The 43591-nt window shown below is 54.8% G+C and carries 56 protein-coding genes and 1 pseudogene; 50 read left to right on the forward strand and 7 right to left on the reverse strand.

From position 1 onward, the window contains the following. From ABI171_RS14190 to ABI171_RS14350, 33 genes and pseudogenes are all read left to right on the forward strand, one after another. Window positions 1–122 (forward strand): annotated as a pseudogene (locus ABI171_RS14190) (elongation factor Tu); the annotation flags it as partial. Between the two features lie 130 nt (window positions 123–252). Beyond that, window positions 253–570, forward strand: coding sequence for a 30S ribosomal protein S10 (rpsJ, locus tag ABI171_RS14195; RefSeq protein WP_038484649.1), 318 nt, complete (start codon window positions 253–255; stop codon window positions 568–570). 269 nt (window positions 571–839) lie between these two features. Beyond that, window positions 840–1496, forward strand: coding sequence for a 50S ribosomal protein L3 (rplC, locus tag ABI171_RS14200; protein WP_348093210.1), 657 nt, complete (start codon window positions 840–842; stop codon window positions 1494–1496). A 3-nt stretch (window positions 1497–1499) separates the two neighbouring features. Beyond that, on the forward strand, window positions 1500–2120 hold the full coding sequence (gene rplD / locus ABI171_RS14205) for a 50S ribosomal protein L4 (protein WP_348093211.1): 621 nt from the start codon (window positions 1500–1502) through the stop codon (window positions 2118–2120). Then, on the forward strand, window positions 2117–2431 hold the full coding sequence (gene rplW, locus ABI171_RS14210) for a 50S ribosomal protein L23 (protein WP_038484658.1): 315 nt from the start codon (window positions 2117–2119) through the stop codon (window positions 2429–2431). The genes rplD and rplW overlap by 4 nt, the downstream gene beginning before the upstream one ends. Next, the gene (gene rplB, locus ABI171_RS14215) at window positions 2431–3258 is read left to right on the forward strand and encodes a 50S ribosomal protein L2 (protein WP_348093212.1); all 828 of its coding nucleotides are present in this window, start codon (window positions 2431–2433) and stop codon (window positions 3256–3258) included. Before rplW ends, rplB begins: the two co-directional genes overlap by 1 nt. Window positions 3259–3268: 10 nt before the next feature. Continuing rightward, complete coding sequence (rpsS, locus tag ABI171_RS14220) at window positions 3269–3544, forward strand: 30S ribosomal protein S19 (protein WP_014004397.1); 276 nt, start codon at window positions 3269–3271, stop codon at window positions 3542–3544. 6 nt (window positions 3545–3550) lie between these two features. Then, window positions 3551–3883, forward strand: coding sequence for a 50S ribosomal protein L22 (gene rplV, locus ABI171_RS14225; RefSeq protein ID WP_172656933.1), 333 nt, complete (start codon window positions 3551–3553; stop codon window positions 3881–3883). A 9-nt stretch (window positions 3884–3892) separates the two neighbouring features. Then, entirely contained in the window at window positions 3893–4750 is an 858-nt protein-coding gene (rpsC, locus tag ABI171_RS14230; RefSeq protein WP_348093213.1) for a 30S ribosomal protein S3, read from the forward strand. Window positions 4751–4752: 2 nt separating this feature from the next. Beyond that, window positions 4753–5172 (forward strand): 50S ribosomal protein L16, encoded by a 420-nt coding sequence (gene rplP, locus ABI171_RS14235; RefSeq protein WP_014004400.1) that lies wholly within the window; start codon window positions 4753–4755, stop codon window positions 5170–5172. A 12-nt stretch (window positions 5173–5184) separates the two neighbouring features. Then, window positions 5185–5376: a 50S ribosomal protein L29 gene (rpmC, locus tag ABI171_RS14240; RefSeq protein ID WP_348093214.1), complete on the forward strand. Its 192-nt coding sequence runs from the start codon at window positions 5185–5187 to the stop codon at window positions 5374–5376. Further along, on the forward strand, window positions 5376–5648 hold the full coding sequence (gene rpsQ / locus ABI171_RS14245) for a 30S ribosomal protein S17 (RefSeq protein ID WP_014004402.1): 273 nt from the start codon (window positions 5376–5378) through the stop codon (window positions 5646–5648). Before rpmC ends, rpsQ begins: the two co-directional genes overlap by 1 nt. 234 nt (window positions 5649–5882) lie before the next feature. After that, window positions 5883–6251 (forward strand): 50S ribosomal protein L14, encoded by a 369-nt coding sequence (gene rplN / locus ABI171_RS14250; RefSeq protein WP_014004403.1) that lies wholly within the window; start codon window positions 5883–5885, stop codon window positions 6249–6251. 9 nt (window positions 6252–6260) lie between these two features. Next, window positions 6261–6575, forward strand: coding sequence for a 50S ribosomal protein L24 (gene rplX, locus ABI171_RS14255; protein WP_014004404.1), 315 nt, complete (start codon window positions 6261–6263; stop codon window positions 6573–6575). 6 nt (window positions 6576–6581) lie between these two features. Then, window positions 6582–7121, forward strand: a complete 540-nt coding sequence (rplE, locus tag ABI171_RS14260; RefSeq protein ID WP_038484668.1) for a 50S ribosomal protein L5 — start codon at window positions 6582–6584, stop codon at window positions 7119–7121. A 7-nt stretch (window positions 7122–7128) separates the two neighbouring features. Further along, on the forward strand, window positions 7129–7434 hold the full coding sequence (gene rpsN, locus ABI171_RS14265) for a 30S ribosomal protein S14 (protein ID WP_014004406.1): 306 nt from the start codon (window positions 7129–7131) through the stop codon (window positions 7432–7434). Window positions 7435–7448: 14 nt separating this feature from the next. Continuing rightward, a complete protein-coding gene (gene rpsH / locus ABI171_RS14270) occupies window positions 7449–7844 on the forward strand; it encodes a 30S ribosomal protein S8 (RefSeq protein ID WP_014004407.1) in 396 nt (131 codons plus the stop codon). A gap of 10 nt (window positions 7845–7854) precedes the next feature. Next, window positions 7855–8388 carry a 50S ribosomal protein L6 gene (rplF, locus tag ABI171_RS14275; RefSeq protein WP_348093215.1) on the forward strand — a complete coding sequence of 178 codons (534 nt, stop codon included), beginning with the start codon at window positions 7855–7857 and terminating at the stop codon, window positions 8386–8388. 12 nt (window positions 8389–8400) lie between these two features. Beyond that, window positions 8401–8763: a 50S ribosomal protein L18 gene (gene rplR, locus ABI171_RS14280; RefSeq protein ID WP_348093216.1), complete on the forward strand. Its 363-nt coding sequence runs from the start codon at window positions 8401–8403 to the stop codon at window positions 8761–8763. Between the two features lie 12 nt (window positions 8764–8775). Continuing rightward, complete coding sequence (rpsE, locus tag ABI171_RS14285; RefSeq protein WP_014004410.1) at window positions 8776–9294, forward strand: 30S ribosomal protein S5; 519 nt, start codon at window positions 8776–8778, stop codon at window positions 9292–9294. 10 nt (window positions 9295–9304) lie between these two features. Continuing rightward, on the forward strand, window positions 9305–9484 hold the full coding sequence (rpmD, locus tag ABI171_RS14290; RefSeq protein ID WP_041742931.1) for a 50S ribosomal protein L30: 180 nt from the start codon (window positions 9305–9307) through the stop codon (window positions 9482–9484). Between the two features lie 26 nt (window positions 9485–9510). Next, on the forward strand, window positions 9511–9942 hold the full coding sequence (gene rplO / locus ABI171_RS14295; protein WP_061936394.1) for a 50S ribosomal protein L15: 432 nt from the start codon (window positions 9511–9513) through the stop codon (window positions 9940–9942). 34 nt (window positions 9943–9976) lie between these two features. Then, complete coding sequence (gene secY / locus ABI171_RS14300; RefSeq protein WP_348093217.1) at window positions 9977–11308, forward strand: preprotein translocase subunit SecY; 1332 nt, start codon at window positions 9977–9979, stop codon at window positions 11306–11308. A 37-nt stretch (window positions 11309–11345) separates the two neighbouring features. Beyond that, on the forward strand, window positions 11346–11564 hold the full coding sequence (gene infA / locus ABI171_RS14305; protein WP_014004414.1) for a translation initiation factor IF-1: 219 nt from the start codon (window positions 11346–11348) through the stop codon (window positions 11562–11564). 25 nt (window positions 11565–11589) lie between these two features. Then, window positions 11590–11703 carry a 50S ribosomal protein L36 gene (gene rpmJ, locus ABI171_RS14310; protein WP_014004415.1) on the forward strand — a complete coding sequence of 38 codons (114 nt, stop codon included), beginning with the start codon at window positions 11590–11592 and terminating at the stop codon, window positions 11701–11703. Window positions 11704–11730: 27 nt separating this feature from the next. After that, complete coding sequence (rpsM, locus tag ABI171_RS14315; protein WP_038484686.1) at window positions 11731–12096, forward strand: 30S ribosomal protein S13; 366 nt, start codon at window positions 11731–11733, stop codon at window positions 12094–12096. Window positions 12097–12158: 62 nt separating this feature from the next. After that, a complete protein-coding gene (rpsK, locus tag ABI171_RS14320) occupies window positions 12159–12563 on the forward strand; it encodes a 30S ribosomal protein S11 (RefSeq protein ID WP_014004417.1) in 405 nt (134 codons plus the stop codon). A 180-nt stretch (window positions 12564–12743) separates the two neighbouring features. Beyond that, window positions 12744–13367: a 30S ribosomal protein S4 gene (rpsD, locus tag ABI171_RS14325; protein WP_061936397.1), complete on the forward strand. Its 624-nt coding sequence runs from the start codon at window positions 12744–12746 to the stop codon at window positions 13365–13367. A 139-nt stretch (window positions 13368–13506) separates the two neighbouring features. Beyond that, the gene (rpoA, locus tag ABI171_RS14330; protein ID WP_014004419.1) at window positions 13507–14484 is read left to right on the forward strand and encodes a DNA-directed RNA polymerase subunit alpha; all 978 of its coding nucleotides are present in this window, start codon (window positions 13507–13509) and stop codon (window positions 14482–14484) included. A gap of 174 nt (window positions 14485–14658) precedes the next feature. Further along, window positions 14659–15054, forward strand: coding sequence for a 50S ribosomal protein L17 (gene rplQ / locus ABI171_RS14335; protein WP_348093218.1), 396 nt, complete (start codon window positions 14659–14661; stop codon window positions 15052–15054). Window positions 15055–15159: 105 nt separating this feature from the next. Next, window positions 15160–15492: a divalent-cation tolerance protein CutA gene (cutA, locus tag ABI171_RS14340; RefSeq protein WP_348093219.1), complete on the forward strand. Its 333-nt coding sequence runs from the start codon at window positions 15160–15162 to the stop codon at window positions 15490–15492. Continuing rightward, window positions 15485–17356, forward strand: a complete 1872-nt coding sequence (gene dsbD / locus ABI171_RS14345) for a protein-disulfide reductase DsbD (RefSeq protein WP_348093220.1) — start codon at window positions 15485–15487, stop codon at window positions 17354–17356. Before cutA ends, dsbD begins: the two co-directional genes overlap by 8 nt. A 196-nt stretch (window positions 17357–17552) precedes the next feature. Then, on the forward strand, window positions 17553–18194 hold the full coding sequence (locus ABI171_RS14350; RefSeq protein WP_348093221.1) for a peroxiredoxin: 642 nt from the start codon (window positions 17553–17555) through the stop codon (window positions 18192–18194). Window positions 18195–18282: 88 nt separating this feature from the next. On the opposite strand, the gene ABI171_RS14355 is transcribed toward ABI171_RS14350, so the two are convergent. The 3 genes from ABI171_RS14355 to yihA all read right to left on the reverse strand — a co-directional run bounded on the left by ABI171_RS14355 (window position 18283) and on the right by yihA (window position 21702). Continuing rightward, window positions 18283–19455, reverse strand: a complete 1173-nt coding sequence (locus ABI171_RS14355; protein WP_348093222.1) for a magnesium transporter CorA family protein — start codon at window positions 19453–19455, stop codon at window positions 18283–18285. 249 nt (window positions 19456–19704) lie between these two features. Beyond that, window positions 19705–20718: a porphobilinogen synthase gene (gene hemB, locus ABI171_RS14360; protein WP_348093223.1), complete on the reverse strand. Its 1014-nt coding sequence runs from the start codon at window positions 20716–20718 to the stop codon at window positions 19705–19707. 252 nt (window positions 20719–20970) lie between these two features. Then, a complete protein-coding gene (yihA, locus tag ABI171_RS14365; protein ID WP_348093224.1) occupies window positions 20971–21702 on the reverse strand; it encodes a ribosome biogenesis GTP-binding protein YihA/YsxC in 732 nt (243 codons plus the stop codon). 225 nt (window positions 21703–21927) lie between these two features. Here yihA and ABI171_RS14370 point away from each other — a divergent pair, with 225 nt between their 5' ends. The 6 genes from ABI171_RS14370 to ABI171_RS14395 all read left to right on the forward strand — a co-directional run bounded on the left by ABI171_RS14370 (window position 21928) and on the right by ABI171_RS14395 (window position 28469). Next, complete coding sequence (locus ABI171_RS14370; RefSeq protein WP_348093225.1) at window positions 21928–22593, forward strand: c-type cytochrome; 666 nt, start codon at window positions 21928–21930, stop codon at window positions 22591–22593. Between the two features lie 73 nt (window positions 22594–22666). Continuing rightward, on the forward strand, window positions 22667–24826 hold the full coding sequence (locus tag ABI171_RS14375; protein WP_348093226.1) for a cytochrome c biogenesis protein ResB: 2160 nt from the start codon (window positions 22667–22669) through the stop codon (window positions 24824–24826). 80 nt (window positions 24827–24906) lie between these two features. Next, window positions 24907–26052, forward strand: a complete 1146-nt coding sequence (gene ccsB / locus ABI171_RS14380) for a c-type cytochrome biogenesis protein CcsB (RefSeq protein ID WP_348093227.1) — start codon at window positions 24907–24909, stop codon at window positions 26050–26052. Between the two features lie 4 nt (window positions 26053–26056). Next, window positions 26057–26728, forward strand: coding sequence for an HAD family hydrolase (locus ABI171_RS14385; protein WP_348093228.1), 672 nt, complete (start codon window positions 26057–26059; stop codon window positions 26726–26728). Window positions 26729–26802: 74 nt separating this feature from the next. After that, window positions 26803–27783: a protein-methionine-sulfoxide reductase catalytic subunit MsrP gene (gene msrP, locus ABI171_RS14390; RefSeq protein ID WP_348093229.1), complete on the forward strand. Its 981-nt coding sequence runs from the start codon at window positions 26803–26805 to the stop codon at window positions 27781–27783. A gap of 17 nt (window positions 27784–27800) precedes the next feature. Beyond that, window positions 27801–28469 (forward strand): protein-methionine-sulfoxide reductase heme-binding subunit MsrQ, encoded by a 669-nt coding sequence (locus tag ABI171_RS14395; protein WP_348093230.1) that lies wholly within the window; start codon window positions 27801–27803, stop codon window positions 28467–28469. Here the strand turns inward: ABI171_RS14395 and ABI171_RS14400 are convergent. From ABI171_RS14400 to ABI171_RS14410, 3 genes are read right to left on the reverse strand one after another with little or no spacing between them, the layout of a single operon-like run. Then, window positions 28436–29206, reverse strand: coding sequence for a transporter (locus ABI171_RS14400; protein ID WP_348093231.1), 771 nt, complete (start codon window positions 29204–29206; stop codon window positions 28436–28438). The two genes, ABI171_RS14395 and ABI171_RS14400, sit on opposite strands and share 34 nt — an antisense overlap. Window positions 29207–29232: 26 nt before the next feature. Continuing rightward, complete coding sequence (gene lysA, locus ABI171_RS14405; protein WP_348093232.1) at window positions 29233–30516, reverse strand: diaminopimelate decarboxylase; 1284 nt, start codon at window positions 30514–30516, stop codon at window positions 29233–29235. An 8-nt stretch (window positions 30517–30524) separates the two neighbouring features. Continuing rightward, window positions 30525–30743, reverse strand: a complete 219-nt coding sequence (locus ABI171_RS14410) for a lipoprotein (protein WP_348093245.1) — start codon at window positions 30741–30743, stop codon at window positions 30525–30527. Between the two features lie 74 nt (window positions 30744–30817). On the opposite strand from ABI171_RS14410, the gene cyaY reads away from it, so the two are divergent. From cyaY to ABI171_RS14440, 6 genes are all read left to right on the forward strand, one after another. After that, window positions 30818–31144: an iron donor protein CyaY gene (cyaY, locus tag ABI171_RS14415; protein WP_348093233.1), complete on the forward strand. Its 327-nt coding sequence runs from the start codon at window positions 30818–30820 to the stop codon at window positions 31142–31144. A gap of 344 nt (window positions 31145–31488) precedes the next feature. After that, a complete protein-coding gene (locus ABI171_RS14420) occupies window positions 31489–32703 on the forward strand; it encodes a hypothetical protein (RefSeq protein WP_348093234.1) in 1215 nt (404 codons plus the stop codon). A gap of 143 nt (window positions 32704–32846) precedes the next feature. Then, window positions 32847–33362 (forward strand): hypothetical protein, encoded by a 516-nt coding sequence (locus ABI171_RS14425; protein ID WP_348093235.1) that lies wholly within the window; start codon window positions 32847–32849, stop codon window positions 33360–33362. A gap of 67 nt (window positions 33363–33429) precedes the next feature. After that, a complete protein-coding gene (locus ABI171_RS14430) occupies window positions 33430–34569 on the forward strand; it encodes a DUF2827 domain-containing protein (protein ID WP_348093236.1) in 1140 nt (379 codons plus the stop codon). A gap of 43 nt (window positions 34570–34612) precedes the next feature. After that, entirely contained in the window at window positions 34613–35758 is a 1146-nt protein-coding gene (locus ABI171_RS14435; protein ID WP_348093237.1) for a DUF2827 domain-containing protein, read from the forward strand. Continuing rightward, a complete protein-coding gene (locus ABI171_RS14440; RefSeq protein WP_348093238.1) occupies window positions 35755–36900 on the forward strand; it encodes a DUF2827 domain-containing protein in 1146 nt (381 codons plus the stop codon). Before ABI171_RS14435 ends, ABI171_RS14440 begins: the two co-directional genes overlap by 4 nt. A 66-nt stretch (window positions 36901–36966) precedes the next feature. Here ABI171_RS14440 and ABI171_RS14445 read toward each other — a convergent pair whose 3' ends face one another. Further along, a complete protein-coding gene (locus tag ABI171_RS14445) occupies window positions 36967–39279 on the reverse strand; it encodes a penicillin-binding protein 1A (RefSeq protein ID WP_348093239.1) in 2313 nt (770 codons plus the stop codon). Between the two features lie 547 nt (window positions 39280–39826). Between ABI171_RS14445 and ABI171_RS14450 the strand changes: the two genes are divergently transcribed. The 5 genes from ABI171_RS14450 to ABI171_RS14470 all read left to right on the forward strand — a co-directional run. Then, window positions 39827–40906 carry a pilus assembly protein PilM gene (locus ABI171_RS14450; protein WP_348093240.1) on the forward strand — a complete coding sequence of 360 codons (1080 nt, stop codon included), beginning with the start codon at window positions 39827–39829 and terminating at the stop codon, window positions 40904–40906. Continuing rightward, on the forward strand, window positions 40906–41553 hold the full coding sequence (locus ABI171_RS14455) for a PilN domain-containing protein (protein WP_348093241.1): 648 nt from the start codon (window positions 40906–40908) through the stop codon (window positions 41551–41553). Before ABI171_RS14450 ends, ABI171_RS14455 begins: the two co-directional genes overlap by 1 nt. Before the next feature lie 10 nt (window positions 41554–41563). Beyond that, a complete protein-coding gene (locus ABI171_RS14460) occupies window positions 41564–42223 on the forward strand; it encodes a type 4a pilus biogenesis protein PilO (RefSeq protein ID WP_348093242.1) in 660 nt (219 codons plus the stop codon). Next, entirely contained in the window at window positions 42220–42768 is a 549-nt protein-coding gene (locus ABI171_RS14465) for a pilus assembly protein PilP (protein ID WP_348093243.1), read from the forward strand. Before ABI171_RS14460 ends, ABI171_RS14465 begins: the two co-directional genes overlap by 4 nt. Window positions 42769–42836: 68 nt before the next feature. After that, a partial coding sequence (locus ABI171_RS14470; protein WP_348093244.1) for an AMIN domain-containing protein occupies window positions 42837–43591 on the forward strand: 755 nt, incomplete at its 3' end.

Below are 43591 nucleotides of genomic sequence, written 5' to 3' on the forward strand. Positions count from 1 at the left end.
TGTCGATCACAGTGATGCTGATCAACCCGATCGCGATGGAAGAAGGTCTGCGTTTCGCGATCCGCGAAGGTGGCCGTACTGTTGGTGCAGGCGTTGTTGCCAAGATCCTGCCTGACGCGTAATTGAAGTTGCAGTATTGAAATTGTAGTGCGATTTACGATTGGCCGGCCGCTTCGGTGGCTGGCCAATATGTCAATGTAACAATATGCCGTGGATGGCTGTCATCCATGGTTCGTTCTTTTAAGGAAAATCATGTCAGCTCCTAATCAAAAAATCCGTATCCGCCTGAAAGCATTCGATTACAAACTGATCGACCAGTCGGCTCAGGAAATCGTCGATACAGCCAAGCGCACCGGCGCTGTTGTCAAGGGTCCAGTACCACTGCCAACACGCATCCAGCGTTTTGACGTTCTGCGTTCGCCGCACGTCAACAAGACATCGCGCGACCAGTTTGAAATCCGTACGCACCAACGCCTGATGGACATCGTTGACCCAACCGACAAGACTGTCGATGCGTTGATGAAGCTGGACTTGCCAGCTGGCGTAGACGTAGAAATCAAGCTGCAGTAATAAATTCACCACAATTGAGGGCGGACTTCAGGCGTCGCGGTAGCGCGACAAATGGTCTGCCCTCAGTTTTTTGGCGAGTGTTGTAAATCAGCCGTAACCGGCGAATGTTTGACATACCACGACAAAGATGGTCTTGCAAATAAAAATTTACCCGGTTATACTGATCGGCTTCGGTGCGATTGCCGGCGGATTTCGTCCACGCAGTCGTGCTTATTTTAGTTGTACAAACATCAGCCCCGCCCAATCGTAGGTGGGAATGGAGAAAAACAATGAGCTTAGGCCTTGTTGGTCGCAAGGTTGGCATGATGCGCATCTTCACGGAAGATGGGGATTCAATCCCTGTTACCGTAGTCGACGTATCGAACAATCGCGTGACCCAAATCAAAACGCCTGAAACAGACGGTTATACCGCTGTTCAAGTTGCATTCGGTCAGCGTCGCGCTTCACGCGTGACTAAAGCTGCTGCTGGTCACTACGCCAAAGCTGGCGTCGAGGCTGGTACCATCCTCAGAGAATTCCGCATTGATTCAACCAAGGCTTCCGAGCTGAAGGCTGGCGACATTATCGCTGCAAGCCTGTTCGAAGTCGGTCAAAAGGTTGACGTTCAAGGTGTCTCGATCGGTAAAGGTTACGCCGGTACTATCAAGCGTCACAACTTTGCATCCGGTCGTGCCAGCCACGGTAACTCCCGTTCGCATAATGTCCCGGGTTCCATCGGTATGGCGCAAGATCCAGGTCGTGTTTTCCCTGGTAAGCGCATGACCGGTCACATGGGTGACGTTACTGTAACCACGCAAAACCTCGAAATCGCACGTGTTGACGCTGAGCGCCAACTGTTGCTGGTCAAGGGTGCGGTTCCAGGCGCCAAGAACGGCCAAGTTGTGGTCAGCCCTGCGATCAAAATCAAAGCTAAGAAGGGAGCCTAATTCATGGAACTCAAGCTCCTGAATGACCAAGGTCAAGCTGCTTCGAACGTTGCTGCTCCGGATACCATTTTCGGCCGCGACTACAACGAAGCTCTGATTCACCAGGTCGTAGTTGCTTATCAGGCTAACGCTCGTAGCGGTAACCGTAAGCAAAAAGACCGTGAAGAAGTGCATCACACGACTAAAAAGCCATGGCGCCAAAAGGGTACCGGCCGCGCTCGTGCTGGTATGTCGTCATCGCCTTTGTGGCGCGGCGGTGGTCGGATTTTCCCGAACTCGCCTGATGAAAACTTCACCCACAAAGTCAACAAGAAGATGTATCGCGCAGGTCTCTGCTCGATTCTGTCGCAGTTGGCACGCGAAGGTCGTCTGTCGGTCGTCGAGAATTTCTCGGTCGAAGCGCCAAAGACCAAGCTGCTGTCGCAAAAACTAAAGGGCATGGGTTTGGATTCCGTATTGGTCATCACCGACAATCTGGAAGAAAACCTGTTGTTGGCGTCGCGCAATCTGCCAGGTTTCCTGGTATGCGAGCCACGTCACGCTGATCCAGTATCGCTTGTGTTCTACAAGAAGATCCTGATCACCAAGGCGGCTTTGGCGAAGATCGAGGAGATGCTGGCATGAACGCAATTAAACATAGCGAAGAACGCTTGATGAAAGTGTTGCTGGCGCCGGTAATTTCCGAAAAGGCAACGATGGTTGCGGAGAAAAACGAGCAAGTCGTTTTCCGTATCGCACCAGACGCTACCAAATTGGAAGTCAAGGCTGCTGTCGAGCTGCTCTTCAAAGTTCAGGTTGAGTCGGTACAAGTTGCCAATCGCCAGGGTAAGCAAAAGCGTAGCGGCAAGTCGATGGGCCGCCGCAACCATACCCGCCGCGCATTCGTATGCTTGAAGCCGGGTCAAGAGATCAACTTCACCGAGGAGGCTAAATAATGGCACTCGTTAAAGTTAAACCAACCTCGCCGGGCCGCCGTGGCATGGTCAAGGTCGTTAATCCCGACCTGTACAAAGGCCGTCCATTTGCTGCCCTGGTTGAGAAAAAGTCGAAAACAGCTGGTCGTAACAACAACGGTCATATCACTACTCGCCACATCGGCGGTGGTCATAAGCAACATTACCGTCTGATCGACTTCAAGCGCACCAAGGATGGTATTCCTGCGAAAGTGGAACGTATCGAATACGATCCAAACCGTACTGCGAATATTGCTCTGTTGTGCTACGCCGACGGCGAACGTCACTACATCATCGCCACTAAAGGCATGGCTGTAGGCGACCAGGTAATGAGCGGCTCGGAAGCGCCGATCAAATCCGGTAACTGCTTGCCAATCCGTAATATTCCGGTTGGTACGATTCTGCATTGCGTCGAAATGCTGCCAGGTAAAGGTGCCCAAATGGCACGTACAGCCGGCGCCGGCGTGGTGTTGATGGCTCGTGAAGGTACTTACGCTCAAATTCGTTTGCGTTCCGGTGAAGTTCGCCGTGTACACATCGAATGCCGCGCTACCGTAGGTGAAGTCGGCAATGCCGAACACAGCCTGCGCAAGATCGGTAAAGCGGGTGCGATGCGTTGGCGTGGTGTTCGTCCTACCGTTCGCGGTGTGGTCATGAACCCGGTTGACCATCCTCACGGTGGTGGTGAAGGTAAGACCGCAGCTGGTCGTCATCCAGTTTCGCCATGGGGTCAACAGACTAAGGGTAAGAAGACACGCCGCAACAAGCGTACTACTTCCATGATCGTCTCGCGCCGTGGCAAGAAATAAGGGGTAACACATGACACGTTCATTGAAAAAAGGGCCGTTCTGCGACGCCCATCTGGTGAAAAAAGTCGAAACTGCACAAGCAGTCAAAGACAAAAAGCCAATCAAGACTTGGTCCCGTCGCTCGACCATCATGCCGGATTTTATCGGTCTGACGATTGCTGTGCATAACGGCAAACAACACGTCCCGGTATATGTGTCCGAGAACATGGTTGGTCACAAGCTCGGCGAATTCGCGCTGACCCGTACGTTCAAGGGTCATGCTGCTGATAAGAAGGCTAAGAAATAAGGTCCGATGATGGAAACTAAAGCTACCCTCCGCGGCGTGCGCCTGTCGGCCCAAAAGGGCCGTCTGGTCGCCGACCTGATTCGCGGCAAAAAAATTGATCACGCGCTAAACATCCTGACTTTCAGTCCTAAGAAAGGTGCAGCCATCATCAAGCGTGTTCTGGAATCCGCAATTGCGAATGCCGAACACAATGACGGTGCAGACATCGACGAGCTGAAAGTTACGACGATTTACGTGGAAAAAGGTTCGGTCCTCAAGCGCTTCACAGCGCGTGCTAAAGGCCGTGGCGATCGTATCTCGAAGCAATCCTGTCACATATACGTGACTGTCGGAAACTAAGGAGTCACGATGGGACAGAAGATTCATCCAACCGGTTTTCGCCTTGCGGTTACACGTAACTGGGGATCCCGCTGGTATGCAGGCAATAGCAATTTTGCCCAAATGCTCGGCGAAGATCTGAAAGTTCGCGCTTTCCTCAAGAAAAAACTGAAGAACGCATCGGTCGGCCGCGTTGTTATCGAGCGTCCTGCAAAGAACGCACGCATCACGATTTACAGCTCGCGTCCTGGTGTTGTTATTGGTAAAAAAGGCGAGGACATCGAAGTACTGAAGTCCGCGCTGACTAAGCTGATGGGTGTGCCGGTTCACGTTAATATCGAAGAAATTCGTAAGCCTGAAATCGATGCACAACTGATCGCTGACTCGATCGCGCAACAGCTCGAAAAACGCATCATGTTCCGCCGCGCGATGAAACGTGCGATGCAGAACGCAATGCGTCTGGGCGCGCAAGGGATCAAGATCATGTCGTCGGGTCGTTTGAATGGTATCGAAATCGCACGTACCGAATGGTATCGCGAAGGTCGCGTACCACTTCACACACTGCGCGCTGACATCGACTATGGTTTCGGCGAAGCTGAAACCACGTACGGCATTATCGGCATCAAAGTCTGGGTCTACAAGGGTGATCGTCTGGCTAACGGCGATGCGCCGGTAATCGACGTACCTAACGACGATGACAAGAAACGCCGTGGTCCACGTCGCGATGATGGCAAGCCAGCCGGTCGTCCACGTGCTAAAACTACAACGGCAGGTCCAGGTGCGCCAGTTGCGCGTCCGGCCCGTGCCAAGAAGCCGGATGGTGCTGCTGATGGTGTTGTAACTGCGGTTGCTGCAGTTGCTGTGCCGGCCGAGAAAGCAGGAGAATAATCATGCTGCAACCAGCACGCAGAAAATATCGTAAAGAGCAAAAGGGCCGCAACAAGGGCATTTCGCATTCGCGCGGTACCGCCGTGTCGTTTGGCGAATTTGGCTTGAAGGCGATTGGCCGCGGTCGTATCACCGCGCGTCAGATTGAAGCAGCTCGTCGCGCAATGACCCGTCATATCAAACGGGGTGGTCGTATCTGGATTCGTATTTTCCCGGATAAGCCAATTTCGCAAAAGCCAGCCGAAGTCCGGATGGGTAACGGTAAGGGTAATCCAGAGTATTACGTGGCTGAAATCCAGCCAGGTAAAATGCTGTACGAGATGGATGGCGTCGACGAAACACTGGCGCGCGAAGCATTCCGTTTGGCTGCAGCTAAATTGCCGTTGTTGACCACGTTCGTCGTGCGTCAAATCGGCCAATAATTGGAGTTAAACATGAATGCATCAGAACTCCGCGACAAAGATCAAGCGGCCTTGACGAAAGAGCTGAACGAATTGCTGAAGGCGCAGTTTAGCCTTCGCATGCAAATCGCTACTCAGCAATTGAGCAATACGTCGCAATTGAAGAAAGTTCGTCGCGATATAGCACGGGTCAAGACCGTCATCAATTCGAAGGGCGCCCTGTAATGAACGATCAAGTGAAACAAGCGCTCAAGCGCACGCTGGTTGGTAAAGTTGTGTCCGATAAAATGGACAAGACTGTTACCGTCCTGATCGAACGCCACGTCAAGCATCCTCTGTATGGCAAAATCATCGTGCGTACTAACAAGTACCATGCACATGACGAAACCAACCAGGCCAAGGAAGGTGACGTTGTCGAGATCCAAGAAGGACGTCCAATCTCCAAGACTAAAGCTTGGAGCGTGACACGTGTGGTACAAGTGGCACAAGTCCTGTAATTATTTGTTGCGAGCCAAGCATTTTGATGTAATAATGCTTGGCTTCGCTCCTGTTGGCTTCCATCAAGAGCGATACAAAAAATAGCATCACCCCGCAGTAAATTTTTGTACTAGCAAGAAGTTTTGGAAGTCGTCCACCTAAGCAGTGCGCTCAGCAGAGTTGCCCTGACAGGACCAAGACTGACCGTAAATCCGCATCGTGCGGCAGCGAGTTAAGTTGGGAAAGAAAATATTATGATTCAAACGGAAAGCCGGCTCGAAGTAGCCGACAACACTGGTGCACGCGAAGTCATGTGTATCAAAGTTCTGGGTGGTTCCAAGCGTCGCTATGCCAGTATTGGTGATGTGATCAAGGTTACCGTCAAAGTGGCAGCGCCACGTGGTCGCGTCAAGAAAGGCGAGATCTATAACGCCGTTGTCGTGCGGACCGCTAAAGGTGTTCGTCGTCAAGATGGTTCGTTGGTCAAGTTCGATGGCAATGCAGCAGTGCTGCTGAACGCGAAGCTTGAGCCAATTGGTACGCGTATTTTTGGACCAGTCACTCGTGAACTGCGCACTGAGCGCTTCATGAAGATTGTGTCACTCGCGCCTGAAGTGCTGTAAGGAGTCGAGATGGATAAGATTCGGAAAAGCGACGAAGTAATCGTCCTGACTGGTAAAGACAAGGGCAAACGCGGTGTTGTTAAGCAACGCGTTGATGCTAATCACGTCGTCGTAGAGGGTGTCAACGTTGCTAAAAAAGCGACCAAGCCAAACCCGATGACTGGTGTAACTGGTGGCATCATTGACAAGCTGATGCCAATTCACGTGTCAAATGTTGCATTGTTCAATGCAGCAACTGGCAAGGCAGATCGCGTTGGTTTTAAAGATGTGGACGGCAAGAAAGTCCGCGTTTTCAAGTCCAGTGGCGAAGTTGTTAAGGTTTAAGAGATCATGGCCCGTCTCCAAGAATTCTATAAAGATAAAGTGGTTACCGACCTGACAGCGAAATACGCTTACAAGTCCGTAATGGAAGTGCCGCGCATCCTGAAGATCACCCTGAACATGGGTTTGTCGGAAGCGATCGCGGACAAGAAGATCATTGAACACGCTGTTGGCGATTTGACCAAGATTGCAGGTCAGAAGCCAGTCGTGACCAAGGCGCGGAAAGCTATCGCGGGTTTCAAAATCCGTGAAGGCTATCCAATCGGTTGCATGGTTACATTGCGTGGCGCTCATATGTACGAGTTTCTGGATCGCCTGATCACTGTCGCGCTGCCGCGCGTTCGTGACTTCCGTGGCGTCTCCGGTCGTGCATTTGACGGTCGTGGTAACTACAATATCGGCGTGAAAGAGCAGATCATTTTCCCCGAAATTGAGTACGACAAGATTGATGTGTTGCGTGGTATGAATATCAGTATCACGACGACTGCAAAGACCGACGACGAAGCAAAATCGCTTCTCGCCGCATTTAAATTTCCGTTCAGAAACTGAGGTTGCCATGGCAAAACTGGCACTGATTAACCGTGAACAAAAGCGCGCTGACCTGGTAAAGAAATACGCCGGTAAACGTGCCGAGTTAAAGGCAATCATTGATGACCAATCCAAGTCGGAAGAAGAGCGCTACGAAGCTCGCTTGAAATTGCAAGCGCTGCCACGTAACTCGGCTCCGACCCGTCAACGTAATCGTTGCTCCCTGACTGGTCGTCCACGTGGCACTTTCCGCAAGTTCGGTCTGGGCCGTATTAAGCTCCGTGAAATCGCCATGCGTGGCGAAATTCCGGGTATGACTAAAGCAAGCTGGTAATAGGAGAATATGCAATGAGTATGAGCGATCCTATCGCCGATATGCTGACCCGTATCCGCAATGCGCAAGTAGTTCACAAGACAACAGTGGCAATGCCATCGTCGAAGGTCAAGATTGCGATTGCCAACGTCCTCAAGGACGAGGGTTACATTGAAGATTTCGCTGTCGCAGAAGAAGGCGGCAAAGCGGAACTCAAAATCGGTTTGAAGTATTACGCCGGCCGTCCTGTTATCGAACGCCTTGATCGCGTATCCCGTCCAGGGCTGCGTATCTACAAGGGCAAAGATGACATCCCTAACGTGATGAACGGCTTAGGTGTGGCAATTATTTCGACACCTGCTGGTGTCATGACGGACCGCAAAGCGCGCGCAACCGGTGTCGGTGGCGAAGTTATTTGCTACGTCGCCTAAGGAGTGCAATATGTCACGTGTAGGTAAAATGCCGATTGCACTGCCGACTGGCGCGGAAGCGACCATTACAGCAGCGCAGATCACAGTCAAGGGCCCGTTGGGCTCGTTGTCCCAGGCTTTGAATGGCCTGGTAAAAATCGAAAACAACAACGGCACGCTGAATTTCGCTGCCGCTGACGAAAGTCGTGAAGCCAATGCGATGTCCGGCACCCTGCGTGCTCTGGTCAACAACATGGTCAACGGTGTAACCAAGGGCTTTGAAAAGAAGCTGAACCTGGTTGGCGTGGGTTTTCGTGCACAAGCTCAAGGCGACAAGTTGAATCTGTCCCTCGGTTTTTCGCATCCTGTTGTGCACCAGATGCCGCAAGGCGTTACCGTGGCAACACCGACGCAAACCGAGATCCTGATCAAGGGTATCGACAAGCAACGTGTTGGTCAGACTGCTGCAGAAATTCGTGCTTACCGCGAACCTGAGCCTTATAAGGGCAAGGGCGTTCGTTACTCGGACGAAGTGGTAATCCTTAAAGAAACCAAGAAGAAGTAATAGGGGTTGACGATGGATAAGAAACAATCACGTCTGCGCCGCTCACGCCAAACGCGTGCCAAGATCGCAGAGTTAAAGGTGAATCGCCTGGCAGTGCATCGTACCAACTTGCACATTTACGCCAGCATCATCGGCCCTGACGCTAAAGTGTTGGCTTCGGCCTCCACACTGGAAGCTGAAGTACGTGCGGAACTGGCCGGCAAGTCCGGTGCAGGCGGCAATGCAGCAGCTGCAGTTCTGGTTGGCAAGCGTGTTGCCGAGAAGGCACTGAAAGCCGGAGTTACCGAAGTTGCGTTTGATCGCTCCGGTTTCCGTTACCACGGCCGCGTCAAGGTGCTGGCAGATGCCGCCCGTGAAGCCGGTCTGAAGTTCTAAGGAAGAATCGTCATGGCAAAAATGCAATCGAAAATGCAAAGCGATAAGCCGGATGATGGCATGCGCGAAAAAATGATCGCGGTCAACCGTGTGACCAAAGTGGTCAAGGGTGGTCGTATCATGGGTTTCGCAGCATTGGCTGTTGTTGGTGATGGCGATGGCCGTATCGGCATGGGCAAGGGCAAATCGAAAGAAGTGCCAGTTGCAGTGCAGAAGGCTATGGAAGAAGCCCGTCGCAAGATGATCAAGGTAACGCTCAAGAACGGTACTTTGCAACACGCAATCTCCGGCAAGCACGGCGCGTCATCGGTTTTGATGCTGCCAGCTAAAGACGGTACCGGCGTTATTGCAGGCGGTCCAATGCGCGCAATCTTTGAAGTATTGGGTGTGACGAACGTTGTGGCGAAGTCCACTGGTTCGACCAATCCGTACAACATGGTTCGTGCTACTTTGAACGGCTTGTCAAAAATGAACACTCCATCGGAAATCGCTGCCAAGCGCGGCAAGTCCGTTGAAGAAATTCTCGGCTAAGGTGATCAAAATGACAAAGACTGTAAAAGTACAATTGATCAAGGGTTTGATCGGCACGCGCGAAACGCATCGCGCAACAGTGCGCGGTTTGGGTCTGCGTCGTGTTAATTCGGTTTCCGAATTACAAGACACCCCATCGGTGCGCGGCATGATCAATAAAGTGTCCTATCTTGTGAAAGTGGTGTCGTAAGCTTAGGCTTGCGAACGGAGCAAATTATGGAATTGAATACTATTCAACCTGCAGATGGCGCCAAGCACTACAAGCGTCGCGTTGGTCGTGGTATCGGCTCGGGTATCGGTAAAACAGCCGGCCGCGGTCACAAGGGTCAAAAATCGCGTTCAGGCGGTTTCCACAAAGTCGGCTTTGAAGGCGGTCAAATGCCTCTGCAACGTCGTTTGCCAAAACGCGGCTTCAAGTCGATGGCAACGCCGTATAAAGCTGAAGTTCGCTTGTCGGACCTGGAAAACCTGCCGGTAACTGAAGTAGATATCCTAGTGTTGAAGCAAGCTGGCGTTATCGGCGAGCTGGCACGTGTGGTACGCGTTATCTTGTCGGGCGAGCTCACTAAAAAAGTGACACTCAAAGGCTTGATCGCTACCAAAGGTGCAAAAGCTGCGATTGAAGCGGCCGGTGGATCGGTTGCTTAATTTGTCGTTCTAACTCGTAGCAATGGAGCAATAAGTGGCGACTTCACCCCAACTTGCAAAGAGTGCTGCGAGCGGCTTCCCATGGGGCCGTCTGTGGTTCTTGCTAGGTGCACTGGTTGTATATCGTATTGGCGCTCACATTCCCGTTCCGGGAATTGACCCATCGCAGTTGGCGCAATTGTTTAAGGCGCACCAGGGCGGTATTTTGGGCATGTTCAACATGTTCTCTGGTGGTGCGTTGTCGCGGTTCACCGTGTTCGCGCTGGGTATCATGCCGTATATCTCGGCATCGATCGTAATGCAGTTGATGTCGATTGTGTCGCCCCAGCTGGAAGCGTTGAAGAAAGAAGGCGAATCAGGCCGCCGCAAGATTACTCAGTACACTCGTTACGGTACGCTGTTGCTGGCGACGTTTCAGGCTCTGGGGATCGCGGTGGCACTGGAATCGCAACCCGGCCTGGTGTTGGATGCCGGCTTGGCTTTCCGCTTCACGACAGTTGTGACGCTGGTAACAGGAACGATGTTTTTGATGTGGTTGGGTGAGCAGATTACAGAGCGTGGTCTCGGTAATGGTATCTCGATCATCATCTTTGCAGGTATTGCAGCTGGTTTGCCGAATGCAGTTGGTGGTTTGTTCGGTCAGGTAAGTACCGGTTCAATGAGTGCCTTGTCGGCGATTCTGATTTGCTTGATCGCTGCCGGCGTGACATATCTGGTGGTATTTATCGAACGTGGCCAACGCAAGATTCTGGTGAATTATGCGAAACGCCAGGTAGGCAACAAGATTTATGGTGGTCAAAGCAGTCATTTGCCACTGAAGCTGAACATGGCTGGTGTGATTCCTCCAATTTTCGCTTCCTCGATCATCTTGTTTCCTGCGACAATCACGAGTTGGTTTACTTCGGGTGATTCAACCAACCCTGTTGTGAACTTCCTGAAGGATATGGCGGGTTCATTGGCACCGGGCGAACCGATTCATGCTCTGCTGTATGCGATAGCAATTGTGTTCTTCTGCTTCTTCTATACAGCGTTGGTGTTCAACAGCAAAGAAACAGCTGACAACCTGAAGAAGAGCGGCGCGTTTGTACCAGGGATTCGTCCAGGCGAGCAGACAGCACGTTATATCGACAAGATTTTGATGCGTTTGACACTGGTTGGTGCGGTTTATATTACGGTTGTTTGTTTGGTTCCGGAATTCTTGATCGCCCGCTGGAAAGTACCGTTTTATTTTGGTGGTACATCGCTGTTGATTATCGTAGTGGTCACCATGGATTTCATGGCGCAGGTACAGAATTACGTGATGTCGCAGCAATATGATTCGCTGCTTCGTAAGGCAAATTTCAAGGGCGGCGTGTCCACACGCTAAGTGTTGATACGAACGACCAAAGGAACCAGTAGACCGAATGGCAAAAGACGACGTTATCCAGATGCAAGGCGAGATTCTTGAGAATCTCCCCAATGCAACATTTAGAGTCAAGTTGGAAAACGGACATATCGTCCTCGGTCATATTTCTGGCAAGATGCGCATGAACTATATTCGCATCCTCCCAGGAGATAAGGTGACGGTAGAATTGACACCTTATGATTTAAGCCGGGCACGGATTGTGTTCCGTACCAAGTAACTTTTAGTATAGAAAGAAGACGAAAATGAAAGTGCTCGCATCAGTCAAGCGCATCTGCCGCAACTGTAAGATCATTAAGCGCAAAGGCGTGGTTCGCGTCATTTGTACAGAGCCGCGCCATAAACAGCGCCAAGGTTAATTAACGTTATTGATCGAGGAATAACGAATGGCACGTATTGCAGGGGTAAACATCCCAAATCATCAGCACACCGTTATCGGCTTGACAGCCATCTACGGTGTTGGCCGCCCACGCGCAAAAGTAATTTGCGACAGCACGGGTATTTTGACTACGAAGAAGATCAAAGATCTCGACGATAACGAGCTGGAAAAGCTGCGCGACGAAATTGCAAAATTCGTCGTCGAAGGTGACCTGCGTCGTGAACTGTCGATGAACATCAAGCGTTTGATGGATCTGGGTTGCTATCGTGGTATGCGTCATCGCAAAGGCTTGCCTTGCCGTGGCCAACGTACTCGTACCAATGCACGTACCCGCAAGGGCCCGCGCAAAGCCGCTCAATCGCTGAAGAAATAATTAAGGTGCCGCACTTTGCGGCAGCTGATTGTTCTTAGGTAGTCGGATTCAAGGAAATTATTATGGCAAAGTCCCCAAATAACGCCGCAGCAGCACGTGTGCGTAAAAAAGTTAAAAAGAACGTTGCTGAAGGTATCGCGCATATCCACGCGTCTTTCAACAACACCATCATCACGATTACCGATCGTCAAGGTAACGCGTTGTCGTGGGCGACATCTGGTGGCGCTGGCTTTAAAGGCTCCCGCAAGTCGACTCCATTTGCAGCGCAGGTTGCAGCCGAAGCCGCTGGTAAAGTGGCTGTGGAATGCGGCGTTAAGAATTTGGAAGTGCGTATCAAGGGCCCAGGTCCTGGTCGTGAATCCGCTGTTCGCGCATTGAACAACCTGGGTATCAAGATCACCCAGATTCAAGACGTAACGCCAGTACCACATAACGGTTGCCGCCCACCAAAGCGTCGTCGTATCTAAATCGATTCTGATTTTCGCTGTTGTGTAACTTCAGCGTATGCAAGTAGCCCGCCAATGACCTTGGCGGGTTTTGTTCTTAAGCCCACCGTCTGGTTGAAAGCAAACCAGACTAGCGCCAGGTCGTATGCCGACCCCAACGGATAGCAATATCCCGGCGTCATATTTTTAAAAGGAAGCACCGTGGCACGTTATATCGGACCTAAAGCAAAACTTTCCCGCCGTGAAGGTACGGACCTGTTCCTGAAGAGCGCACGCCGCTCGCTGGATTCCAAGTGCAAACTGGATTCCAAGCCAGGTCAACATGGCCGCACATCTGGTGCACGTACCTCCGACTACGGTAACCAATTGCGCGAAAAGCAAAAAGTTAAGCGTATGTACGGCATTCTGGAACGCCAGTTCCGTCGTTATTTCGCTGAAGCGGACCGTCGCAAGGGCAACACCGGCGAAACATTGCTGCGTTTGCTGGAAGCGCGTCTGGACAACGTCGTTTATCGTATGGGTTTCGGTTCGACCCGCGCTGAAAGCCGTCAACTGGTTTCGCACAAAGCGTTCACCGTCAACGGTAACGTGGTCAACATCGCTTCTTACCAAGTGAAGACCGGCGACGTCATCGCTGTTCGTGAAAAAGCCAAGAAGCAAGTGCGTATCGTTGAAGCGCTGCAACTGGCCGAACAAGGCGGCATGCCATCGTGGGTTTCGGTTGATGCGAAGAAAATGGAAGGTACTTTCAAGTCCCTGCCAGACCGCAACGAAATCGCTAACGACGTCAACGAATCGCTGATCGTCGAATTGTATTCGCGTTAATTTTAGTTTTTGGCCTTTCCTGTTTCAGGAAGGGCCTTTTCATCAGGGTGCCTCTGACAGTCCTTGTGATTGTGGCGGCGCCCTTAATGCCATCAGCCTTATCGGTGTAACGAGCCGAGGGTATTGAAGAGGACATTTCATGCAAAACAGCTTGTTGAAGCCACGTATTATCGAAGTAGAAGCATTGGGTGCAGGCCACGCTAAAGTCGTGATGGAACCGTTTGAACGTGGTTACGGCCACACTCTGGGCAACGCACTGCGCCGCGTCCTGCTGTCATCGATGGTTGGCTATGCGCCGACTGAAGTGACGATCGCCGGTGTAGTTCATGAATATTCGTCTTTGGATGGTGTGCAGGAAGACGTAGTCGACATCCTGCTGAACCTGAAGGGCGTCGTATTCAAGTTGCATAACCGTGACGAAGTCACACTGACACTGAAAAAAGATGGCGAAGGCGCTGTGCTGGCTTCCGACATCGATCTGCCGCATGACGTAGAGCTGGTCAACCCGGATCACGTGATTGCTCACCTGACAGCCGGTGGCGCGCTCGACATGCAGATCAAGGTTGAAAAAGGCCGTGGCTATGTGCCGGGCAACGTTCGTCGCCTGACTGAAGATGCCAACAAGACCATAGGTCGCATCATTCTGGACGCGTCGTTTTCGCCGGTCCGCCGTGTTTCCTACGCTGTCGAATCCGCGCGTGTGGAACAGCGTACCGATCTGGACAAGCTGGTCATCAACATTGAAACCAATGGCGTGATCACTCCGGAAGAAGCGATTCGCCAATCGGCCCGCGTGCTGGTTGACCAACTGAACGTGTTCGCTGCACTGGAAGGCACTGAAGCTGCTGCTGAAGCCCCATCCCGCGCACCGCAAGTCGATCCAATCCTGTTGCGTCCGGTCGACGACCTGGAACTGACAGTACGTTCGGCCAACTGCCTGAAAGCAGAAAACATCTACTACATTGGCGATCTGATCCAGCGTAGCGAGAATGAACTGCTGAAGACGCCAAACCTGGGCCGCAAGTCCTTGAACGAAATCAAGGAAGTTCTGGCATCCCGTGGTTTGACACTGGGCATGAAGCTGGAAAACTGGCCGCCTGCAGGTCTGGAAAAGTAATATTTGTTGTAAAGCTCGGGGGTGAGTTAAAATACCGCCCCTGAGCTTGTTTTGCTCTTGCTGTATCCATTGTCGTATTCATCTGCTGTATTAATTTCAACCGGCCCGCGACCAGGCAATAGCCGAAGTCGATCGAAGAGCTGGATGTAAACTCAAAAACTGAAAGGAATTACCATGCGTCACCGTCACGGCCTTCGTAAATTAAATCGTACCTCTTCCCACCGTCTGGCCATGTTGCGCAACATGACTGTTTCGCTGCTGCGTCACGAAGCAATCAAGACCACATTGCCAAAGGCAAAAGAACTGCGTCGCGTGATCGAACCGATCCTGACACTGGGCAAGACCGATACACTGGCAAACAAGCGCCTGGCATTTGCTCGCCTGCGCGACCGCGAAATGGTCTTGAAGCTGTTTGCCGAACTGGGTCCACGCTATGCTAACCGTAACGGCGGCTACCTGCGCATCCTGAAAATGGGTTTCCGCGTTGGCGATAACGCCCCTATGGCTTACATCGAGCTGATGGATCGTCCGGAAATGAGCGACGACGCTGAAGTACCGACAGCTGACTAAGCTTAAGTATTCAAGCTGCGTTAAAATCAAAAGCCAGGCCTAGCCTGGCTTTTTTGCGTTCTGGGCGCCGCCGCGCCTTGTAAGGATAGATCAAAGAAATCGACTATGTCACAAGCCTTGCTTATACTCACCAACTTGCCGGACCTTGCCAGCGCGCAAATATTGGCGCAGCAACTGGTGGAACGCAAGCTGGCGGCTTGTGTCAATCTCCTGCCGGCGGTGCAGTCCGTGTATCGCTGGCAAGGTGCGGTAGAGCATGCGGAGGAAGTGACGCTGCTGATCAAGACCGCGGCCAGCCGCTATGCGGAACTGGAAAGCGCCATCAAGGCGGCGCATCCGTATGCATTGCCTGAAATAATTGCCTTACCGATTGTGGCCGGCTTGCCGGCCTATCTCGACTGGATTACCGCAGAAACCCAAAAGGACGTGAATGTTTAAGTCTCTCAAGCAATTGTCACTGCTGTTTGCCATGCTGTTCGTCTTTACTCTCGCGCATGCCGACGATGACGAATATCTGGCGCCGGAAGTGGCGTTCAAATTCTCCGCGCGCATGGTTGACGCCAAGACCGCCGAGGTGACCTATGCGATTGCTGACGGCTACTATATGTACCGTGAGCGCTTCCACTTCAAGGCTGAAGGCGCCACTCTGGGAGAGCCGCAAATCCCCGGCGGCAGGGTCAAGTTCGACCAGACTTTCAACAAGAACGTCGAAACCTATCATCACAGCGTCACCATCCGCTTGCCGGTCGAGGCGAGCGGCAATTTCACCTTGATTTCCACGGGCCAGGGTTGCGCTGACAAGGGCCTCTGCTATCCGCCCATGGATTCGCGCGTCAACCTTTCAAGCACCGGCGGCGCCGGTGCCACTGGCAGCAGCAGCGGTGGCGGTTTGCTGAGTGCGATGGGTATCGCTAAAACCGGCGGCGTTGCAATCGATACGCCGCAAGCCCCGGCCGTCGACAGCGGCAGTCCCGCTGCCAACGTCAAACCGCCTGCGGACAATGCCGTACAGCCTGCTCCCGCGGATTCTGAATCGGGCCGCATCGAATCGTCACTGAAGGGCGGCAAGCTGCTGGTGATCATGCCTTTGTTCCTGCTGCTGGGCCTGGGCCTGGCGTTTACGCCATGCGTACTGCCGATGGTGCCGATCCTGTCTTCGATTATTGTCGGTGAAGGCACGCAAGTCAGCCGCCGCCGCGGCTTCCTGCTTTCCATCACCTACGCGCTCGGCATGGCGCTGGTATACACCGCGCTGGGCGTGGCTGCCGGGTTGGCTGGTGAGGGCCTGGCAGCGACCTTGCAGAATCCCTGGGTACTGTCGGCGTTCGCCTTGCTGATGGTACTGATGTCTTTGTCGATGTTCGGTTACTACGAGCTGCAATTGCCGTCCGCGTTCCAGACCAAGCTGACCAAGGCCTCCGACCAGCAATCTGCCGGCAAGCTGATCGGCGTGTTCGTGATGGGGGCGATTTCGGCATTGATCGTCGGCCCGTGCGTGGCGGCGCCGCTAGCCGGTGCGCTGGTGTATATCAGCCAGACGCGCGACGTCGTAATAGGCGGCAGTGCCTTGTTTGCGATGGCGGTCGGCATGAGCCTGCCGCTGATGGTGGTGGGGATTTCCGCCGGTTCCTTGTTGCCGCGGGCTGGCGCCTGGATGGAGTCGGTCAAGCGCTTCTTTGGCGTACTGATGCTGGCGGTGGCTTTGTGGATGGTCTCGCCGGTAATTCCAGTGCTGGGACAAATGCTCGGCTGGGCAGCCTTGGGCATCGGCTACGGCGCCTTCCTGCTGTGGGGTAAATCCTCCAACGCCTGGTTCGCCAAGGCGTTCGGCGTAGTGTTCATGGTATGCGGCGTGGTGCAACTGGTCGGCGGTATTACCGGCGGCCGCGATGTGCTGGCGCCGCTGGCGCACCTGGGCGGTAAACAGGAAAGCAGCCACGCCCAGTTCATTCGCGTCAAATCGGTGGCGGAACTGGATGCGGCGCTGGCCCAGACCAATGGTAAAACCGCATTGCTGGATTTCTACGCTGACTGGTGCGTATCCTGCAAAGAGATGGAAAAATTCACTTTTACCGATCCACGGGTACAAGCGCGTTTTGGCGACATGATCTTGCTCCAAATCGATGTCACCGCCAACAATGCGGACGACAAGGCGATGCTCAAGCGCTTCAATCTGTTTGGGCCGCCGGGCATCATCTTCTTTGATGGCAAGGGCCAGGAAGTCCCGCATGGCCGCGTGATTGGTTATCAGAATGCCGATAAATTCCTGCAATCGCTGTCGGTCCTGGATGCAAAAATATAATCAACACACCAGTGTTGCCGTATTTTCGGCAAAGCTCATGAATGGGTATGTGCTGGAAGCGTAAAATGAGTGAGCCTGCCTTCTTACCGCAGGTTATGTAGATAGTCGATAAAATTATTTGGGCTATGGCTGCCGCAACGCTATAGTTTTGGTTCTATGGTTTTAGCAAAACCAGTGCAATCTAAAGGAGACTGAAATGACTTTACGCCTTGGCGATGTCGCCCCGGATTTTGAGCAAGACTCTTCGCTCGGCAAAATCAGTTTCTATGATTGGGCCGGTTCTTCGTGGGTCGTGTTGTTTTCACATCCAGCCGACTTCACGCCGGTCTGCACCACTGAACTCGGCCTGACTTCCAAACTGAAATCGCAGTTTGAACAGCGCGGGGTCAAAGTGATTGCGCTGTCTGTCGATCCGGCCGACAAGCATCAGGAATGGATCAAGGATATCAACGAAACGCAGAACACCGTGGTCGGTTTCCCGATCATTGCTGACGCTGATCGCAAGGTTTCGGAGCTGTATGACCTGATCCATCCGAACGCCAGCGCAACCGCTACCGTGCGTTCCTTGTTCGTGATCGATCCGGCCAAGAAAGTGCGCCTGATCATCACCTATCCAGCCAGCACCGGCCGCAACTTCGACGAGATCCTGCGCGTGATTGATTCCTTGCAACTGACCGATAATTATTCGGTGGCCACACCGGGCAACTGGAAAGATGGCGAGGATGTGGTGATCGTTCCATCGCTGCAGGATCCAGAGGTTCTGAAACAGAAATTCCCTAAAGGTTTCAGGATAATCCGTCCTTATCTGCGTCTGACGCCGCAGCCTAACCGCGACTGAGATTCTTGCTGCAAGTTGAAACTAAAAAGCCCCGTCAAATTGTTGAAGGGGCTTTTTGCTTTGATGCGGAGCGGATGCGTTGCGAGATTCAGCGCCGGTCCAGCGCCTGGCTTTCCAGGTAGCGGCGGCGCTGGAAGAACACCAGCATCACGACCACGACCAGCGCCATTCCGCCCATCGTCAGCCAGAAGCCGAGCGCGCTTTTGAGTAAAGGCATCACTTCAAAATTCATGCCGAATATTCCGGTGATCAGGGTCAAGGGCATGAACAGGGCGGTGATCACGGTCAGCGTGCGCATGATTTCGTTGGTGCGGTGGGCCACTGCGGAGAAATGGATTTGCACCGCGGATTCAATCGACGATTCCAGGCGGCGCGCGTGGTTGAGCACCCGCGTAATATGTTCCATCACGTCGTTGATACGCACCAGCAGTAAATCCTTGGCGCGGCTGATCTCGATGCCATCATCGATGTCGACGAAGTAGTCGCGCAACTCTTGCATCGCATCGTGCTGTTCTTCGCATAGATTTTCCAGCTTGCGTAATTCAATCCGCGCATCCAGCAGCGCCATCCAGTCCTTGAACGGCCGGCGCGGATCAAGCAGTGCGCGCTGCCAGCGGTCCAGCTGTGTGGTCAATGGTTGGCGCAGGTCCAGGTATTGATCCACCATGGCATTGATCAGGCGCAGCAGCAGATCTTCCGGCGAGGCCGGCAGACGGATTGCATGCGGTCCTTTTTCGGTCTTGTTGCACAGCTCCAGCAGGCGCGTGCGCGTGGCGTCGATAGTGCGGCTATAGCGCTCATGGACCGTGACCAGCGCGTGATCCATGATAAGAAACGTTACCGGTTGGGTCGCCAGTTTACTCAATGCGGCCGGGATCTTGCGTTTGCTGCCTTCGCTATCGGTGGCTGGTGGTAGCACTGCAGCAGTTTTGTCTTCGTCATTCGCTGGCGAGCGCAAGTTGCCATTGCCGGCCGCACCTACGCCGGCTGCACCATTCAACATCAGCTTGCGAAACACCACCATGCCGTAATCCTGCGTCGAATCGAAATACGACGGGTGATTAGGATTCAGCGTATCGGTCATGTGCGGGTCGTAGATCTGAACGCCGGTGGCGGCTTCAATCGCGCTGCGCCAGGCTTCCGGATCGGCGGCGACTTCTTCGTGGGTGGCGTCGATCCAGAGGAATCCTTTGACCGGTACGGTATCCGGCATTTCCTGGCTTTGGCTGACGTGGTTGTCACTGATGAGAAAGATATCCATGCATTGTCGATGAGCGTTTGAATATGCGCCAGAGAGCAAACATCGAGACTAGCGATAGCACGATGATGCAGCCCGGCATGAGAAGTGAAAAGACATTGCGCCAACGATGCCTTGACGAGTCATACGCTGATGCCGTCCGGACGCAATGTCTCAGGGTGATAGCGAACGGCGCCTCGCCACTTTGCCGCAACATCGGGTCGCCGGCGTTGTCTGCGCTGCCATCGGCCGGATTGTCATATGCAGCTGCGCTTAACCCTTTTTAAGATGCCGCGCGATATCCAGTGCAAAATACGTCAGCACGCCATCCGCGCCGGCGCGCTTGAACGCCAGCATGGCTTCCATCATGGTCTTGTCGTGGTCCAGCCAGCCATTTTGCGCGGCGGCCTTGATCATCGCGTATTCTCCGCTGACCTGGTAGGCAAATGTCGGCACTTTGAATTCATCTTTCACGCGGCGCACGATATCCAGGTAAGGCATGCCCGGCTTGACCATCACCATGTCGGCGCCTTCCGCCAGATCCAGCGCGACTTCATGCAAGGCTTCGTTGCTGTTGGCCGGATCCATCTGATAGGTGTTCTTGTTGCTCTTGCCCAGCGTTGCCGACGAGCCGACCGCATCGCGGAACGGACCGTAGAAGGCCGATGCGTACTTGGCCGAGTACGCCATGATGCGCGTGTAAATATGGTGATGTGCCTCGAGCGCGTTGCGCACGGCGCCGATGCGGCCATCCATCATGTCGGACGGCGCCACGATATCGACACCTGCTTCGGCTTGCGTCAATGCCTGCTTGACCAGGATCGCGCAGGTTTCATCGTTGAGCACATAGCCGTCCGCATTCAACACACCGTCTTGGCCGTGGCTGGTATACGGATCAAGTGCGACGTCGGTCAGGATGCCAAGCTCGGGGAAGCGCTGTTTCAGTTCGCGCACCGCGCGCGGGATCAAGCCCTGCGGATTGGTGGCTTCGATGCCATCCGGAGTTTTCAGTGACGGATTGATGACGGGAAATAAAGCGATGACCGGAATACCCAAAGCCACGCACTCTTCCGCGACATTTAACAGCAAGTCAATTGACAGCCGTTCAACACCTGGCATCGAATTGATTTTCTCGCGCTGATTTTTTCCATCCAGGATGAAGACCGGATATATCAGGTCCGCAGTGGTGATTACGTTTTCCCGCATCATTGCGCGCGAAAACGCATCTTTACGCATGCGGCGCATGCGGATGGCGGGGAACTGGGCGGCTTTATGAGAGTGTGGCATGGCGGTTTCTGACATATGGGGTGAGTGAAAGGCAAGCTTCTAAAACGAGCTTGCATACTGGCATCGCTAATATTTTCGTCGAAAAATAAAAAAATCGTGAACTTTTTAGGCCTCTACCGGCTCCTAGCAATAGGTGCATCATTCGCCTCCCGCTTCCCTCCCTGAGCGGGGCCGTATCGCTTTTGGTGATAAGGCATTGTGCCCTGGAGATATTCCCCTTTCTCCAGGGCTTTTTTATGTTTAGCGTATCGACTAAACAGAGCTGTCTTCCCCAGTAGCGCCGGCGTCATCGGCACCAGCGTCGCTTTCATCATCGGCCGGTTTGTTCAGGCCCGCCAGTTCCACGATCTTGTCGTTGGCTTCTTCCAGGCCGTTGCGGTTAAGCGCTGAAAACAGCTGCGCGGTAAACGGCAATTGCTCATTATTTTCATTGACATAACTTGCCAGGAAGCTGCGCGCCTCGCGCAAAGCATTAGTAGCGTCGTTACGGTTAAGTTTATCCGACTTGCTCAAGATGCAATGGATCGGCTTTCCGGTGGGTGCAAACCATTCCACCATCTGGACGTCGAGTTCAGTGAACGGCCGGCGTGAGTCGACGATCAGCACCAGCGCAGCAAGTTGCTGGCGGCGGCGGACATAATCGCCCAGCAATTGCTGCCAGTGCAATTTGGCGGAGCCGGACACTTCAGCGTAGCCATAACCGGGCAAGTCGACCAGCAAAGCGCGAATCTCGTCGATCTTGGTTTCGTCCTTACGATGCTGGGCAACGTGGGCGCCGCCTATGGAAAAATAATTGATATGCTGGGTGCGGCCGGGGGTCTTGGACGCAAACGCCAGCTTTTTCTGGTTACACAAAAGATTGATGGCAGTCGACTTGCCGGCATTGGAGCGGCCGGCGAAAGCGATCTCCGGAACTTGCAAAGTTGGCAAGTCACGAAGATGATTGACTGTGGTAAAGAAACGGGCTTGCCAAAGTAGGGACATGGAATGAGCAGAAAATGCGGTAAGGGGAGGCAAAAATGCCGGAAAGCTATTGTACAATAAGGGGTTATGTACTGCTGTTTTGCTGAGTGTATGTGCGCATTTTGTGTCCGATTAAGTGTCCAATCAAGGGTTTTTGGGTCTCGGGCAATGGATTGATATGGCTGGGGCTGCCTCAGTTTGGAACCCATCAGGGCAGAATTCTAAAATCAAGTCAGGGCGTAAAGAATGAACCGTGCGTTTTTTCCAGTAGTGAAAGCTTTCCTAGTTGCAGTCATCGCGTTTTCCTCCGCTGCCCATGCAGCAGATGAACCAAAAGCGGTACCTGCCAAAGCCGATCCAGCCAAGGGCGAAGCACTCTATACGAATGGCGACCCGGCCCGCAACATTACAGCCTGTATCTCATGCCACGGCGCCGCCGGCGCATCGACGATCACTTCCAACCCGAAACTGGGTGGCCAGCATGCCGCTTATATTCACAAGCAATTGACGAATTTCCAAGGCCCTGACCGGAATAATCCGATCATGTCGCCGCTGGCCAAGCAGTTGACCGACGATGAAATGAAAAACATCGCGGCCTATCTGGATGCGCAAGCAGCCAAGCCGGGCGCAGCCAAGGACAAGGACACGCTCGATCTGGGTAAAAAAATCTATCGCGGCGGGATTGCTGAAAAAAGCGTTCCAGCCTGCGCCGGCTGCCACAGCCCTAACGGTGCCGGCATTCCAGCCCAGTTCCCCCGCATTGGCGGCCAGCATCAGGACTATACAGTCACCGAGCTGACCAATTTTCGCAGCGGTGCCCGCAAGAATGGTCCGATGATGGTGACCATAGCCAAGCGCATGTCCGATGATGAAATCAAGGCAGTTGCTGATTACATCGCCGGCCTGAAGTAAAAAAATAATAATAAAATATGAATTCAGGGGTGGCCTAGGCCACCCCTTTTTCTTTTAAAACGACAAAGTGGCTATGAGTACAAGCAATAACGAGATCGCAAGTAACGAAATCAACACGGCAGGGATACAGTTGAAAACCAGCCGCCGCTGGCTGGCGGACGCCGTCGAACTATTGTCATCGATGCGCTTCGCCATCAGCTTGCTGACCATTATTGCGGTGGCCTCGGTGATCGGCACCGTGCTCAAGCAAAATGAGCCGATGCCGAACTACGTCAACCAGTTCGGCCCGTTCTGGTTTGAAATGTTTGGCAAGCTGGGTTTGTATGCGGTGTACTCGTCGTGGTGGTTTTTGCTGATCATGACTTTCCTGGTGATCTCGACTTCGCTCTGTATCGCCCGCAATGCGCCAAAAATGCTGAAAGACGTGCGCAGTTGGCGTGAAAACGTGCGCGAGCAGTCGCTGCGTAATTTCCATCACAAGGCCGAATGGACCTCGACCACCGCATCGGACACTCTGGCGCAACAGCTGGTGGCGCGCATCGCCGCCAAAGGCTACAAGACCAAGCTGGTAGCGAAAGGCAACGCCATCCTGATCAGCGCCAAGCAAGGCGCCGCCAACAAATGGGGTTATATCTTTGCCCACAGCGCAATCGTGATCATCTGCATAGGCGGCTTGCTCGATTCCGACCTGCCGATACGCGCACAGCAATTAATCTACGGTAAAACGCCGTTCAACGGCAATGGCGTCATCGCCGAAATTCCTGAAGAGCACCGGCTGGGGCTGGGCAATCCGACCTTCCGCGGCAACACCCTGATTCCGGAAGGTTCCGCCAGCAGCACCGCCATCATCCCGCAAAAAGACGGCGTGATGATCCAGGACCTGCCGTTCACCATCCAGCTGAAGAAATTCATCATCGATTTCTACAGCACAGGCATGCCCAAGCTGTTCGCCAGCGAGGTGGTAATCAAAGACAATGCCGACGGCCATACTTTCGCGGCCACCATCAAGGTCAACCATCCGCTGATATACAAGGGCATCTCGGTATACCAGTCCAGCTTCGAAGACGGCGGCAGCAAGCTCAAGCTGACTGCCTATCCGATGGCGGGCACTGCCGAAACCACTTTCCCGGTCAGCGGCGAGGTCAACGGCACGACACCTTTAGCCAACAACGGTAATAACGACTATACGATTGAATGGTCTGGTTTCCGGCCGTTTAACGTGGAGAATATGGCGCGGTCGGGTGACGATTTGCGCGCCGTGACCAAGTCCAAGAGCCTGAACCAGCGCCTGAGCGACGATTTGAGCAACCATCTTGGCAATGCGGCAAAAAGCGCGGTCAAGAAGGATTTGAAGAATGTCGGCCCGAGCGTGCAATACAAGTTACGCGACAAGACCGGCCAGGCGCGCGAATTCAGCAATTACATGCAATCGATCAAGGTCGATGACGCCTACGTATTCCTGGCCGGCGTGCGCGATACGCCGGACGAACCGTTCCGCTATTTGCGGATTCCTGCGGATGACGACGATAGCGTGCAGGAATGGATGCGTTTGCGCGCTGCGCTGATGACTCCGGAGTTGCGTACGGCGGCGGCGCATCGCTATGCACAGCGGGCGATTCCGGAAAGCCGCGAAGGCATCGCCTTGCTGCGGGTGCAGCTGGAACAGTCGGCAATGCGCGGCTTGTCCTTGTTTGCCGGCGACGGCAAGGAAGCCGGCTATATGGCGATTTCCAAGTTCCTGGAGCAAGTCCCGGCGCAGGAGCAGGAAAAGGCTGCGGACATCTTCATGAAGATCCTCAACGGCAGCATGTGGGATCTGTGGCAAGTTGCACGTGAGAAAGGTGGTTTGAAAGAATTGCCTGCGGATGAAAAGCATGCGCGTTTCCTGCAATTGAGCACCAATGCACTATCGGATGCAAGCTTCTATAATGCACCTGTGTATCTGCAAATGACCGGCTTTGACGAAATCAAGGCATCGGTGTTCCAGGTCACCCGTTCGCCGGGCAAGAAGGTGGTGTACCTGGGCTGCCTGCTGCTGGTGCTGGGCGTGTTTTCGATGCTGTACGTGCGCGAGCGCAGGCTGTGGGTGTGGGTGCGCCCGGACCACGATGCGCCAGGCCAGTCGCATGCGCTGATGGCGATGAGTTCGCAGCGCAAGACGCTGGATTTTGAAAAAGAATTTGACGTATTGAAAACACAACTGATGCAGTCCGAAGCGCCGCCGAAAGCGTAGTTTGACGGCTTGGTACTGCACACAAAGATGGACGTTCCGCTGCGCCTCCGGCGCAGGATCGGCACGATATGGAGATGATGATGGAACTGACGCAAACTTATTCGCCGCCCAGCAGCTTTATCAAGCGGCTGTCCGTGATCGACTGGCTGTTTGCCATCGCACTGGTGGCCGCCTCGCTGTTCGCCCTGGGCCGTTACGGCAGCCACATGGATTATTATGAAAAAGGTGTGCTGCTGGCCGCCGGGCCGGTGTTCGCCTGGCTCGGCTGGCACTGGAAATCGGTGCGCTGGCTGATGGCTTTGCTGGCGGTGTTGTCGCTGTCGGCGATTGCCATGTATGGCGGCGTGCTCGATATGGCCAACCAGAAATTTTTGCTGAAATACCTGCTCTCCAGCCAGTCGGCGATCCTGTGGATGAGTACGCTGTTCTTCCTGTCGACACTGTTCTTCTGGGGCGGCTTGATCACGCGCTCCGATTTTGGCGCCTCGATCGGCTCCAAGCTGTGCTGGGCGGCGGTGGTGATGGGCTTTACCGGTATGCTGGTGCGCTGGTATGAGTCCTACCTGATCGGGGCCGATATCGGCCACATCCCTATCTCCAACCTGTACGAAGTATTTGTCCTGTTCAGCCTGATCACTGCGCTGTTCTATCTTTATTACGAACAGCATTACCGCACCCGCCAGCTGGGCGCTTTCGTGCTGCTGGTGATTTCCGCCGCGGTCGGTTTCCTGCTGTGGTACATGGTGTCGCGCGACGCCGCCGAAATCCAGCCGCTGGTGCCGGCGCTGCAAAGCTGGTGGATGAAGATCCACGTGCCGGCCAACTTCATCGGCTACGGTACTTTCGCGTTGTCGGCGATGGTGGCGGTGGCGTATTTGCTGAAATCGCATGGCTATCTGGTCGACCGCCTGCCGGCGCTGGAAGTGCTGGACGACGTCATGTACAAGGCGATCACGGTCGGCTTCACCTTTTTTACCATCGCCACCATTCTTGGCGCGCTGTGGGCGGCGGAAGCCTGGGGCGGATACTGGTCCTGGGATCCGAAAGAAACCTGGGCACTGATCGTCTGGCTCAATTACGCGGCATGGCTGCACATGCGTCTGATGAAGGGTTTGCGCGGCCAGGTTGCAGCATGGTGGGCGCTGGTCGGCTTGCTGGTGACGACCTTTGCTTTCCTCGGCGTCAACATGTTCTTGTCCGGCCTGCATTCCTACGGGGAGCTGTAAGCGGATGACAACACCTGTAAGCGATGCAGCGAGTGCTCCGGTAGAGCTTGTGATTTTCGATTGCGACGGTACGCTGGTGGACAGCGAAACCGTGGCAACCGACGTGATGGTGGCGTATCTGGCCGAGCTGGGCATGCACATATCGGCCGACGAGGCGCTGTCGCGCTTCAAGGGCGGCCGGATGGCTGATTGCGTAGTGGAGCTGGAGCAGATGTTCGGCCGTTCCTTGCCAACCGATTTCACCAAGGTCTTGCGCGACCGTATCGCGCCGGTTCTGCATCAGCGTTTGCAACCGATCGAAGGTGCGCTGGAACTGGTGAAATCGCTCAAGGTGCCGTTTTGCATGGCCTCCAACGGGCCTTTGCACCAGATCAAGGTCTCGCTGAGCGTCACCGGTTTGTGGCCTTATTTCGAAGGCCGCATCTTCAGCGCCTACGAAGTCAAATCCTGGAAACCGGCGCCGGATCTGTTCTTGCACGCCGCCAGGACCATGGGTGTCGAACCTTCCCGCTGCGCGGTAGTCGAAGATAGCTTGCCGGGTGTGCAGGCCGGAGTTGCCGCCGGCATGCAGGTATTTGCCTTGCAGCCTGAGCAGGTAGAAGCGCAGCTTCCGAAACAGGCAAAAATCATTTCCCGGCTTTCGGAGTTGCACGACCATATCAATATTGCCGGATAAGCGGTTTTTCTGCGCTGTTGTAAGGATTCGTCAGCTTCTTTGACTAAACTCTATCTACTTCGCAGGAAAGTCATATGTCGCTATATCGTCGCCCCAACGGAATCGACCTGCCGTTTGCTTCCGAAATTACCCCGCAAGAAGTATTCGAATCACGCCGCAGCTTCATCAAGCAGATCGCAGTTGGCGCCGTTGGCGCCGGGTCCTTGTTGGAACTGTCGAGTGGCGAGGCTTGGGCGCAAGCAGCCGGCGCGCAGAAACTTGTCGCCAAAGCCAATCCGGCCTATGTCGTGGTGGACAACGCCACGCCCTACAAAGACGCTACCACCTACAATAATTTCTACGAGTTCGGCACCGAAAAATCGGATCCTGCCGAAAATGCCGGCAGCCTCAAGACACGGCCGTGGACGGTAACCATTGAAGGCGAGGTCAAGAAGCCGTTGACGCTGGATATCGACAGCCTGATGAAACTGGCGCCGATGGAAGAGCGTGTATACCGCTTGCGCTGCGTCGAAGGCTGGTCGATGGTGATTCCCTGGATCGGTTACCCCCTGTCGGAACTGATCAAGAAAGTCGAGCCGACCGGCAGCGCCAAGTATGTCGAATTCACGACGCTGGCGGACAACCGCCAGATGCCGGGTTTGCGGGCGCCAGTACTGGAATGGCCTTACGTTGAAGGCTTGCGTATGGACGAAGCAATGCATCCGCTGGCCTTGCTGACCTTCGGCATGTATGGTCAGGTCCTGCCGAATCAAAGCGGTGCGCCGGTGCGCATGGTGCTGCCCTGGAAGTATGGTTTCAAATCCGCCAAGTCGATCGTCAAGATCCGTTTCCTTAAAGACCAGCCGCGAACCGCATGGAATATCGCTGCGGCGCGCGAGTACGGTTTTTATTCGAACGTGAATCCTGACGTCGATCATCCGCGCTGGTCGCAGGCCACGGAACGCCGCATCGGTGAAGACGGTTTTTTCACCAAGAAGCGCAAGACCCTGATGTTCAACGGCTATAACGACGTCGCTTCGCTGTACTCAGGCATGGACCTGAAAAAATACTTTTAAGGCTGGGAATGCGCAGCATGTTCAATCCTTCACCGAAGCAATTCAAACTCGTCAAAGCGTTGCTGTTCGCGCTGGCGTTGCTGCCCGCAGTGCGCTTGCTGGTGTTCGGCTTCACCGGCCGGCTGGGCGCCAACCCGATCGAATTCATCACGCGCAGCAGCGGCGACTGGACGCTTTATTTTATCTGCCTGACGTTAGCGGTAACACCGTTGCGGCGCTTTACCAATTGGCACTGGCTGGTCAAATTGCGGCGCATGATCGGGTTGTTCGGGTTCTTTTACGCCAGCCTGCATTTCACGACGTTTCTCTGGTTCGATCATTTCTTCGATATCGGCGAAATGCTCAAGGACATGGTCAAGCGGCCGTTCATCACCGTTGGTTTCATCGCTTTCGTGCTGCTGTTGCCGCTGGCGCTGACCAGTACCAACGGCATGATCCGCCGCCTTGGCGGCAAGCGCTGGCAGTGGTTGCATCGCAGCGTATATGTGGTGGCGATGCTGGGGATTTTGCACTTCTGGTGGATGCGGGCGGGCAAGCACAATTTTGAGAAGCCGATTCTGTTCGGGACGATTGTCGCCGCGCTTTTGCTGGTGCGTATCTACTTCGCCTGGCGCAATCGCGGCGCTGGTGTTGCAAAATCGCGTGCTGCCGTTCAGAAGCGCCAGGTAACACCAACGCCGACCTGACGATGGGTTTGCGCCGCACAAGCCCCGCAGCCGATACCGAATTTGAGTCCCAGGTCCAGATCCAGATTCGGTGTCGGGGAATAGACTGCACCGGTCAGGATGTAGCCTGGATTGCTGCTTGAATGCAAATCGCCGCTGGTATCGCTGGCGCGTTCGGTATTGCTCAGGATGCCGGCATCTACGGCAACGCTCCATTTGGGACTGAGTTCATACAGCGCATAGCCGGATAGACGCCACTGTACGGTGCGATTAGCTTGCTGGTCACCGGGCAAGCGAAAGCGGTTGTAATACGCGGCGAGGTTGCCGCTGAAAGCCCAGTCGCCGCTCTGATAACTGCTGATCAGTATCAGCGACATGCTGGTGGCGCCATGCCCCAGGCCTCGATCGGGATCGCCGCTGGGAAACGTTATCTCGGGTTTTACACCAAGGCTGAAGTCGCCCTTTTCCAGTAGCCGCCATTTCACGCCCAGCGCAATGTCATTGATGCCGGACGGGTCGGATAGCGTGGCCGGCGGATTGACATAGATGTCGAGATTCTTCAGCAAGCCGTAGCTGTAGGTAAAGTTGACGATGTGGCTGTGCGTGTCGTCCTGGCGCAACCAGTCGGTGTTGAGTTCGAGCTGCTGGTGGCCGCTATCCTGGGTGTTGGTATCGTCGGTGACCAGCGGATGGTTGGCATGGGCGGATTGCAACAGAAAACAAGACGATAGGGCGCTGAGCGCCAGTCTTAGCATCATCGTCTTGTGGTTTGCGGCGCGCAAGTTCAAGCCAGCAATGATTCCAGTGCAAACAGATCGGCAGGTTTTTCCCGCTGCCGGATCAGATGCACCTGGTCGCCGTCGACCATCACTTCGGCCGCGCGGCCGCGCGTGTTGTAGTTGGAGGACATGGTCATGCCGTAGGCGCCGGCCGACATCAGCGCCAGCAAGTCCCCCGCTTCGATCGCCAGTGAACGTGAACGCGCCAGCCAGTCGCCCGATTCGCAAACCGGACCGACTACGTCATAGACCTGCGCCACGCTGCTGCGTTCTACGACCGTCTGAACGCCATGCCAGGCCTCATACATGGCGGGCCGCATCAAGTCGTTCATGGCGGCATCGACTACCGCAAAATTCTTCGCTTCCGAATGTTTCAGGTACTGGACTTCTGTCAGCAAAATGCCGGCGTTGCCGACAATCGAACGGCCAGGTTCGAACATCACCTTGATCGGCGCACCCTGATACTTTTCCTGGCGCCAGGCGCTGACCCGGGCGAACAGGCGCCCCAGATAGTCATCAATGGCGACCGGCTTTTCATCGTCGTAGGTAATGCCGATGCCGCCGCCGATATCCAGATGGTGCAGGTGGATGTTTTCAGCCGCAAGTTGATCAACCAGGTCGATGATCTTGTCGAGCGCTTCCAGCAAAGGAGCGTCATCCAGCAGTTGCGAACCGATATGGCAATCGATCCCGACCACATCAATATTGGACAACGCGGCGGCGCTGCGATAACAAGCCAGCGCTTCGTCATAGGCGACGCCGAATTTGTTTTCCTTGAGTCCGGTCGAGATGTAAGGATGGGTCTTGGCGTCGACATTGGGATTGACGCGCAGCGAGATGGCGGCGCGCTTGCCCATGTCGGCCGCTATTTGATTCAAACGATGCAGTTCTGGAATCGATTCGACATTGAAGCAAAGGATGTCATGCGACAGTGCCAGGCGCATTTCTTCGCGCGACTTGCCGACGCCGGAAAAAATCACTTTGCGAGTATCCCCGCCAGCGGCGATTACGCGTAATAATTCGCCACCTGAAACGATATCGAAACCCGAACCGAGCCGGCTCAGCAATTGCAGAACCGCCAGGTTGGAGTTGGATTTGACCGAATAACAGATCAATGCGCTATCCAAAGCGGGGCTGTATTTCTTGCAGGCATCTGCATAAGCCGAAAAATTTTCTACCAGCGCGGCCTTGGAATAGACATAGGTCGGGCTGCCGAATTGTTGCGAAATAGCGTTCAGGGCGACGTTTTCAGCGTGCAGAACGCCACTTTTGTATGAAAAATGCGACATAAGGCAACTTATTGCGTAGTGGGCCGATTTACTGGCGTTGTTGGGGTCGCAGGTGTTTCCTGCGGAGCCGGGACCACAGGGGTTGGAGTTGCCTTAGAGGTAACATCTGGCTGTGCCGGCGCAGGTGCCGTTCTGATGATCGGCGGCGGCAGCGCAACCGGCATGAATAGCGGGCCTTTTTGGCCGCATGCGGTCAAGGCAAGCGGAATGGCAAACACCGCAAACATGGTAGTGCGAGACAAATCAAAAATTGGCTTCACGGGGTAGTATCACAGTTTAACGAAACGGATTGGAGTGTAGCATGACAGAATCAGAATTCCTGGCGGCGGCTGAGGCGGCTTTGGGCGAGATCGAGAGGGCGCTGGAACAGGCAGCGGACGATACCGATCTGGATGTAGAGTGCAAGCGTAGCGGCAACGTGCTGGAGATTGAATTTATCGACAATGGCAGCAAGATCATCGTCAACAGCCAAGCGCCGATGCAGGAATTGTGGATCGCGGCGAAATCAGGCGGCTTTCACTATAAGCGCAAGGGCGACGACTGGATCAATACGCGCGACGGCTCCGAGTTCTTTGCGGCCTTGTCGACGATGATCAGCACGCAGGGCGGCGTACCGGTAACGCTGTAATTTTTTTCTCGCCGGGATGGCTGGCAAGAGATTTTCGGCTTGCATTTGTCGTAAGATGTGAACCATGTCATGTTGTTTTGATACGCTCGCTTTCCTTTGCTCCGCAGGCCTGTTTCAGGGGTCGCAACAAGGTCCGTAAACCGCATCAGGGAGTTTGTCCAACGCTTCTCAACTATCGATAGCCACCTATGAACACGATAATGATCAGGGATTCGGAAGAACCAAGTGATTGGTGTGATGGCGTGATCTGCGGCGAGATTGTCAACGCTCGAAAGCGATCCCGGCAAAGGCCGGTGCAGAGCCGGACGAGAACCGTCCTTTTCATAGGGGCCATCCTGGTTGCAATGGGTGTTGCGAGCGGAGCTGGCGCTGCGAATAGTCCGGCGATTGCCGGCACGGTGAGCCCGAACAACGCCGTAAATCCAGGAGTTGCAAAAAAAACCGATGAACCTGCGCGACACTGGGCTTTCGATACCAGTAACGGTTGCAAGGTCTGGAGCGCCGATCCGATTGGCGGCGATATCACGGTGCGTTGGAGCGGCCGCTGCGAAAACGGTCTGGCGCAAGGCCTGGGCACTGTGCGCTGGCTGGGTAGCAACAAACAGGTGGCGGAACTGAGTGGCACGATGGAGCAGGGTAAGTTGCGTGGCCGTGTCACCGGGGTCGAGGAGCCGGGGAACCGTTTTGAAGGCATGTATATCGACTCCCTGCCGGAGGGGCCGGGCAAGGCGAGCTTTGCTGACGGCTCGACCTATGACGGCCAATGGCACCGTGGCCACCAGCTGGGTTATGGCGTCATGACATTTCCTCCGGCACATCCGCAGTACCAGGAGATGCTGAAGGATGGCAAAGGCAGCAAAACCGACAATGGCGTCTATGTGTTGCGCGGCTGGTGGGAGGGCAAGATCTTTATCACGCCTTGCAACAGCGAAGAGGAGTGCGAAAAGGCTGTCGTGGTATTGATGAAGCTTGACCAGGATGCCGCCGCCAAGAGCAACGCCGCGGCGCAGACTGCTCCCGTCCCCATTGCTGCGCCGGTTGTCGACACCTCTGTCGCGATGCCTCAAACGCCGATGATGGAACCGGCGGCGCCGGCTACGCTGCCGGCGATTGTCCCTGAAGCCGTGCCTGTGATTGTGGCGCCCGCCACGCCAGCCATTCCCGCCATGGAACCTGCCGTCGTCCCGCCGCTGCCTATACCCGCGGAACCTGCGCTAGAGCCGGCATCCACAATGCCGGCTGCGGTGAGCCCTGATGCCGAACCTGCAGCCGCGCCGGCCAACGCGACACCGGCTCCGGAATTGCCGGCCACCGGACCGGCCATTACACCTGTAGCGCCAATGCCGGCTATGCCTGCGACCGAAGAGCCTACAATTGCGCCTACAACCGAGCCAATGCCGGTCGCTCCGGTTACCGCCCCCGCCAGCGAGCCTGCTGCGCCGGCAATACCGGAGGCTGAACCAGCCCCGGCTCCAAAGGCGGTAACGCCGGCCCCTCAAGCATCTGACGCCGTACTTGGCGCCAGCCAGCCAATTTCAATCTCAGATGGATCCAGTTGATGACGCGTGCATTACCTATTATCTTGGCAACCGATTTAACCGACTCAAGCGATCTACCTGTCGTCGGCGTGCTCCGCCAGCCATGGCTGGCAGTTATCTGCCTTGTTGTGTTAACGTTTCTGACGTCAGCGGCCAATGCGCAAATGAAGGCGGATTTGCCGGGCAACAAAGCTGCCGCCGCCGGGCCGAAAAACCTGTTGGCGGAAGCTGCTCGCAGCGTTGGCGTCAAGCAGTGCCAGCCGGCGATCACCCGTTTATCCGCATTGGCCATCAATGGCACCAGCGCCCATGATGTGCTGGTCGACTGGGACCGTGCGCATCCTGATCGCGGGCCATTCTTTTCGCTCACCGGCATCGAGTATGCGGGTGCTTCGGCTGCGGTGTCGATCACTGCGGTACCGCAAGATGGCGGCGCCTGCTCGGTATCCGCCGAGCGTATTTCGATCGCTCCCTATTCGTGCAAAAGCATTGCCGATACCGAATTGAAAGGATATAGCGCGACTCCGTTACTGCCAACCTTCACGGTATATGTCTCGCCGACCGAACCAGGCGGATCGGTGTCGCTGGTAGACTCGCCGCCGGGTTGCCTGATCATCCGGCGCTATGTGCAGTACAGCTGGACCGAGCAGACTAAAATGTCAGTACCGGCGCGCAAGTAAGAGATATGTCAGAGCGACGTAAGAGATACGCCATCGATAATCGTTGTTCCTTAGCTGAATCAAAGACATGAATTCATCATCCCGCAATTTACGGATCGGCATTACCATCGGCCTGCATCAGGAAGGCGAATCGTTGTGGACCAACGGCATCAAACAGAATGCCGTGTTCCTGGCTGAAGCATTGAAACATTGTCCGAGCGTGCAATCGGTGCATCTGGTGAATACCACGGCGATTGCCATTACCTCCGCATTGCCGTGGGACCAGACGCGCTGGCCGACGGTGACGTTCGAGCAAGCCAAGGATAATCTGGATGTGTTGATAGAGCTTGGCGGCCAGATCAGCGCCGATCAAACCACTTATCTCAAGACGCTGGGCTGCCGCTTGATATCTTATTGCTGCGGGGTGGAATACATCAACGTGCTGCAATCGATTCTGTTCAAGCGGCCGATGTGGGGCTACGACCTGTTCGTCAACCAGCGCTACGATGCGATCTGGATGGTGCCGCAGGTGGCCACCAGCAGCCAGTCGTATTTTGAAACGCTGCGCCGCCGGCAAGCGCTGGTGGCGCCCTTCGTCTGGGATCCGATATTCGTCAACCAGCGTAGCGCCGATTTCCCCAATCACGGCGAATACCGGCCCCAACCGGGGCCGAAGCGGCTGACCGTGATGGAGCCCAATAACGATATTGTGAAATTCTGCATGTATCCCGTGTTTATTGCTGAAGAGGCTTATCGGCAGCGCCCGCAAGAGATCCAGATTTTGCAGGTCACCAATGCGGACCGGCTGGCGCACGAAAGCAAGGAGTTCGTCGCGGTGATGAATCAGCTGGATATCGTCCGTCAGCACAAAGCAGTGTTTCTGGGACGTTTCGATACCCCGCAATTCCTGAGTCAAATGACGGATGTGGTGATCTCGCATCAAATCGAAAATGCGTTGAACTATTTTTATTTCGACGTCTGCTGGCAGGGCTATCCGCTAGTGCATAACGCCCACATGTGCAGCGATCTCGGTTACTACTATGAAGGAAACAGCGTACAAAACGGCTGCCGCCAATTACTTGACGTGCTGGTTTCGCACGATCATGGCTGGCAGGATTATCAGGCGCGTCAGCGGCAAGTGCTCGAACGCTATCTGCCTGGCTGCCGGGGGGTGACGGCGGAATATGAGCGGTTGTTGACAGTGTTGCTGGAACAGCCGATTGTGTAATTTCAATACGTGATCTAAAACGGTTTTTAATATTCTCTCATTCATGAAAAAAATCAATGTAGGAATCTCCATCTTTGCGGTCCAGGGCGCGCAGCTCTGGTCCAACGGCCTCAACCAGAACCTGGCGTTCCTGGTGATGCTGTTGCGGCAGAGCCCGCAGGTCGGCAAAGTGTTTTTGCTGAACGGCGGCGATCTCGATCACATGCCTGCGGAGATGGGCCTGGACGCACTCAACGTGCCCTTGGTCAAACCTCAGGATGTCACTTTCGATCTGGACGTAGTGATTGAAATGGGGGCGCAGCTGCCGCTGGAATGGCTGCGTCATGTGCGCGCCCTGGGGGTCAAGATCATTACATTTTTTGTCGGCCATACTTATGCCGACAATGCCGAGGCGCCGATGTTCGACGGTCCCAACGGCCAGATTTTCAACGGTACCCCCTGGCACGAAATATGGACTCTGCCACAGCACACGAAAAGCTGCATGCCTTTTCTGCGTACCGTATCGCGGGTTCCGGTGTTCGCCATGCCGCATATCTGGTCGCCGCAATTTCTTCAGGAGCGGATTGATGCAAGTGAAAAAAATGGCCATCGATTCGGCTATCAAGCTAGCAGTGGCGCAGACCGGCCCGGCTGGCGCACGGCGATTTTCGAGCCGAATATTTCTGTTGTAAAAAACAGCGTCATCCCTATGCTGGTATGCGAGCAAGCCTATCGCCTGGATCAGCGCTCGGTGAGCATGATGATGGTGATGAATACGGTGCAGATGAAAGAGCATCCGACCTTTAACCGATTTGCCATCAATCTTGATCTGACTCGCCATCACAAAGCCACTTACGAACCGCGCGTGGCTTTTGTCGAATGTATGGCGGGGCAAAAAATGGATGCTGTTGTATCGCATCAATGGGAGAACGGACAAAATTATTTATATTACGATGCGCTCTACGGCGGCTATCCGCTGATCCACAATTCGGAATACCTGGCAGCCGATGGCATCGGCATCTACTACCCGCATTTCGAGGCCAGCGCAGGCGGCAAGGCTTTGCTCGACGCCTGGAACCAAGAGCCGGAATTCTGGGACGATTATAAAAAGACTGGCGCCGCCTACCTGCGCAAGCTCGATCCCGCACACCCTGACAATGTGGAAGCATTTGTGAAAAGATTGCAACTCACCGTGGAGGGCAAGGCATGAGCAATCCCGGCCACCCTTTGCCGCAACGTAAATTACGCGTAGGCGTCACCCTGTATGTGCGTCCCGGACCGCAATCGATCTGGGAAAACGGCATCTTCCAGAATTGCGCCTTCCTGGTGCAGCTGTTCAACCAGTCGCCGGCGGTCGAGCGCGCGGTGCTGGTGCTGGACGGCTCCACCGAGCAGGTCAGCGACGCCATGATGCTGGGCGATCTCGGGATCGACATGATCGGCCTCGATGAAGCCATGAATACCTTGGATGTCGTGGTCGAAATGAGTGCCCAGCTGGGTGAAGACTGGGTCCGGCAATTCCGCGAACGCGGCGGCCGCTATGCCTGGATGCGGGTCGGCAACGACTACGTGATCGACATCGAACGCGCCATGTTCAACAAGCCGCACGGCGGCCTATGCAGCGACAAGCCTTACGACGCCGTGTGGACCTTGCCGGAGTATGAGCGCAGCTGTAAGGATTATTTCGCTCTGACCTCGCGTGCGCCGGTGCATATCGTGCCGCATTTGTGGACGCCGCTGTTTTTCGCCAAGGGCATCGCCACCTTGCCCGGCCATCTCAGCTACGGCTATCAGCCGGGCAAGCCGCGCTGGCGCGTCTGCAGCTTCGAACCGAATGTCTGCATGGTGAAAACGTCATTGTTGCCGATGCTGGCTTGCGAAGAAGCCTACCGCGCACAACCGGCTTTTCTCGAATATCTGCGGGTCTGCAACACCTTGCACCTGAAAGAGCATGGCAAGTTTTCGCATTTCGCCCGCTCGCTGGACGTTGTGAACCATGGTCTGGCTTCTTTTGAAGGGCGTTTTGCGGTGTATGAATTCATGGCGAATTACGGTGACTGCATCATTTCGCATCACTGGGAAAATGGCCAGAATTATCTGTATTACGAAGCCTTGTACGGCGGCTACCCGTTGATCCACAACTCGGAATTCATCAAGGACTACGGCTATTACTATCCGGAGTTCGATTCTTACGAGGGCGGCCAGGCGGTGCTGCGCGCATTCGCCACGCATGATGCACAGCTGGAGGATTACCGGCGTAAAGCACAGATATTGCTGCGTACGCTGGATGTCAGCCTGCCGGAGAATATCGAGATTTATACCCAGCGTTTGCTGGACTTGTATTCAACCTAGGGTGGCATGTAATGCCCACGCAGATATATTCGGTGTAACGCGTGGGCACTTTGTGTCCACCCGGCGTCAGAACAATTCGTTCTTGACCTCGTCCCGGGCTTTTTCTTCCTCTGTCGGCGCTGTGGCGCCACCGCCCAGACTCTCCGTGGCGACTCCCGGGGGGTATTCCGCGTAATAGTATTCGCTACCGGAATGAATCAGGCCGTCCGGCACCACGCGGTCTTCCATCGGTACGCCTTTTAGCGCCTGCTGCATGAAGCTGATCCAGATCGGCAGCGCCAAGCCGCCGCCGGTTTCCTTGTCGCCCAGGCTGCGCGGCTGGTCGTAACCCATCCAGCCCACTGCCACCAGCGAGGGTTGATAACCTGCAAACCAGGCATCCAGCGAATCATTGGTGGTGCCGGTCTTGCCTGCCAGATCGGTGCGGTTGAGCGACATGGCCTTGGCCGCCGTGCCGTAGCGCACGACGTCGCGCATCATGCTGTCCATCATGAATGCATTGCGCGGATCGATGATGCGATTGGCCTCGTTGCCTGCGGTGTCAGGATGTACTTGCGACAATACATTGCCATTGGCATCGGTAATCTTGCTGATGATGTAGGGACTGATTTTGTAGCCGCCGTTGGCAAATACCGCGTAACCGCCCACCATTTGCAGCGGCGTGACCGCGCCGGCGCCCAGGGCCAAGGTCAGGTATGGCGGATTTTTGTCAGCATCGAAGCCGAAACGCGTCACATATTCCTGCCCATACTTGGCACCGATCTTGTCAAGAATACGCACCGAGACCACGTTCTTCGATTTGGTCAGGGCCTTGCGCATGCTCATCGGACCTTCGTACTTATTGCCGTAATTCTTGGGTTGCCAGATCTGGCCGCCAGTCTGGCCGCCGCCGTAAGTCAGCGGCGCGTCATTGATGATGGTGGCAGGCGACAAGCCTTTTTCCAGGGACGCTGAATAGATGAATGGCTTGAACGACGATCCCGGCTGGCGCCAGGCCTGGGTCACGTGATTGAACTTGTTGCGGTTGAAATCGAAACCGCCGATCAGGGCGCGGATGGCGCCATCCTTGGTATCGGCAGCGACGAAGGCTGATTCCACCGCCGGCATCTGGGTGATGCTCCAGTTTTTACCTTCCAGCATGACGCGGATGATGGCGCCGCGTTTGACCTTGCGCTGCGGTGGCGCCTTGTCGCTCAACAGATTGGTGGCGATACTGAGGCCCGGCCCGCTGATGCTGATTTCCTGGCCGGAAGAGAGCACCGCGCGCACCAGCTTGGGCGTGGCCTCCAGCACCACCGCAGCGACGATTTCATCGCTGTCCGGATGGTCGGCCAGTTCGACTTCGATCGCATCTTCTGCGGCTTCCTTGGTGGTGTCGGGAATTTCCATGAAACCTTCGGGGCCGCGGTAGCCGCGCCGCTTTTCGTAATCCATTACGCCACGGCGCAGCGCTATGTAAGCGGCATCCTGGTCGGCCTTGGTGATGGTGGTGAAGACGTTGAGGCCGCGCGTGTAAGTGTTTTCCTTGAATTGCTCATATACCAGCTGGCGCGCCATTTCAGAGACGAATTCCGCGTGGATGCCGAATTCGCTGGCGCCGGTCTTGATATGCAGGGTTTCATTCTTGGCCTGTTCGTACTGGGCCTCGGTGATATAGCCTAGTTGCAGCATGCGCAACAAGATGTACTGCTGGCGTACCGTGGCGCGCTTCGGATTGACTACCGGGTTGTTGGCCGACGGTGCCTTGGGCAGGCCGGCCAGCATTGCTGCTTCAGCGGTGGTGATGTCTTGCAGCCGCTTGCCGAAATAGATTTGCGCCGCCGAAGCGAAGCCGTAGGCGCGCTGCCCCAGGTAAATCTGGTTCATGTAGACCTCAAGGATCTGGTCCTTGGTCAGGTTGCGTTCAATCTTCCAGGCCAGCGGAATTTCATAGAGGAATTTGCGCGAGGCTTTCTGGAAGAAGGTCGGCTCGTTGCTGGTCAGGAAAAAATTGCGCGCGACTTGCTGGGTAATGGTGCTGGCGCCGCCGCCGCCGCCGGTCAGATTGGAAAAACTGGCGCGCAAGATGCCTTGGTAATCGACGCCGCCATGCTGGTAGAAGCGGTCATCCTCGATCGCCAGCACGGCTTTTTTCATGACGTCGGGAATCTCGTTGATGTGCACCAGGCTGCGCCGCTCTTCGCCGAACTCGCCGATCAGTACACCGTCTGCTGAGAAAATGCGCAATGGAATTTTGGGTTTGTAGTCAGTGAGCGAATCCAGTTCCGGCAAATTGGGATAGGCCATCGCCAGCATCAGGAAAAAAGTCAGGCAACCGATCGCTATCAAGCCGGCAACCAGCCCGAAAAAGCCAAGCACCAGGCGCAGTGCTAGCGGCATACGGCGACGCGCAGGAGGATTTTGATGGATGTCGCTGGCTGTATCTGGAGGCGTCATGCGATGCGTTTTTTGAAAGATGATGCCACGCATTATAGCGGCACGATGCACAGGGGCGATAAGGGAATGTCTCGTTGTGGATGTTAATTGATCACGATTTATACGCTGGCGACAGACATAACACGCCCTTGGCTCAAAACTTGCTCTGCATCATGCGTTCCAGTTTGGCGTTATTGCCTCGTGTTATCGCAACAGCACTAGCAAGAACGCTAACTACGTTGCGAAATTCAGACAGAAATTGTCGGTTAAAACCAAAATAGTATGAATGGAGTGGCTGTGAAGCGAAATTTCGTAATACTTAAACAATTGCCCTCAGGAAAATTTCTTTACAGCAGTGCCCTCTTATTGCTACGATTTCACCTTATAAAATTTAACATTGCTGTAAGCCCTGTTTTACAGGTTTTTCCTAACTTCGAGACGGTATACCGCTAATGCGACCGCCTTGCAGGCAGAATGTTCCCCAAATAATACATACTCGGGAGAAATGCTCTTGGCATTAGATCTAGGATCGCTGATCGGTAAAAAGAACCCGCCGCTGGTGGGGATTGATATCAGCACGTCAGGCGTCAGGTTGGTTGAATTGTCCGAGATCGGCAAGGATCAACTGCGTCTTGATCGCTATGCCTCTGAACCATTGCCGCGGGGAGCGGTAGTGGATGGCAATATTGAAAACATTGAACAGGTCACTGAAGTCATCCGCCGGCTATGGAAAAAAAGCGGCTCCAACACCAAGCTGGTGGCGCTGGGCATGCCGCCGGCGTCGGTGATCACCAAGAAGATCATCCTGGCCAGCGGCATGCAGGAAGATGAGTTGGAGATGCAGGTGGAGTCCGAAGCCAGCCAATACATTCCGTTTGCGCTGGACGAAGTCAGCCTCGATTTCGACGTGATCGGCCCGGCCCAGCATTCGCCTGAAGATGTCGAAGTGCTGCTGGCGGCGACGCGCAAGGAAAAGGTCGAGGATCGGGTGGCGGTGGCGGAAGCGGCCGGCCTCAAACCGACCGTGATGGATATCGAATCCTATGCGGCGCGTGCGGCGATCAACCGCATCATCGGCCAATTGCCGAAAGCCGGCCAGGGCCAGATTGTCGGCCTGTTTCAAATCGGCACCCAGACCACGCATGTATCGGCTTTGCTGGATGGTCAGCTGATCTATGAGCGCGAACAGCCGTTTGGCGGCAACCAGCTGACCCAGGACATCGTGCGCGCCTATGGCCTGTCATATGAAGAAGCCGACACCAAGAAGCGCAATGGCGACCTGCCAGAGGGCTACGAACAGGAAATCCTCAATCCCTTCCTGGAAAGTGCCGCGCTGGAAGTGACGCGGGCAATTCAATTCTTCTTTACGTCGACGCCGTACACCCGTATCGACCAGTTGTTCCTGGCTGGCGGTTGCGCCACGATTCCCGGCCTGGTGGAAGTGGTCGCGGGCCGCGCCAAGATTTCAACCTCGGTGGTGAGCCCGTTTACCGGCATGCAACTGGGACCGAATGTACGTGAAAAACAATTGCGCTTGGATGCGCCGTCTTATCTGGTTGCTTGCGGGCTGGCCATGCGGAGATTTGGCTGATGATCAAAATTAATTTATTACCGCACCGCGAAGCCAAGCGTAAGCAGCGCAAAAACGCTTATTTCGCCATGCTGGTGTTGTCGGCCGTGATTGGCTTGGTAACGGTGTTGCTGGTCGGCGCGTTTTTCGCCAATGGCATCGCTAACCAAAACACGCGCAACACCTTTATCACGGCGGAAAACACCCGCCTTGACGGCGAAATCAAGGAAGTCGCCACGCTCAAGCAGGAAATCGATGCCCTGAAGGCACGCCAGCAAGCCGTTGAAGACTTGCAGAGCGATCGTAACCAGCCTGTGTACCTGATGGACGAACTGGTCAAGCAAGTACCGGAAGGCGTCTACCTGAACTCCCTCAAGCAGGAAGGCCAGCGGGTGGCATTGAATGGCTACGCGCAATCGAATGAGCGGGTGTCGGAACTGCTGCGCAATCTGGGCAATAACTCGGCCTGGCTGGAGCGTCCTGACCTGATCGAAATCCGCTCTGCCGTGATTGGGACCGGGCGCGACAGCAAGCATGTCTTCGCATTTACCGTCAATGTCGGCATCAAACGGCCGTCCGACAAGGATGCCAAAGATGCCGTGGCAACCCCGAAAAATGCAGTTGCTGCGGTGGCCGGCACCGGCGCACCGGCAGCAACCTTGAAATGAGAGACGCGCAATGACGGATTTGAATAATTTGGGCGCCTCGATGAGTGCGCAGTTTCGCGGACTGAATGGCCGGCACCCCGGCCAGTGGCCGATCGCTCCGCGTATTTTGTCAGGCGTGGGCGTATTTCTGCTGGTGCTGCTGGTTGGCTGGTATTTCTACTGGAGTGACCAGCAAGATGAACTCAGCGCTGGCGAGCAAAAGGAAGTGCAACTGAAGGAGCAGTACAAATCGAAGATCCAGCAAGCGATTAACCTGGAAGAGCTGCAAAAGCAAAAGCTGCAAGTTGCCGACTATGTGGCAACCTTGGAAAAGCAATTGCCTAGCAAGGCCGAGATGGATGCCCTGCTGTCGGATATCAACCAGGCCGGTTTGGGACGTGGTTTGCAGTTTGAACTGTTCAAGCCGGGCCAGGTAGTGGTCAAGAATTACTACGCTGAACTGCCGATCAACATCAAGGTGACCGGCAACTATCATGACGTCGGCTCGTTCGCCAGCGACATCGCCAATCTGCCACGTATCGTGACCTTGAATAATATGAATTTGGCAACAGGCAAGGATGGCACGCTGAGCCTGGATGCGATTGCCAAGACCTTCCGCTATCTGGATAAGGACGAAGTGGCTGAGCAGCGCAAGACAGCCGATTCAGCTAAACAGAAAGGTCAAAAATGACGTTTTTTCGCATTGGGCGTCTGACCCGGGTGACGTTTTTTGTCGTATTCATCTCAACTTTGTCAGGTTGCGGCGATAGCGGCGTGCAGGAATTGAAAGACTGGATGGCCGATGTCAAGAGCCATACCAAAGTGGGAATTCCGAAGCTGACCGAGCCGAAGAAATTCATTCCCTTCGTGTATGCCGGCGCGACCAGTGTCGATCCCTACAATCCCAACAAGCTGCTGGTGGCATTTGCCAAGTTGCAGGGCAAGTCGAACGGCTTGAAGCCGAATATGGACCGGCGCCGTGAAACATTGGAAAACTATCCGCTGGATACCATCAAGATGGTCGGCACGCTGCAGAAGGTGGGCCTGAGCTATGCCTTGCTGCAAGTCGACAAGACCGTGTTTCAAGCCAAAGTGGGTAATTACATGGGGCAGAATTTCGGCATGGTTACAGCCATCAATGAATCAGAAGTCGTTTTAAAAGAAATCGTACAAGATGCGTCCGGCGAATGGGTCGAGCGCGAAGCCAAGTTAGCGTTGCAGGAGAGCACAAAATGATTGCAGCAGGAAAAAAAATAGTTAGCCTGAGCGTGAGCCGGATGAGCGTGATTCGACAGAAAGCACTCATGCTTTTGGCATTGATCTGCATGGTCGGGTCCAGCGCCGCAGTCATGGCAGCGGAAAATAATGCAATCACATCGATCAGCGCCAGCCAGCAGGGCGCGAATGTGATCGTCAAGATCAGCTTCCAACACCCCTTGAGTGCCCAGCCAACGGCATTTTCCATCCTCAGTCCGGCGCGAATCGCGTTCGACTTTGTCGGTGTCGGCAACGCCACAGGCAAGACAACGCAAGACATCAGCTTGGGCGACGTGCGCAACGTATTGCTGGCGCAAGCCGACGACCGCTCACGCCTGGTGTTCAATCTGAAGCGATCCCTGTCCTATGCGACCGCGATGGATGGCAACGCCCTAGTCGTCACGATTGACGGCTCTGGCGGTCTGGCGACACCGGTAAATGCCGTCGGCGTGCCGGTACAGCCGGCGGCGCGGACTGTTTCAGGTGTGGCTGCCGCTCCTGTTGCCGCACCTTTGTTGAATGGCAAACCTGCGCTGCGCGATATCGATTTCCGTCGTGGTACGGCAGGCGAAGGCCGGGTTGTGATCGATTTGCCAAACACGCAAGTCGGCGTCGATGTCCATCAACAGGGGCAGACGATTGTGGTCGATTTCCTCAAGACCAGCTTGCCTGATGTCCTGCGCCGCAAGCTGGATGTCGGCGACTTCGGTACGCCGGTCAAGACCATCAGCACTGTCACCCAAGGCGACAATGTACGCATGATCATCGAGCCGAAAGGCCTGTGGGAGCAAAGCGCCTATCA

The sequence above is a fragment of the Collimonas sp. genome (genome assembly GCF_039923675.1).
In the GTDB taxonomy this organism is placed as follows: domain Bacteria; phylum Pseudomonadota; class Gammaproteobacteria; order Burkholderiales; family Burkholderiaceae_D; genus Collimonas.

Excerpts from the sequence above, each read along its gene's own strand:
- rpsJ (WP_038484649.1), top strand. The coding sequence starts at position 253 with ATGTCAGCTCCTAATCAAAAAATCCGTATCCGCCTGAAAGCATTCGAT.
- rplC (WP_348093210.1), top strand. The coding sequence starts at position 840 with ATGAGCTTAGGCCTTGTTGGTCGCAAGGTTGGCATGATGCGCATCTTC.
- rplD (WP_348093211.1), top strand. The coding sequence starts at position 1,500 with ATGGAACTCAAGCTCCTGAATGACCAAGGTCAAGCTGCTTCGAACGTT.
- rplW (WP_038484658.1), top strand. The coding sequence starts at position 2,117 with ATGAACGCAATTAAACATAGCGAAGAACGCTTGATGAAAGTGTTGCTG.
- rplB (WP_348093212.1), top strand. The coding sequence starts at position 2,431 with ATGGCACTCGTTAAAGTTAAACCAACCTCGCCGGGCCGCCGTGGCATG.
- rpsS (WP_014004397.1), top strand. The coding sequence starts at position 3,269 with ATGACACGTTCATTGAAAAAAGGGCCGTTCTGCGACGCCCATCTGGTG.
- rplV (WP_172656933.1), top strand. The coding sequence starts at position 3,551 with ATGATGGAAACTAAAGCTACCCTCCGCGGCGTGCGCCTGTCGGCCCAA.
- rpsC (WP_348093213.1), top strand. The coding sequence starts at position 3,893 with ATGGGACAGAAGATTCATCCAACCGGTTTTCGCCTTGCGGTTACACGT.
- rplP (WP_014004400.1), top strand. The coding sequence starts at position 4,753 with ATGCTGCAACCAGCACGCAGAAAATATCGTAAAGAGCAAAAGGGCCGC.
- rpmC (WP_348093214.1), top strand. The coding sequence starts at position 5,185 with ATGAATGCATCAGAACTCCGCGACAAAGATCAAGCGGCCTTGACGAAA.
- rpsQ (WP_014004402.1), top strand. The coding sequence starts at position 5,376 with ATGAACGATCAAGTGAAACAAGCGCTCAAGCGCACGCTGGTTGGTAAA.
- rplN (WP_014004403.1), top strand. The coding sequence starts at position 5,883 with ATGATTCAAACGGAAAGCCGGCTCGAAGTAGCCGACAACACTGGTGCA.
- rplX (WP_014004404.1), top strand. The coding sequence starts at position 6,261 with ATGGATAAGATTCGGAAAAGCGACGAAGTAATCGTCCTGACTGGTAAA.
- rplE (WP_038484668.1), top strand. The coding sequence starts at position 6,582 with ATGGCCCGTCTCCAAGAATTCTATAAAGATAAAGTGGTTACCGACCTG.
- rpsN (WP_014004406.1), top strand. The coding sequence starts at position 7,129 with ATGGCAAAACTGGCACTGATTAACCGTGAACAAAAGCGCGCTGACCTG.
- rpsH (WP_014004407.1), top strand. The coding sequence starts at position 7,449 with ATGAGTATGAGCGATCCTATCGCCGATATGCTGACCCGTATCCGCAAT.
- rplF (WP_348093215.1), top strand. The coding sequence starts at position 7,855 with ATGTCACGTGTAGGTAAAATGCCGATTGCACTGCCGACTGGCGCGGAA.
- rplR (WP_348093216.1), top strand. The coding sequence starts at position 8,401 with ATGGATAAGAAACAATCACGTCTGCGCCGCTCACGCCAAACGCGTGCC.
- rpsE (WP_014004410.1), top strand. The coding sequence starts at position 8,776 with ATGGCAAAAATGCAATCGAAAATGCAAAGCGATAAGCCGGATGATGGC.
- rpmD (WP_041742931.1), top strand. The coding sequence starts at position 9,305 with ATGACAAAGACTGTAAAAGTACAATTGATCAAGGGTTTGATCGGCACG.
- rplO (WP_061936394.1), top strand. The coding sequence starts at position 9,511 with ATGGAATTGAATACTATTCAACCTGCAGATGGCGCCAAGCACTACAAG.
- infA (WP_014004414.1), top strand. The coding sequence starts at position 11,346 with ATGGCAAAAGACGACGTTATCCAGATGCAAGGCGAGATTCTTGAGAAT.
- rpmJ (WP_014004415.1), top strand. The coding sequence starts at position 11,590 with ATGAAAGTGCTCGCATCAGTCAAGCGCATCTGCCGCAACTGTAAGATC.
- rpsM (WP_038484686.1), top strand. The coding sequence starts at position 11,731 with ATGGCACGTATTGCAGGGGTAAACATCCCAAATCATCAGCACACCGTT.
- rpsK (WP_014004417.1), top strand. The coding sequence starts at position 12,159 with ATGGCAAAGTCCCCAAATAACGCCGCAGCAGCACGTGTGCGTAAAAAA.
- rpoA (WP_014004419.1), top strand. The coding sequence starts at position 13,507 with ATGCAAAACAGCTTGTTGAAGCCACGTATTATCGAAGTAGAAGCATTG.
- rplQ (WP_348093218.1), top strand. The coding sequence starts at position 14,659 with ATGCGTCACCGTCACGGCCTTCGTAAATTAAATCGTACCTCTTCCCAC.
- cutA (WP_348093219.1), top strand. The coding sequence starts at position 15,160 with ATGTCACAAGCCTTGCTTATACTCACCAACTTGCCGGACCTTGCCAGC.
- dsbD (WP_348093220.1), top strand. The coding sequence starts at position 15,485 with ATGTTTAAGTCTCTCAAGCAATTGTCACTGCTGTTTGCCATGCTGTTC.
- ABI171_RS14350 (WP_348093221.1), top strand. The coding sequence starts at position 17,553 with ATGACTTTACGCCTTGGCGATGTCGCCCCGGATTTTGAGCAAGACTCT.
- ABI171_RS14355 (WP_348093222.1), bottom strand. The coding sequence starts at position 19,455 with ATGGATATCTTTCTCATCAGTGACAACCACGTCAGCCAAAGCCAGGAA.
- hemB (WP_348093223.1), bottom strand. The coding sequence starts at position 20,718 with ATGCCACACTCTCATAAAGCCGCCCAGTTCCCCGCCATCCGCATGCGC.
- yihA (WP_348093224.1), bottom strand. The coding sequence starts at position 21,702 with ATGTCCCTACTTTGGCAAGCCCGTTTCTTTACCACAGTCAATCATCTT.
- ABI171_RS14370 (WP_348093225.1), top strand. The coding sequence starts at position 21,928 with ATGAACCGTGCGTTTTTTCCAGTAGTGAAAGCTTTCCTAGTTGCAGTC.
- ABI171_RS14375 (WP_348093226.1), top strand. The coding sequence starts at position 22,667 with ATGAGTACAAGCAATAACGAGATCGCAAGTAACGAAATCAACACGGCA.
- ccsB (WP_348093227.1), top strand. The coding sequence starts at position 24,907 with ATGGAACTGACGCAAACTTATTCGCCGCCCAGCAGCTTTATCAAGCGG.
- ABI171_RS14385 (WP_348093228.1), top strand. The coding sequence starts at position 26,057 with ATGACAACACCTGTAAGCGATGCAGCGAGTGCTCCGGTAGAGCTTGTG.
- msrP (WP_348093229.1), top strand. The coding sequence starts at position 26,803 with ATGTCGCTATATCGTCGCCCCAACGGAATCGACCTGCCGTTTGCTTCC.
- ABI171_RS14395 (WP_348093230.1), top strand. The coding sequence starts at position 27,801 with ATGTTCAATCCTTCACCGAAGCAATTCAAACTCGTCAAAGCGTTGCTG.
- ABI171_RS14400 (WP_348093231.1), bottom strand. The coding sequence starts at position 29,206 with ATGATGCTAAGACTGGCGCTCAGCGCCCTATCGTCTTGTTTTCTGTTG.
- lysA (WP_348093232.1), bottom strand. The coding sequence starts at position 30,516 with ATGTCGCATTTTTCATACAAAAGTGGCGTTCTGCACGCTGAAAACGTC.
- ABI171_RS14410 (WP_348093245.1), bottom strand. The coding sequence starts at position 30,743 with ATGTTTGCGGTGTTTGCCATTCCGCTTGCCTTGACCGCATGCGGCCAA.
- cyaY (WP_348093233.1), top strand. The coding sequence starts at position 30,818 with ATGACAGAATCAGAATTCCTGGCGGCGGCTGAGGCGGCTTTGGGCGAG.
- ABI171_RS14420 (WP_348093234.1), top strand. The coding sequence starts at position 31,489 with ATGGGTGTTGCGAGCGGAGCTGGCGCTGCGAATAGTCCGGCGATTGCC.
- ABI171_RS14425 (WP_348093235.1), top strand. The coding sequence starts at position 32,847 with ATGAAGGCGGATTTGCCGGGCAACAAAGCTGCCGCCGCCGGGCCGAAA.
- ABI171_RS14430 (WP_348093236.1), top strand. The coding sequence starts at position 33,430 with ATGAATTCATCATCCCGCAATTTACGGATCGGCATTACCATCGGCCTG.
- ABI171_RS14435 (WP_348093237.1), top strand. The coding sequence starts at position 34,613 with ATGAAAAAAATCAATGTAGGAATCTCCATCTTTGCGGTCCAGGGCGCG.
- ABI171_RS14440 (WP_348093238.1), top strand. The coding sequence starts at position 35,755 with ATGAGCAATCCCGGCCACCCTTTGCCGCAACGTAAATTACGCGTAGGC.
- ABI171_RS14445 (WP_348093239.1), bottom strand. The coding sequence starts at position 39,279 with ATGCCGCTAGCACTGCGCCTGGTGCTTGGCTTTTTCGGGCTGGTTGCC.
- ABI171_RS14455 (WP_348093241.1), top strand. The coding sequence starts at position 40,906 with ATGATCAAAATTAATTTATTACCGCACCGCGAAGCCAAGCGTAAGCAG.
- ABI171_RS14460 (WP_348093242.1), top strand. The coding sequence starts at position 41,564 with ATGACGGATTTGAATAATTTGGGCGCCTCGATGAGTGCGCAGTTTCGC.
- ABI171_RS14465 (WP_348093243.1), top strand. The coding sequence starts at position 42,220 with ATGACGTTTTTTCGCATTGGGCGTCTGACCCGGGTGACGTTTTTTGTC.